Origin of the sequence: Staphylococcus sp. HMSC061G12 (assembly GCF_001838465.1) — a bacterium.
Classification (GTDB): Bacteria; Bacillota; Bacilli; order Staphylococcales; family Staphylococcaceae; genus Staphylococcus; species Staphylococcus simulans.
In genome coordinates, this window is sequence record NZ_KV837033.1 from 1 (window position 1) to 57,671 (window position 57,671).

Here is a 57,671-nt window from a genome sequence, read left to right on the forward strand (position 1 = left end):
ATTTTGGACTGTATTTATGTCCCAGCCCCTTTTACATTCATAAGGGAAGAAGCACGAAACTATGAGAACATATGTGCTACAATAAATGACAAAGAGGTGAGAAAGGTGACTGAATTTAACGCATATATCGGTCGTGCGGGAACTGGAAAATCCCATGCGATGTTAGACGAAATCAAACAAAAAATGAAACAAGATCCTTTAGGTGATCCGATTATTATCATTGCGCCGACGCAAAGTACATTCCAAATTGAACAAGACTTTGTGAAAGATCCAGAGTTAAACGGGAGTTTACGTGCAGAAGTCCTTCACTTTGAACGACTCAGTCATAGAATCTTTCAAGAAATCGGTGGTCTGACAGAAGATTACGTTTCAAAAGGTGCTATGGAAATGATGGTCTTTGATATCTTGCAAGACCAACGTAAATCATTAAATTTATACCAATCGCAAGTTAAGTATTATGGTTTCAGTTCTAAATTGACAGAACAAATCCAAGACTTTAAAAAGTATGCGGTCACACCTGACCAATTAGATTTATTTATCGCTGAAAATCAGCTTCAACCGAGAACACAAGATAAGCTGCATGATATTGCGTTAGTTTATCATCATTTAGAAGAACGATTAAAAGGCAACTTTGTTTCTTCAGAAGATACACTTTATAAGTTTGTAGAATGTATGGAAAACTCTGAGTGGTTAAAACGTGCTGAGATATACATAGATGGTTTCCATAACTTCTCAACACTTGAGTATTTAATGATTGAAACATTAGTTAAACATGCCAAATCTGTAAATGTTTTACTGACAACTGATGGCAATAAAGACCCATTTAGTTTATTTAGAAAGACATCATCTGTATTAACGCATTTAGAAGAGATTGCGAATCGATTAAATATTAACTTGAACCAACGTCCGTTTACGACACAATATCGTTTCGACAATTCAGATTTAAACCAATTAGAAACACAATTTGATGCACTTCAAGTTAATCCGCAACCAAACAACGGACACGTTAATATTTTAGAAGCTTCTAATGTACGTGAAGAAGTGAATGCGATTGCACGAGATATTATTCGTAAAGCACGTGAAGAAAATATTCGCTTCCAAGACGTCGCTATTCTCTACCGTGATGAAGCCTACGCGCATTTAATGGAAAGTGTCATGCCTGAATACGATATTCCATTTAATATTGATACAAAAAAATCTATGACACATCATCCAGTGATGGAGATGCTACGTTCACTCATTGAAGTTATCGAAACAAAATGGAGTTTTGAACCATTGATGCGCTTATTTAAAACACAAGTGCTGACACGTAAATACGAAGATAGCCGTTACCTTACAGATATCTTAGAAAACTTTGTCTTAGAAAGAGGTATTTATGGAAAGCGTTGGATAGATGACAGCTACTTCAAAATCGAACAATTTAATCAAATGGGCTTAAAGCGCCAACCGATGACAGAAGAAACAGAAGAAGTGTATCGTCGTGTCATTGATTTAAAAGATTTTGTGATGCATCATATTTTAAAATTTGAACAAGCTTTAAGTGAAGCGCATACCGCAGTAGAATTTGCGGCTGCTTTCTATAAAGTATGCGAATCCTTTAATTTACCGAGTCAATTAATGACTGAACGTGATGAGTTAGACTTAGCAGGCAAACATCAACAAGCTGAAGAACTTGATCAAGTTTGGAATGGTTTGATTCAAACATTAGATGATCTTGCGACAGTCTTTGGAGATACTGAAATGTCACAAAAACGCTTCTTAGAATTATTCGATGTTGGCTTAGAACAATTAGAATTCGTGATGATTCCACAAACTTTAGACCAAGTGTCTATCGGTACGATGGACTTAGCAAAAGTAGATAATAAAACGCATGTCTATATTGTGGGTATGAATGACGGCATTATGCCCCAAGCGATTTCTAATTCAAGCTTAATCAGTGATGAAGAGAAAAAATACTTCCAAGAAGAAACGCAATTAGAACTGAGTCCGACAGCAGATATCTTACAAATGGATGAAGCCTTTGTGTGCTATATTGCGATGACACGTGCAACTACTTATGTGACGTTCTCATATAGCTTAATGGGCTTAAATAATGATGAAAAAGAAGCAAGTCCATTTATCCAAAGTATCAAAGATTTATATACGAATTTAGAGGTGCAAAATATCGCCTTTATTGCACAACAAAACCCATTAACGTTAATGGAACACCCACATCAAACAAAAATCAATCTATTTGAAGCTCTTCAAAGTTGGTTGCATCATGAATTAACCGCAGAGTCTTGGTTAGATGCGTATCAAGCAATGATGCATCACGATAAACTGAAACAAGGTTTAAACTATCTGACATCTGCATTGACGTATGATAATAAAACTGTACAACTGAATGAAACACAAACAAAAGATTTGTATGGGTCAACTATTAATGCCAGTGTATCGCGTTTTGAAGGTTACCAAAATTGTCCATTCAAACACTATGCCTCTCATGGTTTACGCTTGAACGAACGTACAAAATATAAACTAGAAAACTTTGATTTAGGTGATATCTTCCATGCAGTTTTAAAATATATTGCGGACAAAGTTCAAGGGGATTTCAAAAACCTGACAAATCAACAGATACGTCAATTAACAACAGAAGCTTTAGAACAAATATTGCCGACAGTGCAATACAATCTATTGAATTCTACTGCGCATTATCGTTATATGTCTCAACGTATCGGTGCGATTGTTCAATCTACATTGACTGCGTTGAAATACCAAGGCAGTTTCTCTAAATTCAGACCTCAAGCGTTTGAAAAATCATTTAGAAGAAAACCGAAAAATCCAGATCAGCTTCAAGCAGAAGCGTTATATACAACACAAGGCATACCGATTAATATCCGTGGCCAAATCGACCGTATTGACACGTATACGAACCAAGACCGCAGTTTTGTGAACATTATCGACTACAAGTCATCAAAAGGCAGTTCAGAATTAGATTTAACTAAAGTGTATTATGGACTACAAATGCAGATGATGACGTATATGGATGTCGTGCTTCAAAATAAAGAAAGACTAAACTTAGCAGCACAAACTGAACCTGGCGGCTTACTTTATTTCCATGTCCATGAACCGCGTGTTACGTTCTCAAATTGGGCAGATATTGATGAAGAGAAACGTCAAAAAGAATTATTGAAATCCTTTAGATTAAGCGGTTTGGTCAACAATGATCCAGATGTGATTGAGGCAGAAGATTCACGCTTAGAACCTCAATTTACTTCTGATATTGTACCGTTGAATATGTTGAAAAGCGGCGCATTAGGTAAAAGCAATCCAGTCGCAGATACAGATACAATTTATAAATTTATTGAACATAATAAACAGAACTTCACACAAATTGCGTCTGATATAATGGATGGCCATACTGAGGTCGCTCCGATGAAATATGATCAAAAGTTACCGTGTCGTTTTTGTAATTATCGTTCCGTGTGTCATGTGGACGGCATGATTGACAGTAAACGTTATCGTACAGTAGATGAAACGATTAACCCGATAGAATTATTGAAAGTAGCATCAGAAGAAGAGGAGGATGACGCATGATACCAGAAAAACCGAATGATGTGATTTGGACAGACGGCCAATGGAAAAGTATTTACGCGAAAGGCCAAGATACTTTAGTAGCAGCTGCAGCGGGTTCTGGTAAAACGGCTGTATTGGTTGAAAGAATTATTCAACGTATTTTACGTGATGAGGTTGATGTTGATCGTTTATTAGTTGTGACGTTTACCAATTTAAGTGCACGTGAGATGAAGCACCGCGTCGAACAATGTATCCAACAAGCATCTTTAGAAAATCCAAGTAATACACACTTGAAAAATCAACGCGTTAAAATTCATCAAGCTCAAATTTCGACGTTGCATAGTTTTTGTTTAAAACTTATCCAGCAACATTATGATGTGCTAGAAATTGATCCGAATTTCAGAACCAGCAGCGAGGCTGAAAACATCTTACTCTTAGAACAAACTATAGATGAAGTATTAGAACAATATTATGATGCGTTAGATCCAGCCTTTATTGATTTAACAGAACATTTATCTTCTGATAGAAGTGATGATAAGTTCAGAAAAATCATTAAGAACCTGTATTATTTCTCAGTTGCGAATCCACAACCGATGGCTTGGCTGTCATCATTAGTAGAACCTTATAACAATACTGACACTCAAGATGAGTACTTAGACTTATTGATTAATATTGCGAAAGTCTATATGTATACGGCACTTGAAAATTTAAATAAGAGTTACGACTTATACCATGAATTCGCAGGCGTCGAAAAACATTTAGAAGTGGTTGAAGGTGAGCGTGCATTTTTAGCACGTGCTATGGAAGGAGATGTGTTAAACACTGAATTAATCAGTGAACATCAATTACCAAAGCGTTTTCCAAGTATTACCAAGAAGCTTAAAGAAGCAAATGAAGGCTTTGAAGACGGCTTAAAACTCGCAAAATCATATTATGATGACTATAAAGCAGCAGTTGAGAAAGTGAAAAAAGATTATTTCTCACGTTCAGCAGAAGATTTAAAAGCAGATATGCAGACGCTAGCACCTAGAGTAGCGGTATTAGCACAGATTACACAAGATGTGATTGAACAGTTCAGCATCAAAAAGCGTAGTCGTAATATCTTAGATTTCTCTGACTATGAACACTTTGCGTTGCAAATTTTAATGGATGAATCAGGGAATCCGACTGAAATTGCGCGCCATTACCGTGACCGCTTCGACGAAATCTTAGTGGACGAGTATCAAGATACCAACCGCGTACAAGAACAGATTTTAAGTTGTTTGAAACGCGGCGACGAAACAAATGGTAATCTCTTCATGGTTGGTGACGTGAAACAATCGATTTATAAGTTCAGACAAGCGGATCCTAGTTTGTTTATTGAAAAATACAATCGTTTCAATATAGATGGCAGTTCTGGCATGCGCATTGATTTATCGCAAAACTTCCGTTCTAGACCTGAAGTATTATCTACAACCAACTATTTGTTTAAGCATATGATGGATGAAGCAGTCGGTGAGATTGTTTATGATGAAGCGGCACAATTGTATTTCGGTGCACCGTTTGATGATAGACCGCATCCATTACATTTAAATGTTTTAGTAGAAGAAACAGAATCTGAACTTACAGGTGATGAACAAGAAGCGGAATATATTGCAGATCAAGTTGAAACCATTTTAAATCAACATGAAGTCTATGACATTAAGAACAAGACTTATCGTAAACCGACGTATAAAGATATTGTGATTTTAGAGCGTGGATATAGTCGTTCTCGTGCATTGCAGCAGGTGTTTAAAGACCGAGATATTCCGTTTCATGTAAATAGTAAAGAAGGGTACTTTGAACAAACTGAAGTCAGACTGGTCTTATCTTTCTTAAGAACGGTAGATAACCCGCTTCAAGACATCTATTTAGTCGGTCTGATGCGTTCTGTTATCTATCAATTTACAGAAGATGAACTCGCAAGTATTCGTATTGTCAGTCCGAATGATGATTATTTCTATCAATCGATTCAGCATTATATGCAGAGTGAAGAAGCGGATGTGCGCTTAGTTCAAAAACTTCAAGACTTCTTAGATGATTTAGCGTTTTATCAAGCGTTCAGTTTAAAACATCCAGTCTATCAATTGATTGACCGCTTCTACAATGATCGCTTTGTGATTCAATATTTCAGTGGTTTAATCGGCGGTAAAGGCAGACGTGCAAACCTTTATGGTTTATTCAATAAAGCTGTAGAATTCGAGAAATCCAGCTTCAGAGGACTTTTCCAGTTTATTCGATTTATTGATGAATTAATCGAAAGAGGTCAAGATTTCGGTGAAGAGAATGTCGTTGGTCCGAATGATGATGTGGTACGTATGATGACCATTCACTCTAGTAAAGGTTTAGAGTTCCCATTTGTGATTTATTCTGGATTAAGTAAACAGTTTAATAAACAGGATTTAAGTCAACCAGTGATTTTAAATCAAAAATACGGATTAGGTTTGACTTACTTTGATACTGAACTAGATATCACGTTCCCATCACTTGCCTCTGTGACACTTAAAACCATTAATGAAAATGAAATCATTTCTGAAGAAATGCGTTTAATGTATGTAGCCTTAACAAGAGCCAAAGAGCAATTATTCTTAATTGGACGTGTGAAGAGCGAACAAGCATTAGATAAAATGATCGGTACAGCGATTGCAGGAGATAAATTGCCTGTTAGTTACCGTTTGAGTGCGAAAACGCCATTTGAACTGATTTATCCGATTTATGCGAAATATCAATCTCACAGTATTACTAATGATTTGAAGTTTGAACAAGATATTAATGATTTAGCATTACCGCTTCAACCTAAAGTAGAAATTCAAATCGATGATTATAGTGATATCAAACCAGATGAAACAGAAGAAGACAGAGAAGATTATCGTACGGTGGCAGATATTATTGATTATCAGTCTGGTCAACCAGAAGTAGAACGTCAAATTGAACAACAATTAGCGTTTGAATATCCATATCAAAAAGATATGGTCAAACCGACGAAACAATCTGTATCTGAATTGAAACGTCAGTTAGAAACAGAAGAAAGCGGCACAAGTTATGAACGTGTCCGCCAATACCGTTTAGGTGCTTCGACTTATGAACGTCCGCAATTTTTACGTCAACATCAAAAACGTAAAGCTAATGAAATCGGAACATTGATGCATACAGTGATGCAGCATTTACCGTTTAAAACTGAACGTATGACTGAAGATGAATTAGATCAATATATTGATCATTTGATTGAGAAGAATATTATCGAAGATGATGCGAAACAAGACATTCGTATGAAAGAAGTTGTTAAATTCATCAATAGTGATCTTTATATGAAGATTGCGCAAAGTGACCAGATTATGCGCGAAGTACCTTTTGTGGTTAACCAAAGTAAAGTTGATCACGAAATGGATCAAAATGAAGATGTTTCTATTATCCAAGGGATGATTGACTTGATTTACCGACAAGATAATCAGTATTACTTTGTGGACTATAAAACTGACGCCTTTAACCAACGAAAAAGTGAAACAGATGAAGAAGTCGGCGAAAAATTAAAAGCGCGTTATAAAGTACAGATGTACTATTATCAAGCCGCACTTGAGACGATTTTAAATACGAAAGTCAAAGGTTCGCTGTATTTCTTCCAATATGGTGAATTAAGATTAGATGACACTTCGCATTAATTCCAAATGGACAGGGTAGAGATAATTAAGAGGATAAGACGTTTAGTTTGTATTTTCATATTATCACTCCCTATATTTGGAAGTGTTTATTAAATATTTGTTATTTTTCTGAAAATACAGTTATAATGTAAATTAAGATTGAGATGAGGAGCTGATATTGAATGAAATTTTTATCATTCAAATATAATGATGAAACATCGTATGGTGTGAAAGTAAAACGTGAAGAAGCAGCTTGGGATTTAAGAAAAGTTTTCGCAGATTTTGGTGAAGGCGACTTCCATCCTAAGACTTTATTAGAAGGTTTAGAACAAAACCATACATTAGATTTCCAAGAGCAAGTGCGTAAAGCAGTTGTCGCAGCAACAGATAGTCCAAATTCAGAAGACTATAAAGTACAATTTGCAGACTTAGAATTTTTACCACCTGTGACACCACCGAACAATGTGATTGCATTCGGACGTAACTATAAAGAGCATGCGGATGAATTGAATCATAGTGTAGAACGCTTATACGTGTTCACTAAAGCAGCGTCATCTTTAACAGGTGATGAATCAACAATTCCTAACCATAAAGATATTACAGATACACTGGATTATGAAGGTGAATTAGGGGTTGTTATCGGTAAATCAGGCGAGAAAATTCCTAAAGGTTTAGCATTAGACTATGTATACGGTTATACAATCATTAACGATATCACAGACCGTACAGCACAACGTCAACAAGACCAAGCCTTTTTATCTAAAAGCTTAACTGGCGGTTGCCCTATGGGTCCTTATATCGTTACTAAAGATGAATTACCGACACCTGAAGACGTAAATATTGTCACAAAAGTAAACAATGAAATTCGTCAAGATGGCAATACAAGTCAAATGATTCTTAAAATTGATGAATTGATTGCAGAAATCTCTAAATTTGTTGCTTTACACCCAGGTGATATCATTGCGACAGGTACACCATCAGGTGTTGGGGCAGGTATGAATCCACCTCAATATTTACAACCTGGTGATGAAGTTAAAGTTACAATCGATAATATCGGTACTTTAACTAACTTTATCTCTAAAGAAGAAGAGTAATTAATAATCATCATGCTTTTTAATTAAGCATATTATTATAATGAAGCCCGAGTTGAAATGAATTTGTTTCAACTCGGGTCTTTTAATATCCAAAATAGAAAAATTAATTTTCACTTAAAGTTTAAACATAATAAGAAAAGCTCATCACATGTAGTGACGAGCTTTAAATAGTTTATTAATTACCAATGCCGAATAGGCTTGAGATTGGTCCTTCTGGTAAGATAATGCCTAATGCCATTGTGATAATGATTAGAACGATCGTACCCCAGAATAAACCTGTGTGTGAAACTGAACGTTCTTTACGGATTAATGTCACTTCCATTAAAGCAACAACTGCGATACCGCAAATCATTTTTAATGTGAGTAACATATGTGCACTACCTGTTGCAGTAGCGAATTCTACAACAACTTGCCACACACCACTGAATAAGATCAGTACTAAGAACAAACGTAATGCCATGTGCAACGGTTTGTAAGCTTTCTTAGGTGCACCGGGTGATTTAAAACTGAAATAAGCTGCGATAAATAAAATGATACCGATGACCCAGCTGAAAATGTGTAAATGTAACATGTAATTTCCCCATTTCTTCAATATTCCGTATCTATGATAACATATAACCTTAGCTTAATTATAATGATTATAATTATTTTGAATTTATTTTTGAATACTTGAGGGTTTTATGGATTTTCTCTAAATAATATATATTATTTAGATTGCGCTTTATAACCCACCATATTAATAATATCTTTAGGTGAACTATAAGGCGGCGCATAGGCTGGTTCAAATTCAGTTAGTTCATCAATGGTCATATTGTTTTGCATGGCCATTGAAAGCACATCAATACGTTTATCTGCACCTGCTTTACCGACTGCGGCAGCGCGTAAAATACGACGTGTATCTTTGTCGAAATAGACACGTAAATGGACACGTTCTGCGCCAGGGAAGTAGCTGGCATGGTTGTATTGTTCATTTTCAGTCATACCATAATTAAAGTGTTTCAATTCGTTTGGTGAGATACCGACACTCGTTAAAGTATAATCAAAGAATTTCACCGCATTTGCGCCTAAGAAGCCTTTAAATGGCGGAGCACTGTCTAAAGCGATATGTTGTGCTACAATGCTGGCAGCACGATGTGCACCCCAAGCTAGCGGTACACGTGTTGGTAAGTCAACATGACGATAATAGTAAGAGGCAATGTCGCCAATCGCATAAATGTCTTCAAAGTTCGTTTGGAAGTATGCGTTGACTGGGACATAACCATCGTCATCTAATTTGATGTCAGTATCTTTAAATGATTCATTGTTCGGTACAATACCGAGCCCTTCAATAATCATGTCGAAGTCTTCTTGTTTACCTGATTTGAAGTGCACCGTTTTACCCTCTACAGTGTCAATTTCTTCATTGAGTCGATAATCAATTTTGCGTTCATCCATCGCATCGAAAATCACTTGGTTCATATCTTGATCCATGAATTTATTGACTTTATCTGAGCGGTGGATTAATACCGTTTCTAAACCGTGATGATATAAGTTTTCTAAGACTTCTAATGAAATGTAGCCGGCACCGACAATCAGCACCTTTTTAACATTATTTTGTTTAATGTAGTTTTCAATTGCATCTGTATCTTCTAGGTTACGTAGTGTAAAGGCCATATCAGTGTCCAGTGGGAGTGAGTTTGCGCGACAACCTGGACTTAAAATTAATTTATCGTAATTGTCTGTGAATGTTTCGCCAGTCTCTCTGTTTTTGACTGTCACTTCTTTTTTAGAAGGATCAACATGTATGACTTCGTGATAGACATGTGCATCGATATCTTTTTGTTCTTTTAAATCTTCAGGTGTGTAATTGAGTAACTGCGAACGATCTGGAATAATACCGCCTAAATAATAGGGAAGACCACAGTTCGCAAAAGTCACATCGCGATCTTTCTCATACACCGTTATCTTATAGTCTGAATTTAATCGGCGTAATTGGCTTGCGACTGTTGCGCCGCCAGCGACACCGCCGACAATAATAATATGTGTCATGTTTTTACCTCCAATATGATGTAATAAAAAAACAAGGTTGATACAAAGTGTCATAATAGATTGTCTTTAAAACACTTGCAAACCTTGAATTGATAAGATTTATATTAACAAGAATGCACGTTTGCGTTTTCTTGATAAGGAATATTTAAACTGAAAAAGTCATTTAAATAACGGCCGATACCGTCTTGGTTGTTAGAATATGTTGTTTCTTTTGCGATGTGTTTCAGTTCATCTAAGCCGTTATCCATCGCTACGCCATGTTTCGCATATTTAATCATTTCGGTATCGTTATCTTCGTCGCCGAAAGCGATAATGTGATTGCGGTCTACACCGAGTGCATCTTTCACACTATCAATTCCTCTCGCTTTACTTATACCCCGTTTAACAATCTCTATAACTGGGAATGGCGCACCCCAGCGGCGATGTTCAATACTTTCTGCGAAGAAACGTGACAACATTTGTTTTACTCTTGGAATCATATGCTCTTCGGCTTCGATTAAAATAGAAGTCGGTGATTCATTTAATTGGCTGACGATATCTCCAGTCTCAATTTTAGGATTGCCCATAGAGAAACCTTCGAATAGATGTTCATCGTACGTATCGATAAAGACATGGTCTTTTACTTCTGCGATAATATTTTTAACCTGCATATTACGTAATGCGTCAATAATACTTGAGGCCAAGTCTGGATCCAATGTCTCATGTGTGACAGGGAAGTCAGCATCTGTCGGATTATGCACATAGGCACCATTGAAGTTGACAATCGGCGTATTTAAGCCTAATTGGTCATAATAAGGGCGGCTGGCTCTGAAAGGTCTGCCTGTCGCAATCATGATATGGTGGCCTTGTTCTTTTAACGTTTGTAAAACTTTAAATGTATATGGTGAAATTTCTTTTTCATCGTTTAATAATGTTCCGTCTAAATCTAAACAAATTAAATAAGGTTCCATAGTATAATCTCCTTGTGCTTAAGTTGATAAATAAATCTAAATGCGGTTTGACGCATGAAATGGATGAATTGAGTATAAACACTGCTCAATCTCCTTATATGAAACATTGTCTATAAATAGGCTGATTCATTTTTTTGTGAATGTATTCCTATAATAGCATTTTATTGGAGTTTTGTCGGATATTTGATATATTGATAATAACCATAATTGCATAAAAGAGGTGAATATAATGGATGAAGCATTAAAAGATAATATCTTAGGTGCATTAGAAAACGTAATTGACCCTGAGCTCGGCATTGATATCGTCAACTTAGGTTTAGTATATAAAGTCAATCTCGAAGACGATGGTTTATGTAAAGTAGAGATGACACTAACATCAATGGGTTGTCCTTTAGGACCGCAAATTATTGAACAAATCAAAATGGCGCTTGCAGAAATTCCGGAAATTCAAGATACTGAAGTGAATGTTGTTTGGAATCCGCCATGGAATAAAGATATGATGTCACGCTATGCGAAAATCGCTTTAGGCGTGAGCTAAGAGATATCATGCCAATGATATAAGAAATGAAACGACTTATTTGTTTAAAGCTAATGAAAAATAGCTGAAGACGATAAGTCGTTTTTTTATCCCGAATTGTACTTGTTCACAAAATTGTTATAAATGAGTTGTGCGACTCATGCTAAATAAAAGATTTATTCAAATAACTATAAAATATCTTGATATTGCAAGAATATTACATTAATATTACAATTGGTAATTATGACACTCACGTGTTCTGTCACATACATAGAGCACAATGAACCACGCAAAATCTTAAATCAGAAAGAAAGGTAAATGCATGACTAATTTGAAACGCAGTTCAGCTCAGAACAGTGCATCACCTGAAAAACCTAAAAAAATGAACTATATGCCTGGTTTAGATGGGTTAAGGGCAATTGCTGTGCTCGGTATTCTTATCTACCATTTAAATAAACAATGGCTTTCAGGCGGATTTCTTGGTGTAGATACGTTCTTTGTTATTTCTGGATATTTAATCACAAGTCTTTTATTAATAGAACATCATCAAACAGGAACGATCAGTTTAAAGCGCTTCTGGTACAGACGTATTAAACGTTTGATTCCAGCAATGTTATTTGTGGTCAGTGTAACTACGATATTCACGTTGTTATTCCAAAGAGATGAAATACTTCGTGTTAAACAAGATGCGATTGCGGCTATTTTTTACGTCTCTAACTGGTGGTATATCGCTAAAGATGTCAATTATTTCGACCAATTTTCATTTGAACCTTTAAAACATTTATGGTCTCTTGCGATTGAAGAACAATTCTATTTATTCTTTCCTTTAGTTTTGATTTTATTACTGGCTAAAGTTAAGAAACATAAACAAATTGTATTGATATTTTGGATTATCTCGTTAGCTTCATTATTAGCAATGGTGTGGATTACACATCCTGGCATGAACTTCTCACGTGTGTACTTCGGTACAGATACACGCTTGCAAACGTTATTACTCGGTGTCATTCTTGCATTTTTATGGCCGCCGAACCGTTTGAGAAAAGATCCGCCGCTTGCGGTACGTATGTCAGTTGACTTGATGGGAGTTATCTCATTAGCAATTTTAATGGCTTTATTTGTCGTTGTAGAAGATCAAAGTTACTGGATTTATAACGGTGGTTTCTACTTGATTTCAGGGATTACACTCTTCTTAATTGCAAGTGTGGTACATCCGAGCGGCTTATTAGCACGCTTTATGGGCAATCCATTATTTGTATATATCGGACAACGCTCATATAGTTTATATTTATGGCATTTCCCAATTATCGTATTATTGCATCGCTACTTTGTAGCAGGACAAATTCCAGTATGGGTGTATGTCGTAGATGTTGTTTTAACATTCATTATGGCCGAAGTGTCTTATCGTTATGTTGAAACACCGTTTAGAAAACAAGGCTTCAAAATGTTGTCATTTAGAACGAAATCAAAACGTATTTGGGTTCATTGGCTGGCATTATTAGTCATTGCGATTCCGTTTGCGGTAATTTTAGCAGGTGTCTTTGATCATTACGGTAAAGATAAAACTGCGGATAAAGCGACTCAATTCAATACAAATTCAATTGATAAATATGTGGTACGCCCAGTGCCGTATGGCAAAATTGATTTCTTAGGCAATGGCGGCGGCAAGCAGCCAGAAGAACAAGTTGAAGTATACAATAAAGTGAAACCTTTATTAATCGGTGACTCTGTTATGGTTGATATTGGTGAACGCTTTAAAGAACAAGTACCGCATTCAGTCATTGATGGTAAAGTCGGACGTAATATGTACCAAGCTAAACCATTAATCGAACAAAATTACAGTCACTATAATAAAAAAGGCGACCAAGTCATTATTGAATTAGGTACGAATGGTGACTTCAATAAAGAACAATTAGATGATGTCATCGCATCATTCGGTAAAGCGGACATCTATTTAGTCAACACACGTGTGCCGCGTTCTTATGAAGGACACGTTAACCAATTGATGAAAGAAGCGGCTAAAGAACATAAAAACGTTAAACTCGTAGATTGGTATAAACGTTCGGCAGGACATCCTGAATACTTCGCATACGACGGTATTCATTTAGAGTATCCAGGTGTTAAAGCATTATCTGATGAAATCATTAAAACAATGGGTCTCAGTAAAAAAGACAAGTAAATAGAAACGAATACAAGAACTGAAATCAGAAAATGAATGCTGATTTCAGTTCTTTTCTTATATTTAGAGTGAGTTTGTTATAGGTAAAAGTTTTGTGGTAAAGCATATGAGGAATGATTTAAAAAGAAGAGAAAAATTTACTGATACGAAGCGTTATAAGTTGAAAAATAAAGGGTCGATGCTCTATACTATGTATAAGGTCAAAGAAAGTCAAAGTCAAAAGGACTTGCAAGCATACTGAGTAACAGAGGTGAAGAGAATGGATGCAAATAAGATGACCTATGCCGTGCAAGAAGCGTTACAACAAGCGATTCAACTTGCACAAGACTATGAACAACAAAATGTAGAAATAGAAGCGGTGTTATTAGCTGCCTTAAAAGAAACAGATAGTTTATTTAATAGTGTATTAGAACGTGCCAATATTGATACGAGTGAGTTAGCGAACACATATGATTCAAAATTAAAACGCCATGCGACAGTTAAAGGCGATAATATTCAATATGGTCAATATATCGGCAATGAAACCAATACGCTGTTTAATAAAGCAGAAGCTATTATGAAAGACTATGATGATGAGTTTGTATCAATGGAACATGTGTTGTTAGCAGCCATGGAAGTTGATGAGACAACTAAATCATACGTCGGTAATAAAAATGAAGTAATCAAAGAAATTATTAAGAAGATCAGAGGAGGAAATCACGTGACATCACAAAATCCAGAAGCAAACTATGAAGCACTTGAAAAATATGGTCGTGATTTAGTAGAAGAAGTCCGACAAGGAAATATGGATCCAGTTATCGGAAGAGATGAAGAAATTCGTAATACGATTCGTATCTTAAGTCGTAAAACGAAAAATAACCCTGTCTTAATCGGGGAACCAGGTGTCGGTAAAACTGCGATTGTTGAAGGATTAGCACAACGTATTGTGAAAAAAGACGTGCCGGAATCCTTATTAGATAAAACAATCTTCGAATTAGACTTAAGCGCATTAGTGGCTGGTGCAAAATACCGTGGTGAATTCGAAGAACGCTTAAAAGCAGTCTTAAAAGAAATTAAAGATGCTGACGGTCGTATTATTCTCTTTATCGATGAATTGCATATGCTAGTCGGTGCAGGTAAAACAGATGGTGCGATGGATGCAGGTAATATGTTGAAACCGATGTTAGCACGTGGTGAATTACACTGTATCGGTGCAACAACTTTAAATGAGTATCGTGAATATATTGAAAAAGACTCTGCATTAGAACGTCGTTTCCAAAAAGTAAACGTGTCTGAACCTGATGTAGAAGATACAATCTCCATTTTACGTGGATTAAAAGAACGCTATGAAGTGTATCATGGTGTACGTATTCAAGACCGTGCATTAGTTGCTGCGGCAGAATTATCAGATCGTTATATCACAGATCGTTTCTTACCAGATAAAGCAATTGACTTAGTAGACCAAGCATGTGCGACAATTCGTACAGAAATGGGTTCTAACCCAACAGAACTCGACCAAGTCAACCGTCGTGTAATGCAGTTAGAAATTGAAGAAAATGCGCTACAACATGAATCAGACAGTGTCAGCCAACAACGTTTGAAAGAACTTCAAGAAGAGCTTTCAAATGAAAAAGAAAAACAAGCAGCGTTACAATCTCGTGTAGAACAAGAAAAAGAAAAAATTGCGAAACTACAAGAAAAACGAGCAGAACTTGATGAAAGCCGTAAAGCATTAGAAGATGCTGAAAATAACTATAATCTTGAAAAAGCAGCGGAATTGCAACACGGTAAAATCCCTCAATTAGAAAAAGAATTACGTGAATTAGAAGATGCGTTCCAAGATGATCAAGTTGGTGATGAAGAACGTATTATCCGTGAAATTGTGACAGATGAAGAAATCGGAGATATCGTCAGTCAATGGACAGGTATTCCAGTTACAAAATTAGTGGAAAGTGAACGTGACAAATTACTACACTTAAACGATATCTTGCATGAACGTGTCGTAGGTCAAGATAAAGCCGTTGATTTAGTTGCAGATGCGGTTATTAGAGCACGTGCAGGTATTAAAGACCCTAACCGTCCAATCGGAAGTTTCTTATTCCTAGGACCAACAGGTGTCGGTAAAACAGAGCTTGCGAAAGCTTTAGCTTCTAGCTTATTCGATTCAGAAAAACACATGATTCGTATCGACATGAGTGAGTATATGGAAAAACACTCTGTCTCTCGTTTAATCGGAGCGCCTCCAGGCTATGTCGGTCATGATGAAGGCGGTCAATTAACAGAAGCAGTGCGTCGTAATCCTTACTCAGTCATCTTATTAGATGAAGTAGAAAAAGCACACTCTGATGTCTTCAACGTGTTATTACAATTGTTAGATGAAGGTCACTTAACAGATTCTAAAGGCCGTAACGTAGACTTCAAAAACACAATCATCATTATGACAAGTAACATTGGTTCGCAAATCTTACTTGAACAAGTGAAAGAAACAGGTGTAATTACAGAAGACACAGAAAAAGCAGTCATGAATAATTTAAATCAATTCTTCAAACCTGAAATCCTGAACCGTATGGATGATATTGTATTATTCCGTCCATTATCAGTAGATGACATGAGCTTGATTGTAGAAAAAATCTTAGCAGAATTGAATATCCGCTTATTAGATCAACGAATTTCAATTGAAGTGTCAGACGCAGCGAAAAAATGGTTGGGTGAAGAAGCATATGAACCGCAATTTGGTGCGCGTCCATTAAAACGTTTTGTACAACGTCAAATTGAAACGCCATTAGCACGTATGATGATTAAAGAATCATTACCAGAAGGTACAACAATTAAAGTTGACTTAGATGCTGATGGTTTACAATTTGATGTAGAAAAAGCACAAATATAATGATTAATATAAAGAAACAGCCGTATCGCATTTGATACGGCTGTTTTCATACATAAAAAAATCCAGCAAGAACTTTTGCTGGATGCGAAATGCGGGCTGTTATTGTTTACTGTCTTCTTCTGCAGCAGATGGCTTAATAGGTTTCATTAGTGCGTCTAGAGCAACGATAGCAAGTGTAAAGACAACTGCTAAAACTAATGGAAGAACCATATCTAATGTTCCGCCGCCGGCTAAACTGTTTAACACGAAGTTAACCATTTGAAGCAGCAAAACAGACCAGAATAGTACCATAATGTATTTCATCTGTTGTGCCTCCATATTTCATCTTTAGTTCAATTATAAAATAGAGTGATTGCTTTGTATAGTGAAATCAGGAAATTCGACACAAGAGCCAAGTTGTAGAAGATGAAACAACATCACATTTATTGTGATACGCGCGTTCAAATATTATAATAGTGTAAGCAATGTCATGATGGATACGAATAAAGCACTTGTATTCAAAAAGTAGAATATGATAAATTAATACCTGGTATTAAAATTATTTTTAAGAAGGTGTAGAACCATGAATGTGGGTATTAAAGGTTTTGGAACTTACGTTCCAGAAAAAGTAGTAGACAATGCCTATTTTGAATCGTTTTTAGAAACATCTGATGAATGGATTTCTAAAATGACTGGAATCAAAGAACGTAGATGGGCAGGCGAAGACGAAGAAACATCAGATCTTGCTTATGAAGCAAGTGTGAAAGCAATTGAAGATGCAGGAATTAAACCTGAAGATATAGATATGGTAATTGTCGCAACATCAACAGGAGACTTCCCGTTTCCAACTGTAGCTAATATGTTGCAAGACCGTTTAGGTTTAGGAAAAGTTGCGACGATGGATCAATTAGCAGCATGTTCAGGATTTATGTATTCCTTGATTACTGCCAAACAGTACATACAGTCAGGTGACTATCATAATATTTTAGTAGTCGGTGTGGATAAACTTTCTAAAATTACTGATTTAACAGATCGTTCGACTGCTATTTTATTCGGTGATGGTGCAGGTGCAGCAGTAATCGGTGAAGTATCTGAAGGACATGGTATCTTAAGCTATGAAATGGGTTCTGACGGCAGTGGCGGCAAGTATTTATACTTGAACCACGATAACGGCAAAATCTTTATGAACGGTCGTGAAGTGTTTAAATTTGCGGTTCGTATTATGGGAGAAGCTTCTCGTAATGTAGTGGATAAAGCCGGATTAACTGCTGATGATGTCGATATGTTCGTACCGCATCAAGCGAACATCAGAATCATGGAATCTGCTCGTGAACGCTTAGGTATTCCAAAAGAAAAAATGAGTGTATCAGTAGATAGATTCGGCAATACTTCAGCGGCTTCTATTCCGTTAAGTATTGGACAAGAACTCGAAAACGGCAGAATTAAAGACGGCGATGTCTTAGTGCTAGTCGGTTTCGGCGGCGGCCTGACTTGGGGCGCAATTACATTAAGATGGGGAAAATAGGAGGATAAGGTATGAGCAAAGAGCAACGCGTTGTAATTACAGGAATTGGCGCATTATCTCCATTAGGAAATGATGCAGAAACGTCATGGGAAAACGCTTTAAAAGGTGTTAACGGAATTGATGAGATTACTCGTATTGACACATCTGATTACAATGTTCATTTAGGCGGAGAATTAAAAGACTTCAATGTTGAAGATTATATCGATAGAAAAGAAGCACGTCGTATGGATCGTTTCACACAGTATGCGGTAGTAGCGGCACGTGAAGCGGTACAAGATGCGAAGTTGGATATTAATGATAAAACAGCTGACAGAATCGGTGTATGGATTGGTTCAGGTATCGGAGGCATGGAAACTTTCGAAGTGGCACATAGCCAATTGTTAAATCGTGGACCACGCCGTGTCAGTCCGTTCTTCGTACCAATGTTGATTCCTGATATGGCAACAGGCCAAGTATCAATTGATTTAGGTGCTAAAGGACCAAACGGTTCAACAGTGACAGCTTGTGCAACAGGTACTAACTCAATTGGTGAAGCATTTAAAATTATCCAACGCGGTGATGCAGATGCGATGGTAACTGGCGGTAGTGAAGCGCCGATTACACATATGGCAATTGCTGGATTCAGCGCAAGCCGTGCGTTATCTACAAACAATGACAAAGAAACAGCATGTCGTCCATTCCAAGAAGGCCGTGATGGCTTCGTAATGGGTGAAGGTGCAGGTATCGTAGTGCTTGAGTCGTTAGAATCAGCACAAGCACGTGGTGCGAAAATTTACGCTGAAATCGTTGGTTATGGCTCAACAGGTGATGCGTATCATATCACTGCACCAGCGCCTGAAGGTGAAGGCGGTTCTCGCGCAATGAAAGCTGCGATGGATGATGCAGGTATCGAACCGAAAGATGTACAATACTTAAACGCACATGGTACAAGTACACCAGTAGGTGACTTGACTGAAGTTCTTGCGATTAAAAATACATTCGGCGATGCTGCGAAAAACTTGAAGGTCAGCTCAACTAAATCAATGACAGGCCACTTATTAGGTGCTACAGGTGGTTTAGAAGCTATCTTCTCAGCGCTTTCTATTCGTGATAGTAAAGTTGCGCCAACAATCCATGCGGTAACACCAGATCCTGAATGTGATTTAGACTTCGTGCCAAATGAAGCACAAGACTTAGACATCACATATGCGATGAGTAACAGTTTAGGTTTCGGTGGTCACAACGCAGTATTAGTATTGAAAAAATTTGAAGATTAATTTTAAATAGACCTAAAAATAAGCCAGGTGATTGGACTCTAAATCAGAGTCCAATCATCTGGCTTTTGTCTTTCCTGAAAATACAATTGTATTTTATGCAGGAGCATTCATATTGAATATACAGATGCGATAGTGTAACAAAACGAATGGATTTTTCAGGTTTAATATACAAAAAGATATGCGATTATTACTATATTTCACTGAAAACCCTACAATGAACGTATTAAATTAATAAGAAATACAAAAAATAGATAAATAACTTATGTTAAATTTTCTTGTTTAGTACTAAAAATTTAGATTTTGTCAATGATGTATAATATGTGAAAAGTTTCCTTTGTATATCCTGAATAGACAATTGAAATTAAGTGGTAAATAAAACTAGCAATTAAATAGGTAGAAAAAACGGCAAAGTGAAATCACTCTGCCGTTTTTTTGTGGTTAAAAAGTGAAAGTCGCCAGCAAACATAAAATGACATAAACCACATTGACTAAAGTTAAATAGATCGTCCAACGTTCTACAATATAGACCTCTCTTTTAACTTGTTTAGGATTAATAAATTCATCATCAACATGTGCTTTACGATGTTTGGCACTAGACATTTGGTAGCGCAAACGCCTGAAACCATAGCTTGTCGCATCAAAGATACCATCTTGAACTAAGATGAAAACGAAGCCGACAATAAAAAGCAACATACTGACAATGAATAAAATGTCGATAAATTGGGTCCACGTATGTTCGCGAAACAGCCAAATAATCAAACTCAAAACAGGTGAGAATATTGCCCAGAAAATCCATCGGAAATGTTTATTCATATCACGATTACCTCTCGATTCATTAAAAATTTAAAAGTAATTCATCAGCATTTATTTAGTAATAACTATAAAGTTTTTTTAATAGAAATACAAGAAACAAAAAGCACGTAATCTATTGATATTGCTATATTTGTTACACATGTGTGACGGAACTTTTTGTTATAACATTTAAATTATTCAAAAAATTGTGTTGATTTTAAATGTAAAGTATCGATATACTAATATTAAAATATTTCTGATAATTAGAAGGGAATGTTTAATTTGAATCTATAAGGGGGATTGTCAATGCTTAGATATATACTCAAGCGTTTTGGGTACATGCTTATTTCTTTGTTTATCATTATGACTATCACTTTCTTTTTAATGAAATTGATGCCAGGTTCACCGTTTAATGATGCAAAGTTAAGCGCAGATCAAAAGGAGATTTTGAACGAGACCTACGGTTTGAATGATCCAGTCATTGTACAATATTTGCACTACTTAAAGAACGTAGTCACAGGAGATTTTGGGGTTTCATTCCAATATCATAACCAACCAGTGTGGGATTTAATTCAACCTCGTTTGATTCCGTCAATTGAAATGGGACTTGCGGCGATGGTCATCGGGATTGTTTTAGGATTGATTTTGGGTGTTGCAGCAGCAACAAAACAAAATACATGGGTGGATTACTCAGCGACAGTTATTTCAGTTATCGCTGTTTCAGTACCATCATTCGTATTAGCAGTATTATTACAATATGTGTTCTCAGTAAGATTAAGATGGTTCCCAGTAGCAGGTTGGGAAGGTATTTCAACAGCTATTCTGCCATCACTCGCACTTTCAGCAGGCGTACTTGCGACAGTCGCACGATACATACGAGCGGAAATGATCGAAGTGCTGAGTTCTGATTATATTTTACTTGCGAGAGCCAAAGGGAATTCAATGATGCGTGTGCTATTCGGCCATGCATTACGAAATGCATTGATTCCAGTTATCACAATCATCGTGCCGATGTTAGCTGGAATTTTAACAGGGACACTTACAATCGAGAATATCTTCGGGGTTCCAGGACTAGGGGATCAGTTCGTAAGATCGATTCAAACGAATGACTTCTCTGTCATTATGGCAACCACTCTTTTATTCAGTACGTTATTCATCGTATCGATTTTCATAGTGGATATTTTATATGGAATTATCGATCCGCGTATTAGGATACAAGGAGGTAAGAAATAATGGCAGAAGACAAAAAACAACACTTGCATGGAGATTACTCCAATGCAACGTTATCACATACGACAGATGGCGAGAATGCGCCTGACTTTATCTTAGTAGAACAAGATATTGATAAAGAACCAGAAATTCAACGTGAAAGTAAAAACTTCTGGCAAGATGCTTGGAGCCAATTAAGACGAAATAAACTTGCAGTAGTCGGGATGATCGGATTAATTTTAATCATCATCATGGCACTTGTCGGTCCTTTAATCAGCAGCCATGATTATGCTGAACAAGATGTAGACCGCAGAAACTTACCAGCAAAAATACCTGTCTTAGACAAAATACCTTTCTTACCGTTTGACGGTGTAGGTGCAGATGGCAAAGACGCATATAAAGAAGCTGGTGTGAAAGAGAACTTCTGGTTTGGGACAGACCAATTAGGTCGTGACTTATGGTCACGTACTTGGCAAGGTGCACAAGTATCATTATTCATCGGTGTTGTTGCCGCAGCACTAGATATCTTTATCGGTGTAGTTTACGGGGCAATATCCGGATTCTTTGGAGGACGAACAGATGACGTCATGCAGCGGATTATAGAAATCATCGCTTCTATTCCGAACTTGATTGTCGTAATTTTATTCGTATTGATTTTCGAACCTTCAATTTGGACAATTATTTTAGCAATGGCCATTACAGGATGGATTGGCATGAGCCGTGTTGTTCGTGGTGAGTTCTTAAAATTAAAAGGACAAGAATTCGTATTAGCATCACGTACATTAGGGGCTTCTAAAGGGAAATTGATTTTCCGTCATATTTTACCAAATACATTAGGAGCAATTGTTGTAACTTCAATGTTCACAGTACCAAGTGCAATTTTCTTCGAAGCATTCTTAAGCTTCATCGGTATCGGTGTACCAGCACCTAAAACATCACTTGGTTCATTAGTAAATGACGGACGTGCGATGTTATTGATTCATCCGCATGAATTATTTATTCCAGCATTGATTTTGAGTTTATTGATTTTATTCTTCTACTTATTCAGTGATGGATTACGTGATGCATTCGATCCGAAAATGCGTAAATAAGGGAGGCAAAAAGGATGTCAGATAAAATATTAGAAGTAAACGACTTGCATGTCTCCTTTGATATTGATGCTGGAGAAGTGCAAGCTGTACGTGGTGTAGACTTTTATTTGAGAAAGGGAGAAACCCTTGCGATTGTAGGTGAATCAGGTTCTGGTAAATCAGTGACAACGAAAGCACTGACAAAACTCTTCCAAGGAGATGCTGGCCGAATTAAAAAAGGCGAAATTTTATTCTTAGGTGAAGACTTAGCACAAAAACCTGAAAAAGAATTAATCAAATTAAGAGGTAAAGACATCTCTATGATTTTCCAAGATCCGATGACGTCGTTAAATCCAACGATGCAAATAGGTAAACAAGTGATGGAACCTCTGATTAAACATCGTAACTATAGTAAATCACAAGCGAAAAAACGTGCGCTAGAGATTTTAGAAATGGTAGGTTTACCAAACGCGAAACAACGCTTTAAAGCTTATCCTCACCAATTCTCAGGTGGGCAAAGACAACGTATTGTCATTGCGACAGCACTCGCATGTGAACCAAAAGTATTAATCGCAGATGAACCGACAACAGCATTAGACGTGACAATGCAAGCACAAATTTTAGACTTGATGAAACGTCTGCAACAAAAAATTGATACATCAATTATTTTCATTACGCATGACTTAGGTGTCGTCGCAAATATCGCAGACCGTGTTGCAGTTATGTACGGTGGACAAATGATTGAAAGAGGAGAAATTGATGAAATATTCTATGACCCTCAACATCCATATACTTGGGGACTGTTATCTTCAATGCCTGATTTAGAAACAGGTAATGATATTGAATTAACAGCAATCCCAGGAACACCGCCAGACTTATTGCACCCACCAAAAGGAGATGCATTCGCACCACGAAGTCAATATGCATTAGATATCGACTTTGAAGAAGAGCCGCCATGGTTCAAAGTATCACCGACACACTTTGTGAAATCATGGTTGTTAGATGAAAGAGCGCCGAAAGTTGAACCGCCAGAGCTTGTGAAACAACGTCAAAGAAAAATGGCGAATAAGTTTGATAAACCACAACGACAAGAGGGGGTGGCGTTCAATGAAGGATAATCGTGAACAAAAATTTAACGAATCAAATACAGCGCTAGAGCAACAAAAAAATATTGAACAAGAACAAAGGGAAACAGCTGAACAACGTCAACAAGAACCGTCACAAGAAGTGTTGCTTGAAGTTAATAACTTAAAACAATACTTTAATGTCGGAAAGCGTAATGAAGTTCGTGCTGTTGAAGGTATCTCATTCAAGATATTCAAAGGGGAAACATTCGGCTTAGTAGGAGAATCTGGTTGCGGGAAGTCAACCACTGGTAAAGCCTTAATTAAGTTGAATGATGCGACAGCTGGAGAAGTTTATTACGAAGGGGTTAACATACAAGATATTAAAAAGCGTAAAGATATGTTGAAATTCAATAAGAAAATCCAAATGATTTTCCAAGATCCATACGCTTCATTGAATCCGAGATTAAAAGTGATGGATATCGTTGCAGAAGGTATTGATATTCATAAATTAGCAAAGAATACGAAAGATCGTAAAAAACGCGTATATGACTTATTAGAAACAGTAGGTTTAAATAAAGAACACGCGAACCGTTATCCGCATGAGTTCTCTGGTGGACAAAGACAACGTATCGGTATTGCACGTGCTTTGGCAGTTGAACCAGAATTCATCATCGCAGATGAACCGATTTCAGCGCTAGACGTTTCAATTCAAGCACAAGTGGTCAACTTATTGTTGAAACTTCAACGTGAGAAAGGTATTACTTTCTTATTCATTGCCCATGACCTATCTATGGTGAAATATATTTCAGATAGAATTGCGGTTATGCATTTCGGTAAAATTGTAGAATTAGGGACTGCGGATGAAATCTATAATCATCCTTTACATCCTTACACACAATCTTTGCTATCAGCAGTACCTCAACCAGATCCTGAAAGTGAACGTACAAGAACACGTATTGTCTATAAAGAAGATGCTGAAAAGAATGATGAACGTTCATTACAAGAAATCAATCCAGGACATTATGTCTTTGTGACAGATGAGGAAGCGCAAGAATTAAAACAAAGATTACAACAAACAGTGTAAGGGGGATAAAGCGATGAAGAAAAAATTAATTTCATTAGCCATGATGCTTGCTGCAGCAGCCCTCATACTCAGTGGGTGCAGTCAAGGCGGCGGTATTTATGATGATAAAGGGCAAGTTTATCGTTCAGTATTATCACAAGATATGAGTACACTAGATACAGTGCTTGCGACAGATACAGTTTCATTTAATGTTTATAATCAAGTTTATGAAGGGCTATATTCATTAGATGAAAAAGACCAAGCGATTCCAGCAATTGCTAAAAAAATGCCGAAGAAAAGTAATGGCGGTAAAACTTTAACAATTGAAATGAGAAAAGATGCAAAATGGTCTAATGGTGATCCAGTAACTGCGAATGACTTTGTGTTTGCATGGAAAAAGGCACTTAAACCTGAAACGGCTTCTGAGTATGCATATATTATGTATGACTTGAAGAACGCACAAAAGATTAACGAAGGCAAAATGTCTCCGGATAAATTAGGCGTTAAAGCTTTAGATAAACATACACTTCAAATTGAATTAACTAAGCCATTACCTTATTTCGACCAAATGCTTGCGTTTGGTACATACATGCCGCAAAATGAAAAAGTTGCGAAAAAGTATGGTAAAAAATATGGAACAACTGCTGATAAAGCTGTCTATAACGGACCTTTTGAATTAACAGACTGGAAAGTTGAAGACAAAATTTTAATGAAAAAGAACGACAAGTATTGGGATAAAAAAGCAGTCAAGCTTGATAAAATCAGCTTTAAGGTTTTAAAAGACCAACAAGCAGGTGCATCATTATATGACACTGGTTCTGTAGATAATACTGGTATTACATCAGAACAAGTGGAAAAATATAAAGATAGTCCCGCACTCTTTAAACGCTTAAAAGCTTCAACGTTCTTCTTGAAACTCAATGAAAAAGAACAAAAAGAATTCAAAAACAAAGATATGCGTTATGCAGTAGCACAATCTATTAATAAAAAAGCATACGTAGATAATGTTTTAGGAGATGGTTCTAAACCATTTGATGGCTTTACAGCGAAAAAGACAGCTTTATTACCTGACGGCAAAGATTATGCGACGACTGTAAAATCACCGCTTAAGTTTAATCCAAAAGAAGCCAAAGCCCATCTTGAGAAAGCGAAAAAAGCTTTAGGCAAGGATGAATTCACATTCACATTAAATACTGAAGATACACCAAGTTCTAAAATTTCAGCGCAATTTATTAAGTCGCAAATTGAAAAGAACTTACCTGGTGTCACAGTTAATATTAAACAATTACCATTCAAACAGCGTGTTACAGCAGAGTTGACAATGAACTATTCTATGTCACTCTCAGGTTGGGGACCTGACTATCCAGACCCAATGACATTCTTAGATACGATGACAACTGGTAACGCGCAAAACAATACTGACTGGAGTAGTAAAGAATATGATAATATGCTGAAAGAAGCAAACAGTTCTTTATTAAAACAACCAGAAAAACGTATCGATAAATTAAGAGAAGCGGAAGAGTTAATGTTAGGAGAAGCACCAGTTGCGCCGATTTACCAACAAGGTGCTGCTAGTTTACGTAATCCACAACTGAAAGGGATTGTGTATCACCAAATCGGTGGTGAAACTACATTAAAACACGCTTATATCGATAAGAGTATCGATAGAGAAACAGGTAAGAAAAAGAAAGACAAAGAGTAATAAACAAAGAGATAATTTTTCACACAATAAGGGGATTTAAATATTGAAACACGGTCAGTTTTGGCCGTGTTTTTCTTTATGCATAATTTAAGAAAATCGTAGTCTTTGACTTTATGTACGCTTAACCCTAGCATGACAAGTAAGAGAGACAAGAACAGGAGAGGGTTATATGTTGCCGGTCAGTATATTAGACCAAACGCCCATTACTAAAAATCAAACGTCACAAGAAGCTTTAAAACAAACGATAGAACTTGCGCAACTTGCAGATCAATTAGGATATACACGTTATTTAGTCGCAGAACATCATAATTTGAAAGATGTGATTGGAACATCTCCAGAAATCTTAACGATGCATTTATTGAATCAAACTAAAAATCTACGCATAGGTTCTGGTGGTGTTATGTTGCAGCATTATCATCCGCTTAAAATAATCGAACAATTTCATTTAATGGATGAATTATCTAACCATCGTGTAGATTTGGCGGTAGGAAAAGCACCAGGAGGATATCCTAAGGTAACTGAGATCTTAAAAGAAGAGTTGAAAGAGAACTACTTTTCATTTGATGAGAAATTTGAGATATTGAATCGCTTGAACACTCAAAATTTTGATAATTCATCTAAATACGCAGGATTAAAAACGGCCAAACGTCAAAGTGAGACCTCAAGTGTACCTGTATATTTACTGGGCACGAGTTTAAATTCAGTAATACAAGCTGCAGAAGCTAAAGTTGGTGTCATCTATGCATTCTTTATTAACGCTGAACAAGAAGCGCTAGAGGAGGCTTTAGAGGCTTATAAATCACGCTTCCCAGAAGGACGCTTTATTGTAAGTATACCCGCAATGGTTACAGCAGTTGGTGATAATCAATTACCATTTCGATTTTCACAACGTCATTTTGAATTGATTTCTAAAGATGGCAGACGCACGGTTTTAAATACTAAAGCACAAGTTGATGATTATTTATCACAAACTGATGAAAAATTTGAAGTGACAGAAAAACGTATGCATATTATTAGTGGGAATAAGGAAGAAGTCCAAAGCAAGTTAGATGAAATTAATAGGAAGCATATGATTGATGAGTGGATGTTGCACATGCCGATTCCAAATCATAAATTGCGTATGAATACAGTAAGACAACTTGCACCAACAAACTAGAAAAAAGGAGCGCTACGCGTGAATGATACTATAAAAATAACTTCAGCATCACGTGATTTTGATCAAGCTGGACATTTAAGCTATGTCGCGATTGGTGATATGTGTCATGCGATGTTAGGGAGTCAGAATGACCGATTAATTGAACACTATATGCAGAAAATGTATCGCAAGAAAAAGAATCGCTTCAGCTATGAACATACACTTCAAGCAACGATTAATGATAAAGTAGCAGGGTTGATGACATGTATGCCATATCGTGACTTAGAACGAAGTTTAGTTTCGACAGTCATTCAAATTGCTTTGTTAAAACACATTTTTGTGTTTCCGCATATTTTGAATTATTATCAATCTATCTTGTCATTAATTCGTATGCAAGAGGGTGAAGATGATGAGTATCATGTCAGTATGTTATCTGTTTCATCCGAGTTTCAACGTAGAGGTGTCGGACAAGCTTTGTTAGAAGAAGCGGAACATAAAGCTAAAGCAGCAGGATTTAATAAGATTTCGCTAACTGTAAATCAAATCAATTACAAAGCAAATGCCTTATATCAAAAGTTAGGTTATGAAAAAGTGGGTGAAGCAAAGGCCTCAATGTTTACATTAAATAGAATGAGAAAACACTTAACTTAATAACATAACTATGACTTTTAAAATGTGATACCGCACATTGACTTGTATAATAGATTGTTGAATGTTAGTATAAAAATGTAAATTAAATATCTCATTGCTAGGGGTGCCGAAATGGCTGAAAGATATACCATCAACCCTTTGAACCTGATCTAGTTAGTACTAGCGTAGGGAAGCGTACATAGATGATTAAGAAACAGAAATTCAATATGACGATAGATGGACATAGAGATATGTTTATTTTTAGTTGTATATGTATAAAATCCTTACGCATTCATAAAATTATGAATGCGTTTTCTTATTTGTCTTGTCTTGATGTTTTATAGGCCTCCTAGCAATGATGCAGGGAGGAATTATTTTATGAAACAAGAAGAAATTGAATTGAAAAAAGGTTTTCCAGCAAGCAGACGTGTCTTTAAACAAGGGGCAGATGAAGATATTCGTGTGCCGTTTCGTGAAATTGAACTCAGTGATACGGTGACAGATTACAGCACACAAAAGAACGAACCTTTTACAGTGTATGATACAGCGGGTGTATATCACGAAGAAGGTTATGAAGTAGACGTCCAAAAAGGTATTCCGAAATTACGTTCTAACTGGATTGAAGCGCGTGAAGATGTAGAAGCATATGAAGGACGTAAGGTGCAATCGATTGATAATGGCTTTAAAAAAGAAGGTCATCATAAATTCGTTGAAACGCCATTTAAATATCAGCCTAAACGTGCACAAGAAGGTAAACGTGTGACACAAATGTATTATGCAAAACAAGGTATCATCACAAAAGAAATGAAATTTGTGGCTGCGCGTGAAGGTGTCGAACCAGAATTTGTCAGAGATGAAATTGCGAGAGGTCGCGCAATTATTCCTAATAACGTGAACCATCCTGAATCTGAACCGATGATTATTGGTAAAAACTTTCAAGTAAAAATTAATGCGAATATCGGTAATTCTGCAGTGTCTTCATCGATTGAAGCGGAAATTGAAAAATTAGTATGGGCCACACACTGGGGTGCAGATACAATTATGGATTTATCTACAGGTAAAAACATTCATGCGACACGTGAATATTTATTAAGAAATTCACCTGTTCCTGTAGGTACAGTTCCAATTTATCAAGCATTGGAAAAAGTAAATGGTATTGCGGAAGATTTAACATGGGAAATCTATCGTGACACATTAATTGAACAAGCAGAACAAGGTGTAGACTACTTTACTATCCATGCAGGTGTATTACTACGTTATGTTCCATTAACTGTTGATCGTTTAACAGGTATTGTTTCTCGTGGAGGTTCTATCATGGCGCAATGGTGTTTAGCGCATCACGAAGAAAGCTTCTTATATGAACACTTTGATGATATTTGTGAAATCTTAAATCGTTATGATATTGCGGTCTCTTTAGGAGATGGATTAAGACCAGGTTCAATTTATGATGCGAACGATGAAAGCCAAATTTCAGAATTAAAAACATTAGGTGAATTAACGGATATCGCTTGGAAACATGATGTTCAAGTTATGATTGAAGGTCCAGGTCATATTCCAATGCATAAAATTAAAGAAAACCAAGATTTAGCAGATTTTTACTGTAAAGAAGCACCGTTCTATACATTAGGGCCTCTTACAACAGATATCGCACCAGCTTATGACCATATCACATCTGCCATCGGAGCAGCACAAATCGCAAGTCATGGTACCGCAATGCTTTGTTATGTTACACCTAAAGAACATTTAGGTTTACCAAATAAAGACGATGTACGTGAAGGTGTAATTACTTATAAAATTGCGGCACATGCGGCAGATTTAGCGAAAGGCTTGAAAGGTGCATCAGAACGTGATGATGCAATTAGTAAAGCACGTTTTGAATTCCGTTGGATTGACCAATTCAATTTATCTTTAGATCCAGAGCGTGCGCGTGAATATCATGATGAAACCTTACCAAAAGAGTCAGCAAAAGTTGCACACTTCTGTAGTATGTGCGGACCTAAATTCTGTTCAATGCGTATTTCTCATGATTTACGTCAACATCATTTTGATGAGCAAGAAAGACAAGATGCGATGAAAGAAAAAGCGAAAGATTTCGTAGAACAAGGCAGTAAGATTTATCAATAATTAGAAGCAAACTAATAAAGATAGCACCAGTACAAGAAAATTAATGTACTGGTGCTGTTTTTTACTTATAGCGCATGGAAAACCGCAATAAAAACTGTACCGATATAAAAAGTCAAACTCGCGTAAATCCAAAAGTAATTCGTACCGATAGATTCAGCACGTTGTTGAGCATTATGAAAGAACGGAAGGTTACCGTTTTTAATCAATGAAACACCCACAAAGAATGCAAAAACGATAAAGGAACCAATAAATAAAATTGTGTTAATAACCATATCGTAATGTACAAAAAGACTATACCCCACATAAATCGTTGCTGCGATACAAGCTACTGTTCTTATTATTGTAGAAAGCATGTGCTACACCTCTCATTCATCTTATATCGTTATTATATAACATTTAAGTTAATAGAGGTATTACTATTTAGATTGTTCAAGGCAAGAAAGATAAAATAAGAAATGCTTTTCTAAATCAATGAGAATGAAATAAAGCAATAAAAATAGTAGCAATAAAGAAACTAAGGCTGATTAAAATCCAAAAGTAATTAGGTTTTCTAATTTGAGAGACTTTCTTGTAATGATCGAACAAGGTATCAGGTGTTTTAGATTGTTTCTTTTTACTGATTTTTGAATTAAACCGACTAAAAACGTAGTTAAAAAGATGTAAGGAACCGTTAAAAATCAATGGTTTTATAACAAGTAAAGCAAATAATAAAAATGAACATACGAATAAAAGAGAATTAAGTGATTCATTAAAATAGACAAACAAGCTAATCAAACTATATGCAATTAAAATAATTGAGATTGAAATTTTATAGATTTTTGGTTGCAAAGCCAAGCCACCTCTTCGATATGATATGCAATTATTATAGTGTATTTTTATTACTAATGAAATAAAAATCTTTATTGCACTAAACCAAGAAAGTGGGTATAATACGCTTATCAAAAGATTCAGAAAATACAAGCGAGAGAGTGAACAACATGATTAAGTATATACTACAAAGAATAGGCTTTATGGCCATCACGCTTTTTTTAATTATGTCTATCACATTTTTCTTAATGAAACTGATGCCAGGATCTCCATTTAACGATGAAAAGCTGAGTGCTGCGCAGAAAGCAATTATTAATGAAAAATATGGTTTGAACGATAGTTTGCCTGTTCAATATGTACATTATTTAGGAAAAGTAATCAAAGGAGATTTCGGAGTATCTTTTCAATACGATAATAAAGAGGTTTGGTCTCTTATACAACCCCGTTTAGGGCCTTCAATGGAAATTGGATTGTATGCCATGATTGTTGCTGTAATATTCGGTATCTTATTCGGATTAATTTCAGCATTTAAAAAGAATACATGGATTGATTATACATCTACTGTTATTACAGTATTTGCCATTTCGGTTCCTGCTTTTGTACTTGCTGTATTGCTGCAATATTTCTTGGCAGTGAAATTAGCAATTTTCCCAGTTAGTGGATGGACATCATTAGAGTCTGCTGTATTACCGACTGCTTCGTTAGGACTAGGATTGATAGCAGTTATTGCAAGGTATATCAGATCAGAAATGATTGAAGTGTTGAGTTCTGATTATATTTTATTAGCAAGAGCTAAAGGATTATCAGAACCAAGAATTTTATTTGTGCACGCGTTACGTAATACTTTAATTCCACTTGTAACGGTTGCAATTCCAATGTTAGCCAGCGTTTTAACAGGAACGCTTACAATTGAAACAATTTTTGCCATACCAGGTATTGGTGATCAATTTGTAAGATCAATTCAAACTAATGATTATCCAGTTATTATGGCATTGACATTATTATTCAGTTTCTTATTTGTAGTTTCAATTTTTGTTGTAGATATTCTTTATGGCATTATCGATCCACGAATCAGAACACAAGGAGGTAAAGAATCATGACGCAATTATCATCAGAGACTAAGTCATCAAATGAACTAAAGCGTGTTGATTTATCGAAGTTCAGATTCAGAACGATTGATGTGAACGATATTGAGAAAAATGAAAGAGAATATCATTCGACAGCTAAGCATGTCTGGTTGCAAATTCGTAAAAATAAAGCAGCTTTTTACGGCATGATCGGATTAATCATACTCGTATTATTTGCACTAATAGGGCCACTTGTTAGTTCATATACATATTATGAACAAGATACAAACAGTGCCAATTTACCACCTAAAATTCAAGGTTTAGATAAAGTGTCATTTTTACCATTCGATGGTAAGGATGCGAGCGGTCGTGATTTATATGCAGAACAACATGTTGAAAAATACCATTGGTTCGGTACAGATAATTTAGGTCGCGATATTTGGACGAGAACATGGAAGGGTACACAAATTTCAATCTTTATCGGTTTAGTAGCCGCTTTTATGGATGTCACAATCGGAGTGACCTATGGGGCGATATCAGGTTATCTTGGCGGTAAAACAGATTTATTCTTACAACGTTTAATTGAGATATTAAGCTCGATTCCTAACTTGATTGTATTGATTTTATTTGTACTTATTTTTGAACCATCGATATGGACTATCATTTTAGCCATGAGTGTGACAGGTTGGATTGGGATGAGTCGTATTACACGTGGTCAATTTATGAAATTAAAAAATGAAGAGTTTGTATTAGCTGCACGCTCTTTAGGCGTTTCAAATTTAAAAATTATTTTCAAACATATTTTACCGAATGCAACTGGAGCAATCATTGTAACCTCTATGTTCACAGTACCAAGTGCAATTTTCTTCGAAGCATTTTTAAGCTTTATCGGACTTGGTATCCCAGCACCACAAGCTTCTTTAGGTTCTCTTGTGAATACTGGTAGAAAGTTCTTATTAACATTCCCGTATCAATTGTTTATTCCGGCGATTGTTTTAAGTCTATTAATACTTTGTTTCTATTTGTTTAGTGACGGAATTCGAGATGCATTTGATCCTAAATCAGAATAAACATCAGGAGTGTAACATATGAATAAGATATTAGAAATCAAGAATTTATATATAGATTTTCATTTAGACAATGGCGTTGTTCAAGCCGTTCGTAATGTAAGCTTGGATTTAGAAGAAGGGGAAACATTAGCAATTGTAGGGGAATCAGGTTCTGGTAAATCTGTATTAACAAAAGCTATTACAAAATTATTGCCACCAAGAATAGCTAAAGTCAAAGAAGGCAGTGTTATTTTTGAAAATAAAAATCTTGTTGATTTAACGAATAAAGAACTGCAATCAATTAGAGGTAAAGAAATCTCAATGATTTTCCAAGATCCAATGACAGCATTGAACCCAACAATGAAAATTGGAAAGCAAATCACCGAATTATTAAAAGTTCATAAAGGGATAGGGCATAACGAAGCCAAACAAGAAGCTATCAAAGTACTTGAAAGCGTGGGTGTACCTAATGCGGAGAAACGATTTAATTATTATCCGCATCAATTTTCAGGTGGGCAACGTCAACGTATTGTTATTGCAATGGCATTAATATTAGATCCTAAAATCATTATTGCGGATGAACCGACAACCGCTCTAGATGTATCAGTTCAAGCAAAAATATTAGAACTATTTAAAGCATTACAACAAGAATATAAAACTTCCATCATCTTTATTACTCATGATTTAGGTGTTGTTGCGAATGTTGCGGATAAAGTAGCGGTAATGTATGCAGGTGAAATTGTAGAATATGGCACAGTGAATGAAATATTCTATGATCCAAAACATCCGTATACATGGGGGTTATTAGGTTCAATGCCGCATTTAGAAACTGATAAGTCTGTTAAATTAGCCTCAATTCCAGGTTCACCGCCTGACTTAATGTTTCCACCTGTGGGTGATGCATTCGCAAGACGAAGCGACTATGCGATGGACATTGATTTTGAACAAGCACCGCCAACATATCAATTCAGTAAAACACATTATGCTAAATCATGGTTATATCATGAAGCAACACCAGCATTTGAAGTACCTGATGCAGTTAAAGTGTTGAATGAAGAGTTTGAAGAAGAGACTTTTGAAAAACCTTTACTTCTTCAAGTAGAGGAGGAAAGTAAAGCATGACAGAGCCAATTTTAGAAGTGAAACATGTCAAAAAGTATTTTAATATCGGTAAACCGAATGAAGTGAGAGCGGTTGATGATGTCAGCTTAACGGTTTTTAAAGGAGAAACATTCGGACTTGTTGGTGAATCAGGTTGTGGGAAATCAACATTAGGCAGAACGATTATGCATTTGTATCAAGCTACAGATGGTGAAATTATCTTTGAAGGTAAGGATTCTCAAAAAATAAAATCACGAAAAGAAAAACTGGAATTCACACAGAATGTCCAAATGATTTTCCAAGATCCATATGCTTCTTTGAATCCTAGATTTAAAATTATCGATATTATCTCGGAAGGGTTAGATGTACAAAAGTTACATCAATCAAAAGAAGAAAGAAAACAACGTGTGTTTGAACTGCTTGAATTAGTAGGTCTTAATAAAGAAAGTGCTTATCGTTATCCGCATGAATTTTCAGGTGGGCAACGTCAACGTATCGGTATTGCACGTGCCTTAGCAGTGAATCCTAAGCTTATTATTGCTGATGAACCTATTTCAGCATTAGACGTTTCTATTCAAGCTCAGGTGGTTAACTTGCTTCAAGAGCTTCAAGAAAGCATGGGATTAACAATACTATTTATTGCTCATGATCTATCTATGGTCAAATACATTTCGGATCGTATTGGTGTGATGTATAAAGGTAAAATTGTTGAACTTGGAGATGTGGAAGAAATTTACAAAAATCCGCTTCACCCATACACAAAATCTTTATTATCAGCTATTCCGATTTCAAATCCGAATATTGAACGCCAAAGACAAATAATTGAGTATCATCCTGAAGATGACAGCAACATTGGTTTTAAACGTTCTGAAGCGTTGAAATTATATGAAGTGAAAGATAAACATTTTGTTTATTGTACTGAAGAAAAAGCGAAAGCATTAGCACAACAACTCTAGTATATTAATTCATTAATATAAATTACATCAGAAAGAAGGAAACAACATGAATAAGAAAGCTAAGATAGCTACTGGTATTCTGTCGTCGCTTTTAGTATTGACAGCATGTTCTAGTGGCGGAGGCAACGCAGGTAAAGACGAAAAGACATTGAAAATTGCGGAATCAGCAGATATCCCGACATTAGATCCATCAAAAGCGACTGACGCTGTTGCATTCACACAATTCGAACAAATTTATGAAGGCCTTTATAAAGTAGGTAAAGGAGATGAAATTATCCCTGCACTTGCGAAAGGTGAACCTAAAAAATCAGATGATGGCAAAACATGGACAATTAAACTTCGTGACGATGCAAAATGGTCTAATGGTGATCCTGTTACAGCTGATGACTTCGTATATTCATGGCGTAGAACTGTAAACAAAGACACAGCTGCTGAATATGCCTACATGTTCGAAAACATTAAAAATGCCAAAGAAATTACTGAAGGTAAGAAAAAAGTAGAAGAACTTGGTGTTCAAGCAGTAGACAAACACACATTGAAAATTGAATTGGTTAAAGACTTACCATATATGAAAGCTTTATTAGCATTCGGTAGTTTTTTACCTCAAAATGAAAAATTCGTCAAAGACCATGAGAAAAATTATGGTACAACTGACAAAGATGTTATCTTCAACGGTCCATTCAAATTGGAAAATTGGAAAAATGAAGACTCTTGGGACTTAGTTAAAAATGATAAATACTACAACAAAGACAAAATTAAATTAGAAAAAGTTCACTATAAAGTTGTTAAAGAGGCACAAACAGCAGTGAATATGTTTGAATCTAAAGATTTAGATTATGTAAGAAGTTTAACACCTGAAAACATCAAAAAATATAACGGCAACAAAAACTACAAAACAACACCTGAATCAGCTGTCTTCTTCTTAAGAGTCAATGAAACTAAGAATAAAGACTTAGCAAATGAAAACTTAAGAAAAGCTATTGCGAAATCAATCGACAGAGAAACATTCGTTAAAAAATTATTAGACAATGGTTCTGCAGCGACTGATAAATTAACAGCAAAAGGTATCGTTAAAGAAGATGGTCGTGATTATACTGATGGCGTTAAATCATCTTTAAGCTATGATGCTAAAGAAGCAAAAGCATACTATGAAAAAGCTAAAAAAGAATTAGGTAAAGATAAATTCGAAATTGAATTCTTAACATACGACAAAGATAATGCGATTACTGAAACAGAATTTATGAAAGCACAAATCGAGAAAAACTTACCTGGTGTGACTTTAAAAATCAAACAATTACCATTCAAACAAAAATTAAAAGTAGAATCTGAGAAAAACTATGACATTTCATATGCTGGTTGGGCTCCTGACTATCCAGATCCAACTACATTCTTAGATTTATTCAAAAAAGACAGTCCGCACAACCAAACTGGTTATGCTAGTGATGAATATGATGGTTTATTAGAAAAAGCTAACTCTGATGCAGCGCTTAAAAATCCTGCTGAACGTTTAAAAACTTTACAACAAGCAGAAGATAAAGTATTAGAAAGTGGTAACGTTGTACCATTGTATCAACGTGGTCTAGCTCAACTTTTAAGAACTAATGTAAAAGGATTAGAAAATCATCAAGTAGGTCCTGATTACAGCTTAGATAAAGTAGAATTGAAATAATTGAATAAATAAGATTAAGCACTGTTACTTTTTTAGTAATGGTGCTTTTCTTATGAATAAAAAAACAAGCACTCACAAGAGCACTTGTTCAATAGGTCACTATTTATCTTTTGCGTTTACGGCCTAAGCCCATCGCATTTTCCATTTTTTGTAATGTACGTGAAGAAGCTTTAATAGCTTTGTCTCGACCAAGATCTAAGATTTCATCTAGTTTATCTGAATGGTAGTAATCGTTATAGCGTTCTTGGAATTCTGTTAAGAAGTTTTTAACGACTTCTGCTAAATCACCTTTAAATTCACCATAACCTTTGCCTTCATAACGTTTTTCAAGGTCTGAGAATGATTCGTCAGTTAGGCTTGAATAAATAGAAAGAAGGTTGCTAATACCTGGTTTATTATCTTTGTCATATTTAATGATACCATCTGAGTCAGTTACAGCACTTTTGATTTTTTTAGCTGCTGTATTTGGATTGTCTAATAAAGAGATGTAGTTTTTCGTATTATCGTCACTTTTACTCATTTTTTTAGTAGGGTCTTGCAGACTCATGACACGACCACCGATTTTCGGCATACGTACTTCTGGTTTTACTAAGACATCGTTGTAGCGGCTGTTGAAGCGGTCTACAAGGTTTCTTGTTAATTCAAGATGTTGTTTTTGGTCTTCGCCGACAGGTACGATATTCGTATTGTAAAGTACGATATCAGCTGCCATAAGTGGCGGATAAGTTAAAAGACCAGCAGGGATACCTTCTGTTTGTTTAGATGATTTATCTTTGAATTGTGTCATACGTTCTAATTCGCCTACAGAAGAAATAGTTGTCAGCATCCATCCTGCTTGAACGTGTGCAGGAACCTCTGATTGAATAAATAATGTTGATTTTTCTGGGTCGATTCCTGATGCTAAGTAAATTGCGGCTAATTGACGGATGCGCTCACGCAATTTCAGTCTGTCCTGCGGTACTGTAATCGCATGTTGATCTACGATGCAGAAGAAACAATTATAATCATCTTGGACTTCACTGAATTGTTTAAGTGCACCGATGTAGTTGCCTAATGTTGGAATTCCACTTGGTTGAATTCCTGAAAATAGAGTTTCCATTTAAGATGCCCACTTTCTTACGTAATATAGTAATGGTTTCATTATAGCAGTATTTTAAATATTTGTAATGTGTGTTAAAATATAGATGTAGCTAAATTTTTAACCTCATACCCGTGTGGAATTTTATATTCAAAATATTGAAAAGCTATCGTCATTTTAGCTATTCGATCTCAAGAATTCGGTATGTTTTAAATTTTCTATAAATAATCCCTTTTTTCTCATTTAATTTTAATGTTGAAAGGGTATACTTTAATCATAGAGTTAAGAGAAGGAAATTTTAACGTGTAGACAAAGTTTAAGTTGAAAGTAACACGAGTTATTTGGACATAGATGAGTACTGCGTTTTGATTTTAGATAAATTCCTTAACTAAATCAACAAAATCAATGAATTTAATTCATGATAAATAGGAGAGTGAGATGTATGGTAACACTATTCACATCACCAAGCTGCACATCTTGCCGTAAAGCGAAAGCATGGTTACAAGAACATGACATTCCGTATACGGAGCGTAACATTTTTTCAGAACACTTAACAATTGATGAAATTAAACAAATCTTAAAAATGACAGAAGACGGAACAGACGAAATTATTTCAACTCGTTCTAAAACATATCAAAAACTAAACGTGGACATTGATTCATTACCACTACAAGAATTATATACAATTATTCAAGATAACCCAGGCTTATTACGCCGTCCGATTATCTTAGATGAAAAACGTTTACAAGTTGGTTATAACGAAGATGAAATTCGTCGTTTCTTACCAAGAAAAGTGCGTACGTTCCAACTACAAGAAGCGCAACGTATGGTAGACTTATAGGATTTAAAATCCAATTAAATGAATGTGAGGGGCTGCAGTGCAAAAGTACTGTGGCTTTTTGCATGTAATAAAAAAGATCAACTACTGATATAAGTAGTTTTTATAGAGTGTTTTCAGGGAATATGTTATTATAATAGGCCAACGGTAGAGCAGTTATGCCTTTATAAACAAATAAATTGTAATTTGCACACCGTTTTTATACAATATGGGTACTATTCTAGGTTGTCGACAAAGTAGACGCTGCCTAGACTCTAGAAAAGTTTGTCTAAAGTCTAGATATTGCTATTCATCGACTGTAAGGAGTGAGATGATATGAGAATAGAGCGCGTAGATGATACAACTGTTAAACTTTTCATAACGTATGGTGACATTGAAGCAAGAGGTTTCAAAAGAGAAGACTTATGGACAAACCGTCAACGTGGTGAAGAATTCTTCTGGTCAATGATGGAAGAAATCAATGAAGAAGAAGACTTTGTAGTTGAAGGTCCATTATGGATTCAAGTACATGCTTTTGAAAAAGGTGTGGAAGTCACTATTTCTAAATCTAAAAACGAAGAAATGATGAACTTAAATGATGATAGTATGAACAGTGAATTCGATCGTCAATTAAACGAATTGCTTGAACAGACTTTCGAAGAAGAACATGAAGAAGCTGAACAAAAACAACAATCACGTTCAAATCGCTCTCAAGCAAGAGATCGTTTCCAACAACCACGTCGTACTAATGGTCGTTTAGTTATTGTTAAATTTGAAGATTTAGAATCTGTCATTGATTATGCACATCACCATAATCAACCAACTGATGACTTTGAAGATTTATTATATATGTTGAATAACGAATATTATTATGCAATTCATTTTGATGACAGCGTAGTAGAAGAAACAATCAATGACTTCTACAGTCAATTGTTAGAATTTGCAACGCCAAGTGATCATTCTGAAGTCTATTTAAATGACTACGGTAAAATCATTATGAGCCATAATGTAACTGCACAAGTCCGTCGTTTCTTTAACGATACGACAGAAGCATAATATAAAATAAGTTGAAACCTGTCCTGACAAGGGCAGGTTTTTTTATTTCCTCGGAAAGGTTCTTTGCCAAATTCGGTGGCTAGATAAAAGAATAAATCTAAGAACCACAACTTTTATTAGACATTTATGTAAGTATCTTTTAAATGACTGTGCTATTTCTTAAGAATTTCGCAATTAAAATAGGGTATTAAGTGAAAGTTACGCCTATTATGGGCATTAAACTTCATGCTAAATTGATGTACATATGCCGTGTTAGTCTTTAACTGTATTACTTAAATGCAAGTTCTGCTATTATTAATTTTTTTATATAGATTAGTGTAATAAATTAGTGAAAATTGATCGCCCAATTTCTTGAAAATTACAATTGCATCTTTCATTTTATTATTTCCATTAGAATTATTTCTTCTAGATTCAAAGTAACCTAATGCAAATAAAAAGACAGTTTTTTCATAATAATAAAGTTCGCTATCCAATAGTTTGTTGATTACTTCAATTAATGAAAGACAATTTCTATATTCACCTAATTCTACGCTTCTAATCAAACAATTAATAGCTACGTTTATAACTAGTTTTTTATTTTTATAATAAAGTTCATTATCTTCAAATTCATGTATTACTTCGTTTGTGAAATAATAACAACTCGTATAATTTAATGAATGTTCGCAATTTTCTAATAATGATAATTCATAACATCCCCAATAATCAATCGAAAAAAAATAATCTGCTAATTCCTCTACTTCATCAGTTGATAGAAAAATCGAACTATTAACCCTACTTAGTAAAGATTTTATTACGATTATTTCAATATGGGTGAAACTTGATAAACAAAATCTATTAAAAATCGTGTTAAAATCTTTCTCTTTTTCAACATTAATACACGTTTTAATGTTTTTAATCAATACTGAAAATTGCTCGGATTTACTTTGATATTTGCAATGAATATTTAAAAATTCATCAAATGATATATTTAGCAAATTTAAAATACTATATAAGCTAGTAAAAGTTATTTCAGATTCACCTCTTTCAAATCTGGATACTTGTGATTTAGATATGAAATGTCCAGAAACGTAATCAATACTTTTGTGTTTTGCCTTTCTTATCCTACGTAACGTTATACCAAAATTTGAATCCATACAATTCCCTCTTTCACAACAAGTCTCTATATCATTCGGTTTTATTATATAATAAAATATAGATTGCTTAAATATATAATAGTGACAATCATATTTCAGATTGACAGATATCTTAAAATTGCTTGTTTTAGTATTACTTCTAGCCACACGATATATCAACTAGAAAAGAGACTATACTTTATGAATGCATTAGAGTTTATACGACCAAAAGTGATTCGACATTTTTGCCTATGAATTCAGTTAGAATAAAAATAACTGATAAATGTCCATGGAATTGTTGGTGGTGTCATAATGAAGGAACTGGAAATCGACAAAACAATATAATAAAGGATGTTGATTTTTTTAATGATGAATTTTTCAAAGAGTTTTTAAACATTACAAATGATTTACACATTAATGAAATACATTTAACTGGAGGAGAACCAAGCTTACATCCCGATATTGACTTAATTATAAAAAATTAAAGCAATATGGCTTTAAAGTAAAAATGACTTCAATGGGTACCTCTATGAATATCTTTAAAAAGATTGTCAAAACCGGCATTGATTCTATAAATTTTAGTTTGCATGCTATTAATGATGTGGATATGATTAAAACTCAGATTGATAGATCAAACAGTTGAATAGCTAAAAATCATCAGAAACTATTAGATGTAATTAAATTTACAAAAGAAAGTGGAGTTTTGGTGAAAATAAACACAGTAATTGCAGATGAAGACGACTATTGTCGTGTTTTAAAAGTTGTAAAATGGGCGGCAGTTCAAAATATCAACGTTAGAATTTTAAATGAAGTTAATAGGAATACTTATTCAATTAATGCAATAAGAAAATTTTTTAATACATTAAATGCAGTTGAAATAGGAAGAAAATATGTTAAGGGAAGTTCAACTGGAACAATAAGTTATTTTATTCCTAAAATAGGTGAAATAGATTTTAAAGTATTAGTACCTAATTACTTACCAACTATGTGCAATAATTGTATAATGAAAAAGCAAAATTTATGTGGAGAATACTTTTATGGAATACGAATTGAAAATTTATCTGGGAATTATTATGCAAGACTATGTATCCATAAAACTGAAAGTAACACATACTTTCCACTGACAAAATTTAAATCGACTAATGCGTATGCTAGTCTACGAGGTGATTATTAATGAAAGAACTTGAAGTTAGATTTAAGATAGATACTGACAAAAATTTATCAAAATTACTATCTTATTTATCTGAAAATTATGATTATATTGATTCTTCCAATCAAAAAGATTCCTATTATAAAGAACACGGTAAAGAAAAAGAAGGTGATATCCCTGGTAGTTATATTCTTAGAATTCGGGAAGAAAGTAAACAATTTTTAGCAACTAAAAAAGAAACTGTTAGTGAGGGGTTATGGATTGAAAGTGAAGTCAAATTAGATGAGAGTCAATCATCATTTTTAAAGGATGTACTTAATTTAGGATTTAAAAGAATAATGGTTATAGATAAAAAAAGAGAAGCATATAAACAAGGGAATGTAACTATAAATATTGATAACATAAAAGGTCTCGGTCAATTCTTAGAAGCTGAAATATTAGGTAATTTTTCTGAAAATGATAAACTGTTATTCACACAAAAGGTTAAAAATGAATTTTCATTTTTGAAACCAAAAGTTGTAACAGAGGGATATGTTCAAATGATGAGGGAAAAAAATGAAATTAATTGACATACAAGATGAATTTTTAAATTATGGAAAAAAGTTAAATTTTAATTTGCTTAAAGAGGGCAATGTAGTAAGGCCAGATGGTTCCGAAACTTTTTTTAATATGTCTGCAATATCACAACATATTGATTTGTTTGATTCCATAAATATAAATGGAAAACAAGAAAACTATTTTACAAAGCAATTATCATATTTTTCAAATAAATTAGATGATGTTGGAAAAAATCGATTAACAAATCCTATGGAGATTGGTTTATCACTTTTAATTAAAAACAGTGATGAACCTCAAAAAATAATTAATGTTGCGTTATCATTTTTAACAGATATAGGGTTGTCAATAAACAAGATTTTCATTCGGTGTGATCGCGAAGTTGATTTTTTAAAATGGTACAACCACTTAGGTATACCTTTAAATCATATTTATGAATGGAAAAATTTAGAAAAATTTCATATTGGAAATAATAGACCTACCGGACATTATTCATATATATATTATAAATATTCAAACGGTGTTGTACCTATAGGAACTATTGCAACTATTAAAACAGAAGAAAAATATCATTTTGATATAGTGTACTATGCTGAGAGACTTTCTATTATTTTAGAAAATAAACAAGCAATTTGGGAGATAGATGAGATTAGTCCTCTTTTTAAGGTAACAAATAATCTGAAAATCAACAATAATAATGAAACTAGATTTTTATTATTGTTCAGGGTGTTTATTTTATTGATTCATGGTGATTTGCTAAGGATTTCAAATAAAGGAAAAGGATATTTTTTAAAAAAGATTTTGAGAGAGTTAGGTTTTTTATTAGATGGAAATCTTATCAATGAAGAGCATATTCCATTTATTTTAGAAATATCAAATGAAATTATAACTAAATTAGGATATACAAGTTTTAGTCCAAAACAAAAAAATGCATTTTATGAAAATATACTGAAGATTAATGAATATTCAGTCGATATTGTCAATAGACTAATAAAGGTTCGTACAAGGTTATTGGAAAATGAGAAAATTGATTTTAATGTAATAAAGGGTGAATTCGGAATATTTCCGGAATGGATTATACAGAAATTTCCTGAATTATTAAGAGAATATGATATATCATGCCATATACAATGTAGAGATTCTATTAGAAGTTTATCTTTAGGGAACAACTATGAAAAAGTTAATATAAAAAAACTACTAGGTGATGATTATGAATAAAATTTTAGTTTTAGGTGGGTTTTCTGAGATTCATAAATTGCTATATAAAAATGGTTATAAGTTAACAATAATTACTGAGTCTTCAAAGATAAAACCATATTTTAATGAAATATACGAAGAAGTTTTTGCATTTAAGAATTTAAAAGATCATAAAAAAATCGTGAATAAAGTATCAAATATCATTGATGATCCCAAAAGTTATAAAACTATTATTTGTATGTTTGAAAACTTACAAATATTAGCATCTGAAATTTCTATGACAACTAGCATACCATTTAACCTTTCAAATAATCAAGTAAGCTTGTTTGGAAACAAATATTTGATGAGAAAATTCTTGGAAAATAAACATTTTAATACTATTCCTTTTCGAAAAGTTATTGATGCTAAGGATCTATTCGAATTCATTAATGATTACGGCGAATCTATAGTTAAACCTATAAACGGAACAGGAAGTAAGAGTGTTTATAAAATAAATTTGACTAATGTAAAAACTATATCAGATGAAATATCAGAGTTTAAATGTTCACCTTTTATAATAGAAAAATTTATTGAAGGAGAAGAATTTAGTGTCGAATCAATAAGCATCGATGGCAAACATTACGTTTATGGAATTACAAAAAAATTGAAAAATGATGATTTTGTTGAGGTTGGTCATGTCGTACCAGCTAATATTAGTGATAAAGCAAGTAAGAATATTACAGACTATGTTCTTGAACTTTTAAATATATTGCAATTTAAAAATGGTCCATCACATACTGAAATAATTGTAGGTTATAATAATGAAATAAATTTAGTTGAAACCCATGCTAGAATTGGTGGTGATATGATATCTGAACTATATAGATTAATGTCAAAAAATTACAATCCTTTAGAAATAGCTGCATTATCTCTAGTAAAAGGCACTAAAAGTTTTAATGGTTTTAAATTTCATGACAAATATATTGCCATTTATTTCAATGAATTTGAAGGTGAAGTTATTGATAATGCTAGTATTAATGTTGAGTATATAAAAAAGAACAATAACATTATAGATGCAGATATTTTTGTTGTATCTGGTGATAAAAAAAGAGAAACAGGTAGCGAAAACAGAATAGGATATGTAATCCAAGATGGAAACGATTATAAATTATTATGTGAATCACGCAAATATACATTAAATAAAGTTTTTAATATTAGTTATAAGTAACATATTTTAAATATGAGAGAGTGATTTTATGGCAGTCATTATATTAGATAGGCAAGGTAAATCAAAAAGAGATTATTTAAAATGGGCAAATGGTTTTAATGAATCTATTTATATATTAGGACCAACGGATACAATTAGTAGTTTTCGATACAAAAATGCCTATGGATTTCCAGATTTTGATAACAATGGTAATGTAGAAAGATTTGTTGATGAATTAAGTAAGTACGAAAAAATATCGAGAATCATTTCTTTCGAAGAAGGTAATGTCATAAGAGCGGCATCTATAAGGGAAAACCTTGGCATAAAAGGGCAAAAAATCAGGAGCGCCTTACTTTTTCGTGATAAATATAAAATGCGAAAAAAATTGAAAGAATCAGAATTAAAATGTCCGCATTTTCGTAGAATTAATCATTTTATGGATATAATATCTTTCATAAAAAAGGTTGGATATCCAGTGATTTTGAAACCTAGAAAAAAATGGGCTTCGAAAGGTGTTTTTAAAATAGTCGATGAAAATTCTTTAAATAAAGCTATATCTAATTTTGATTTTAATGATTATATAATTGAGGAATATGTAGAAGGTCAACTTTACCATGTTGATGGATTATTTTATAAATCGGAAATCAAGGTTAGTTGTGTGAGTAAGTATTTAGAGAATTGTCTTGAATCATTTGAGGATGGTAATGGTTTAGGTTCAGTAATGATTAATCCAGATTCTAAACAAGCAAATATATTGAATGACTTCACTAAAAGAATTTTGAAAGTGTTTGATGTGAATTTTACAACTCTTTTTCATGCAGAAATTTTTATAGACAGATCAGGTAATCCTATTCTATGCGAAATAGGTAGTAGGATAGTCGGTGGTGAATATTCTAAAAATATTGAGTTTTCACTAAATATTAATTTAGAAGAAATTTATTTGAAGTGTGAACTTGGACTTTCACATAAGATTGATAATAATCAAATTGTTATGCCATCAGGCAAAGTATGGATTCCTCCTAAAAAAGGATTTATCGAATTTATACCAAAAATAAATATGAATTACATCTTTAATTGTGAGGAAATAGATTATAGAAACATAGAGTTTAATGGATTGCAAAAACAAATGGGATATTTGCTAACAATCAGTTTTTACAATGAAAATTATGAGCATTTAGAAAAATTAGCGAGAGAAATAAAAAGTTTTTACTCTGAAAATATAAAATGGAGTGAAAATATTGTTGAAACTTGGAACTTCGATAAATAGCTTATATTTTTAGTCATCATAGAAAGAAGGTATTCCGATTAAGAAACAATTTAAAAATGGTATTTATATTTTAGCGAGTAGGTGTATTTCCAAAATAGGAGATGTACTTTTTGATTTTACCAACAACTCTTTTTTGTCGGATATCAGTCCAAATTCACTCAAACTTGTAGGACTATATCAGATAACCGAAAACTTAATTGCTGTTATTTTTAATCTTTTTGGTGGTGTCATAGCAGATCAATTTAGACGAAAAAAAATTATCATTATCACAGATATACTAAGTGGATTATTCTGTATTATTATTTCTTTTGTGAGCAATGAAAGGTGGCTTGTGTATGCAATAGTGATTGTAAATATCTTGATATCTCTATTAGATTCATTTTCAGGTCCTACATATAAAGCTTTTACTAAGGAGATTGTTACGAAAAATAATATCTCAAAGTTAAATTCTTACATGGAAACAGGTAATACTCTTGTAAAAATAACAATACCTATTATAGCTGTATTTTTATATAAGTATATAGGAGTAAATGGTTCGCTTATTTTAGATGGATTGTCATTTCTTATTTCTGCTTTCATAATACTTTTTATTTCTCCGATTTCAGAGATAAGTAAGGCGAACAATAGTTTTTCGTTTTCAATAGTGATTAAAGATTTAACTTCAGGATTTAAATATTTATTGTATCATAAAGAGATTTTCTTAATTGTTATCCTTTCTGCACTCGTGAACTTCTTTCTTGCAGCTTATAATTTATTATTACCATATAGCGACCAAATGTTTCCTGAATTTGCTATCGATATATATGGTTCATTCTTAACAGCTGAAGCCATAGGAGGAATTATTGGCGCTTTAATAATCAGTATAACCAAAATAGATATATCATTACAGAAAATGATGATTTTATTAGATGTTGCAGGAGTTTCATTAAGTATTGGTCCAATAATATACGAAATTCTATCAAATTATTTAGTTGTTATACTGATTCCATTATCATTTAATTTATTTTTAACAATGTTTAATATACAAATTTTTTCTTATACTCAAAGAAATGTTGATGAAAAATTTTTAGGGAGAGTTTTTGGTATTATATTTTCAGTTGCACTACTATTTATGCCGTTGGGTACTTTTGTTTTTTCTTGTATTTTGAAACCTGCGAACCTGTTCAATTTCTCTGTTATTGGAATTTCTGTTGTCATATTATCTATTATATTTAGTGTTATTTTAAAATATCATCATAATTAACCGCTCGTATTTGAGTTAATATAATGGATGTAAATAAATTTCGCTATATTTACAGCATTGTTAAGTAATAACTTTAATCGTATTTTTATGGTTTGTCTGTCAAAAAATCAAGTGGGATAAAATTTAGAGGTTAAGCAGCAAAGGTTGCTCAACTTCTTTTTTAGATTTAACGTAAAATATTAGCACACAAAAAATGCGACTGCTTCTACTATCATAGTTTATAAAAACATAGGATTCCTACTGTATTCTTGATTTTGTATGGTTTACTTAATGTTATAGGAATAATTGCGTTATTTTTTGTGTTAAAACCATGACTATTGACTACCTAGTATAAAACAGTTTTCTATTTCCTCGGAAATAAACTGATTATATTGTGAAAAGGAATCAAATTTAAATTTGTGGGTCTATTCTATTATCAGTTAATAGAGGTAATGACGTGCAAAATAAACGAAATAATGAGAAAATCTAAGTATTGACATTAGCATAAGAGGAGGCTTTTTTTATGAGTCAACAATTAACAAGAGAGCAACAAGAACAAAAATATCCTGAGTATACTTGGGATCTAACAACAATCTTTGAAAGCGATGAAGCATTTGAAGCAGCGTTTAAAGAAGTAGAAGGCTATTTAGGTGCTGAAGAGAAATTCAAAGGGCACTTAGGTGACAGCGCTGAAACGCTATATGAAGCATTAGCTTTAGAAGATAAAATTGAAACTGAACTTGAAAAGGTCTATGTCTATGCACACTTAAAACAAGACCAAGATACAGGCAACGATAAATATACTGGCTATGAAGCTCGTGCGCATCAACTTGCGATTAAATTAAGCTCAAGCTGGAGTTTCTTAGTACCTGAAATCTTACAAATTGATGAAGAGACAATTCAAAAATTCATCGATGAAAATAAAGACTTAGAACGTTATGCCTTTGATTTAAAATTAATCAATGAAGAACGTCCGCATGTCTTAAGTGCAGATAAAGAAAAATTATTAACAGAAGCGCAAGATGCTTTATCAACACCATCTAACGTATATGGTATGTTCAGTAACGCAGATTTAGAATTTGAAGATGCGGTAGATAAAGATGGTAATAAACACCCATTAACTCAAGGTACGTTTATTAAATATTTAGAATCTGATGATCGTGAACTTCGTCGTTCAGCATTCAGAAACTTATACAAAGCTTATGGTGCTTACAACAATACTTTAGCAGCGACATTAACAGGTGAAGTGAAAAAACATGTGTTCAATGCGCGTACACACAATTATAAAACTGCTCGTGAAAAAGCTTTAAGCAACAACCATATTCCTGAAGCAGTTTATGATAACTTAGTTAAAACTGTACACAAATATCTGCCATTATTACATCGTTACACTCAATTACGTAAAGATGTTTTAGGTTTAGAAGATATGAAAATGTATGACCTCTACACACCATTAGTGAAAGATATCAAATTTGAAATGCCTTATGATGAAGCTGTGGAATGGATGTTAAAAGCTTTAGAACCAATGGGTGATGAATATTTAGATGTCGTTAAAGAAGGTTTAAATAATCGTTGGGTCGATGTATATGAAAACAAAGGTAAACGCTCAGGTGGTTATTCTTCAGGTGCACATTTAACAAACCCATTCATCTTATTAAACTGGTCAGATACAGTCTCAGACTTATTTACATTGATTCATGAGTTTGGTCACTCAACGCATAGCTACTTCAGCAGAAAATTCCAACCATCTAATCATAGTGATTACTCAATCTTCGTCGCAGAAGTTGCTTCTACAACAAACGAAGCATTGTTGAGTGATTATATGGAGAAAAATTTAGATGATGAGCGCAGATTGCTCTTATTAAACCAAGAATTAGAACGTTTCCGTGCGACATTATTCCGTCAAACAATGTTCGCAGAGTTCGAGCATAAAATTCACCAAATTGAAGAAGCAGGGGAACCACTAACTGCAAATCGCATGAATGAAGAATATGCGAAATTAAATCGTGAATACTTCGGTGATATTGTAGAAACTGATGAAGATATCAGTAAAGAATGGTCACGTATTCCGCACTTCTATATGAATTATTATGTTTATCAATATGCAACAGGTTACAGTGCAGCACAAAGTTTAAGTTATCAAATCTTAAATGAAGGTAAACCTGCAGTAGATCGTTATATCAATGAATTCTTGAAAAAAGGAAGCTCTAATTATCCGATTGAAATCTTAAAAAATGCAGGTGTAGATATGACAACACCAGAACCAATCGAACAAGCATGTAAAATGTTTGAACAAAAATTAGATGAATTTGAAAAACTAATTAAAGCGTAAAGTTTGTGAAATCGTTTACAATATGACAAGTTTGTGACAAAAACGTTTTCATGGGTTAAGCGCCTTGAAATAGGGTTTGGCACGTGGTATATTATGACCATGAAATTAATCACATAACAAACATACCCCTTTGTTTGAAGTGAAAAATTTCTCCCATCCCCTTTGTTTAGCGCCGTGTATTCAGACACGGCGTTTTTTTATGCTTAAATTTAATAAAGTGAATTTTAAAGTTTTATAAATACATATAGAAAAGCGCCGGCAGTCATGGTAGGGGTTACCATGAAACTGCCGGCGCCTTGTTTATTGCGCGATAGGTGTAGAGAGATGTATTTTAGATAAGGATTAACCTTTTTCTAAAATGTAAGGCTGAGAACTGCCCATACGATCAGCATTGATCACTTGATAGCTGACGTGTTGTAAATCTTTTTTCTTTAAACAAATGACAAAATCTGAGTCAGATGTCGGCGTTAAGGCGATTTCGTCATCTGTTGTACTGATAGATTTAATTTCATAAACATCTTCTAAAGTGCTTGGGATTGAATAAAGTATACGTATATCTAAAGAGAGGGTATCGTCTTGACTTAGCCACTCTCCTTGGAAATGATTTAACAGCGTTTCTTCTGAATCAGATAACGAGTTGAGATATTTCACATTAATACTAGTTGTTTCCATATTAGCTATCCGTCCTTTTAGAAACCAACAACAGAACCGTACCAGTGGTAATGGTCACCATTAGACACAGGAATCACGTTACTGTCTGCTGGTTGTAATGAATAATCACGATCCCAAGGATTCCAGAATACAATGACTTGTTGGTTATCTGCAGTAACTGCGTTACCTACAACTGCCATTGCATGTCCAGCATGCATACCTTGAGTCGCTTCAATTTGTTTTCCTAGTATTGCTATACCCTTATTGTCCTTAGTATATTGGTCTACCATATTAAAACTTGGCATTCCATTATAATAAGATGTATTTTTACCTTGAGCACGGCCGTATTGAATCATTTCATCTGCAGTCAAACCAGTGAATTGGAATGCTTGACCAGATAGTCCAGGGTGGATTTGATGCATAACGTCTTGTGCTCTATATTGGCTTGTGTTTTTTGTAGCGTTTAATAATGCAGCCATTGTATAACCTGCACACCAACCATTGTTGCCTTGTTGTTCACGAATTTGGAAGTTAGGTAGTAAGTTGACATATTTAGTCGCAACACTGCTGTGTGTAGCTTCTGTTTGTGTCGCATTAACGGTTTGTTTTAATTCTAAATTCGGAACTGCAGGTGTTGACGGTTTTGTTTTATCATCTGGTAATTTTGTTTGCATGACTAGATCTAAACGTTTGTCATGTTCAATGTAGTAACCGTCTTTATTTGTGAATATTGTAATAGGGGTATTGTTTTGGCGATATTGATTTAATTCGTCAGAGATGAATTTTGAAATACGCACACTATAGTTGGCATTATTTTTATTTGCGTGTACGTCATTTTCACTCTTAGGCGTTACAGTGAGGATATACTTAATTGTGTCGCCTTGCATAACAGGGTAGTAGAAGTTGCCATCCTCTTGGCCATTGAATTTGTAGATTTTAAAGGAGTGACCGAGTTTGAATTCTCCGTTATTACCGGAACGATCAATTTGAGAAAGGGCTTGTGCATAACTTGAGAAGTGTTGTTTCGCTTCTTGTTTTGCTTGACCCGGAACATCGGTGTTATCAACTTTAATTTTAAGTGAATCGGATGAAGCATTTGCGGTAGTTGCTTGTTGTGTGACGTATGACAATGCACCGCTGATGACCATGATGGCTGCAAGCAGCAACATGGAAGCAGTTTTGAAAAATGTTTTTGCTATATTCAATTGCTATTCCTCCATTCAATAAAATTGATTTGTGAAATATCTCATTTTTAATATAACATAAAAGAATTTAAAAAATAGGGTAGTTTTTAAGTATTTGATATTACTATCGGTTTCTAGTTTGTGATAAGAATAATTGATAATTTTATTAAATGAAAACAATTGAATATGATTGGGTTGTGCGGGTTTAAATAAAATAAAAAAAACACTTGTCGCAATGACAAGTGTTCCACTCGAGCTATTATTTAGCTTTCCAGAATTCTCCTTCTGGACTGCTTAATTTTTCAATTTTTTGTTGTAAAGCTAGTTTTTTCAATTCTTTTTGCAGCAATTTTTTCGGCCATTCATAGATTGTTAGTAACTCTTCTAGTGTAACGAATTGCTGTTCTTGAATATACGTTTCAAGTTTAGGCGGTAATTCCTTTTCTATAGGTGTGCCCATTAATTCATTAATGATATAAGTATAAATGTGGTAAGGATATAAGCCTTCGACTTTTAAACCTTCTTCGGTTACATCTTCATTGAAAAAGACAAGAGAAGGTGCTTGATCGACTTCCATTTCTCTCGCAATATGCAAGTCGACTTTCAGACTTTCAGTGAGCTTTCCACTCTTTAAATCTTCTTTGAATACGTCATAATCCAAACCTGCATTCTTCGCAGACGCTTCAATCATATTTTCAGTGATAATATCACGTTTCGGTATAATTTCATTCTGCATTAAATGAATAAAACGTTCTGCACGTGCACGCCCTTGAAGTTCAGCAGCTTTATATGCCAATGCGATATTATCGTTTTCAGAACTACTTTGAGCTTGGCATTTCGTCAGTATGCGTAAGGATGGGTTTAATATATGACGAATACGGATATATTGTTTATATTCAACTCTTAATTTAGATAGTATTGCGGATAGTTTAAAACAATCTTCATCAAACGGATCGAAGAAAGAATAAATTTCTATCTTGCTCACAGGTGAAAGGTTCATTTCATCTTGTCTATGATTACATATTAACTTTAACTCTTCAGACATCTCATTCACCTACAATTAATTTTCAGAATTAACCATATGATTTGCGGTCAATCGCAATCTTTCATATAGGTATTCATCAACACCCGCAGGCAGCTCTGCATGTTGAATCGCTTTATTCATATTTTCTAACCAAGCATCTCGTTCAAAGGTTGTTATGCGAAAATCCATATGTCTCATTTTTAACATCGGATGGCCATGTTCTTCAGTATAAAGTGCTGGGCCTCCTAGAAACTGCGTTAAAAATTGTTTTTGTTTTCGACTGGTTTCCGCAAAATCACCAGGGAAGAGGTGGTTGATTCTTTCATCTTGTTCAACAAGAGAATAAAAGTAATCTATCATGTGATATAGACGTTCTTGGCCTATTACTTCGTAAGGTGTCAAAGCCACTTTCTCACCCTGTTTCTTTAATATATATCTAATATAACATGAATTTTTACAATTAAAAGTAATACGACTTTTGACTGAGTGCTACCGAATTGTGCTTAATGATTATTTGTTTTTTACTTCAAAAAAGCGAGCGACTTTATTTTTAGGAATATACGATTGAATATTGAAATCTTGTAAGATTTCTTGAAACTTCTTCAAACCTTCTTCGGGTTGTTCCACTTCAAATTCAAGCTCGAAATCCTCAGTACCAAGGTATTCGCTATGATCTAGTACAAGGAGACCTTCATCAATCTCTGTCTCCATGCGGTGGGTCGTTAATGCTCCTAATACATAAAGTTGTGTAACATCTATACCTGTTTCTTGTAAGACAGAATGAATCGGATCTGGCAGTTTGTCAGGTGTAAGATGCATGTCTTGTTTTGGCACGACTTCAGTCATGTGATTATATTCAGTTAAACCTACTTTAGCAGGTACTTTTAATGTCATTTCATACGTGTCATCAATTTCACGAATTCTGAGTGCCATCAAGTGCTCAGCTAAAGCGAAATCCGGTGTATCAATATAATGATTTTTTTGCGTAAAAGGTTTTAATGTATTAAAATATCTATTTCTTAATGCTTCGTATTGATTATGTGTCAGTAGTTGCTTATATTCGATTTCTTGATTAATAGTCATCAGTTCACCTCTGTGACTATATATTATGGACGATTTGAAAACTATTTGAAAGTATTTCAATTTATAGGCTTCGTGATACAAAGCATTTAGGTTGTGTAATGAGTGATGTACATATGTTAAAATAAGTAGGAATAACACAAGGAGGATTTAGGTTATGCGTATTTATGTGAACGAAATAAAAGTGAAAGATGATGGCATTTATTGCTATACAGATAAATCGACAGAAGGGTTGACTGAAGCAGGGCAAATGCTCGTTGATAGTGACAATTACGGGTTTGCTCATATCCTTGATGATGGACAATCCTATTCCTATCTTATCTTTGTGCAAGAGACTTGGTCTATGCTTCATGAAAATAAGGGGAAAGCAATTTATGTAAATGACGATTTAAAATTAGAACAATTTGACCAAGAGTTAGATTATATCTTAAGTAATATCAAAGGGAACTCAAACTATGGTAAGGATTTTGTGGCGGAAGTCGAAAAAACGTTTGAGTTAGAGTGAAGCGGAGTGAATCGCAATGAATCAATGGGATCGATTTTTAGCACCTTATAGACAAGCAGTTGAAGAACTTAAAGTAAAATTAAGAGGTTTGCGTAAAATTTATGATTTAGAAGCCGATGCGTCGCCAATCGAATTTGTAACCGGACGTGTGAAGCCGTTAACAAGTATTATTGAAAAAGCGACTGAGCGCGATATATCATTTGATCATCTGCATGAAGAAATGTATGACATCGCTGGTTTACGTATTATGTGCCAGTTTGTGGATGATATACCCGTTGTCGTTAATCTGCTTAGACAACGCAGAGACTTTAAAGTTGTTGAAGAAAGAGATTATATCAACAATACAAAAGAAAGCGGCTACCGTTCATATCATGTGATTATTCAGTATCCGATTGAAACGTTGGATGGGCAACGCTCGATATTAGCTGAAATTCAAATCAGAACGCTAGCGATGAATTTTTGGGCGACTATTGAGCATACTTTACGTTATAAATACGATGGAGACTATCCTCCTGAAATTCAAAAACGCTTAGAAAATGCGGCAGAAGCTGCCTTTTCACTAGATGAAGAGATGTCTGAGATCAAAGACGAAATACAAGAAGCACAACGTTACTATTCTAAAAAACGTGCGAAAAAACATAATCAAGAGTGAGGTGCTTTATGCGTTATTATATTGTGTCTAAAGGGGACCACAAATCAAACAGCATCAAAGAAAATATGGAAGCACAAATGGAAGCGAACAATATGATTAAAGATGCCGACGAACCTGAAATTGTTATTTCTGTCGGCGGGGATGGAACTTTATTAGAAGCCTTCCATCAATATTGTCATCGTGTGAATGAAACTGCATTTGTCGGTGTACATACAGGGCATTTAGGATTTTATGCAGATTGGCTGCCGCATGAAGTAGATAAATTAATAGAAGAAATTGCAGATGGAGATTACGAAGTCATTCAGTATCCTTTAATCGATATTATTGTGAACTACAACGATGACAAAGAACCTTCACATCATATCGCACTGAATGAAGCAACGATGAAAACTGAAGATAATACAACACTTGTAGCAGATGTTAATTTACGTGGACAACACTTTGAAAGATTTAGAGGAGACGGTTTATGTATTTCCACTCCTTCAGGATCAACTGCCTACAACAAAGCACTTGGCGGTGCTTTGATTCATCCTTCATTGCGCGCAATTCAATTGACTGAAATTGCATCCATCAATAACCGTGTGTTCCGTACAGTCGGTTCACCGATTGTTATGCCAGAACATCATTATTGTCTGATTACACCAGTCGATCAACGCGTGATTATGACATCTATCGACCACGTTACAACGAAACATCACAATGTAGAAAGTATTGAATATCGTGTAGCTAAACAGCGTGTACGATTTGCACGTTTCAGACCATTTCCATTCTGGAAACGCGTCCACGATTCATTTATTTCTGACGGCAGAGACGAATGAAATTTCACTATGACATTGAAACACCGGTTTTATTAAAGACTTTTTTACAAGAACAATTTTATTCAAAGAAAATGATAAGTGCCATTAAACAAAATGGCGCTTTACTTGTAAATAAGCAACCTGTAACTGTGCGAAAACAAATGACAGAAGGCGATACGTTAGAAGTTGTGCTGCCTGAGGAGAGACCAAGTCAGAATTTAATCTATTATCATGCACCGTTAGATGTTTTATATGAAGATGATTATTATTTAGCCGTTTCAAAACCTGCACATCAAAATTGTGCGCCGTCTAGAGAACATCCGCATGAAAGTTTGATTGAACAAGTTTTGGCATATTTAAACCCAGATAGTAGTCAAACGGTTATCGTGCCGCATATTGTGACACGACTAGACCGTAATACACAGGGTATCGTATTGTTTTCTAAGCATGGACATTTTCATCACAGAATGTCTGACGTAAAAATGGAGAAAATATATCAATGCATTTGTTTAGGATTATTATCTGGAGAAGGCGATATTATTGCGCCAATCGCACGAAAATCTGACAGTATTATTGAACGTCAGGTCAATGAAACAGGCAAGTATGCGAAAACCAGTTACCAAACCCTTTCAGCGAGTGACCGTTTTACATTAAACCGTGTACAACTGCATACTGGACGAACCCATCAAATTCGTGTGCATTTTCAATATATAGACCATCCACTTGTCGGAGACAGTTTATACGGCGGCACACACCCATCCATACAAGGACAAGCGCTTGTATGTACGGATTTAAAGTTTATCCACCCTGTGACACATAAATCGGTAGTTTTAAAGGATAGCGTAAGACAAAAAGCACTTGAGGACCTTTTTCAACAGCTTTGTAGAGAGAGTTAAGAAGTAAGGAGGAGGCCAAATTGGCAAAAGAAGATGATAAATTTGTAGATGAGCCAGAATTCTATAACAAAGATTTATTAGATCAGCTCTTAATAGATAATGATATTGATGCATTTAGAGAAGAATTCTTATCCATGCATACGTATGAACAAAGTGAGTTCTTCGAAGATAGTGATGATGAAATCAGACAAAAAATGTATCATCTCTTATCACCGAAAGAAGTCGCGAGTTTCTTCGACCAACTCGAGTTAGATGATGACGAGTACGATGAACTCTTTGAACAAATGAAAGCAAGTTATGCGGCGCATATTTTAGAAGACATGTCTTATGACAACGCCGTAGATATTATGAGTCATTTGACTAAAAGTAAAGTCGCTACTTTATTAGCGTTAATGGATCAGCAAGATGCGAAAGAAATCAAAGCCTTGCTGCATTATGAAGAAGATACTGCCGGCGGTATCATGACGACGGAGTATATTTCTTTAAAGACAACTACACCTGTTAAAGAAGCATTGATGCTGGTTAAAGAACAAGCACCTGATGCTGAGACGATTTACGTTATCTTTGCAGTAGATGATGATAAACATCTCGTAGGTGTCTTATCTCTGCGTGATTTGATTGTCGCAGAAAACGATGCTTATATTGAAGATATTATGAGTAATCGCGTGGTCAGTGTCAACGTGGCAGATGACCAAGAAGATGTTGCGCAAAGAATGCGTGACTATGACTTTATCGCAATGCCGGTTGTAGATTATCAAGACCATTTACTGGGTATAATCACTATCGATGATATCGTCGATGTTATCGATGAAGAGGCATTAGAAGACTACTCTGGTTTAGCCGGTGTCTCTGATATTGATTCAACAG

At 34.5% G+C, this 57,671-nt stretch carries 49 protein-coding genes and 1 riboswitch (1 of these 50 running past the window's edge); of the genes, 36 read left to right on the forward strand and 13 right to left on the reverse strand.

What is annotated here, in order from left to right; genetic code table 11:
• Positions 1-105: 105 nt before the first annotated feature.
• From addB to HMPREF2937_RS02930, 3 genes are all read left to right on the forward strand, one after another.
• Positions 106-3,576, forward strand: a complete 3,471-nt coding sequence (addB, locus tag HMPREF2937_RS02920) for a helicase-exonuclease AddAB subunit AddB (RefSeq protein WP_083326907.1) — start codon at positions 106-108, stop codon at positions 3,574-3,576.
• A complete protein-coding gene (gene addA, locus HMPREF2937_RS02925; RefSeq protein ID WP_070864000.1) occupies positions 3,573-7,232 on the forward strand; it encodes a helicase-exonuclease AddAB subunit AddA in 3,660 nt (1,219 codons plus the stop codon). The genes addB and addA overlap by 4 nt, the downstream gene beginning before the upstream one ends.
• Before the next feature lie 161 nt (positions 7,233-7,393).
• Positions 7,394-8,305 (forward strand): fumarylacetoacetate hydrolase family protein, encoded by a 912-nt coding sequence (locus HMPREF2937_RS02930; protein WP_002481875.1) that lies wholly within the window; start codon positions 7,394-7,396, stop codon positions 8,303-8,305.
• A 175-nt stretch (positions 8,306-8,480) separates the two neighbouring features.
• Here the strand turns inward: HMPREF2937_RS02930 and HMPREF2937_RS02935 are convergent, their stop codons facing one another.
• The 3 genes from HMPREF2937_RS02935 to HMPREF2937_RS02945 form a co-directional block, all read right to left on the reverse strand.
• Positions 8,481-8,876 (reverse strand): YisL family protein, encoded by a 396-nt coding sequence (locus tag HMPREF2937_RS02935; RefSeq protein ID WP_002481876.1) that lies wholly within the window; start codon positions 8,874-8,876, stop codon positions 8,481-8,483.
• Positions 8,877-9,010: 134 nt separating this feature from the next.
• A complete protein-coding gene (locus HMPREF2937_RS02940; protein ID WP_070864001.1) occupies positions 9,011-10,333 on the reverse strand; it encodes a CoA-disulfide reductase in 1,323 nt (440 codons plus the stop codon).
• A 104-nt stretch (positions 10,334-10,437) separates the two neighbouring features.
• Positions 10,438-11,283, reverse strand: coding sequence for a Cof-type HAD-IIB family hydrolase (locus HMPREF2937_RS02945; RefSeq protein ID WP_002481878.1), 846 nt, complete (start codon positions 11,281-11,283; stop codon positions 10,438-10,440).
• A 229-nt stretch (positions 11,284-11,512) separates the two neighbouring features.
• On the opposite strand from HMPREF2937_RS02945, the gene HMPREF2937_RS02950 reads away from it, so the two are divergent.
• From HMPREF2937_RS02950 to clpB, 3 genes are all read left to right on the forward strand, one after another.
• Positions 11,513-11,821, forward strand: coding sequence for a metal-sulfur cluster assembly factor (locus HMPREF2937_RS02950; RefSeq protein ID WP_002481879.1), 309 nt, complete (start codon positions 11,513-11,515; stop codon positions 11,819-11,821).
• Between the two features lie 301 nt (positions 11,822-12,122).
• On the forward strand, positions 12,123-13,976 hold the full coding sequence (locus HMPREF2937_RS02955; RefSeq protein ID WP_083309968.1) for an acyltransferase family protein: 1,854 nt from the start codon (positions 12,123-12,125) through the stop codon (positions 13,974-13,976).
• A 259-nt stretch (positions 13,977-14,235) separates the two neighbouring features.
• Positions 14,236-16,842 (forward strand): ATP-dependent chaperone ClpB, encoded by a 2,607-nt coding sequence (clpB, locus tag HMPREF2937_RS02960; RefSeq protein WP_070864002.1) that lies wholly within the window; start codon positions 14,236-14,238, stop codon positions 16,840-16,842.
• A 99-nt stretch (positions 16,843-16,941) separates the two neighbouring features.
• Here the strand turns inward: clpB and HMPREF2937_RS02965 are convergent, their stop codons facing one another.
• Positions 16,942-17,145 (reverse strand): YjzD family protein, encoded by a 204-nt coding sequence (locus HMPREF2937_RS02965; RefSeq protein WP_002481935.1) that lies wholly within the window; start codon positions 17,143-17,145, stop codon positions 16,942-16,944.
• A 259-nt stretch (positions 17,146-17,404) separates the two neighbouring features.
• Here HMPREF2937_RS02965 and HMPREF2937_RS02970 point away from each other — a divergent pair, with 259 nt between their 5' ends.
• Positions 17,405-18,346: a beta-ketoacyl-ACP synthase III gene (locus tag HMPREF2937_RS02970; protein ID WP_023015800.1), complete on the forward strand. Its 942-nt coding sequence runs from the start codon at positions 17,405-17,407 to the stop codon at positions 18,344-18,346.
• A gap of 11 nt (positions 18,347-18,357) precedes the next feature.
• Positions 18,358-19,602, forward strand: a complete 1,245-nt coding sequence (gene fabF / locus HMPREF2937_RS02975; protein ID WP_002481937.1) for a beta-ketoacyl-ACP synthase II — start codon at positions 18,358-18,360, stop codon at positions 19,600-19,602.
• 438 nt (positions 19,603-20,040) lie between these two features.
• Here the strand turns inward: fabF and HMPREF2937_RS02980 are convergent, their stop codons facing one another.
• On the reverse strand, positions 20,041-20,415 hold the full coding sequence (locus HMPREF2937_RS02980; protein WP_002481938.1) for a DUF3899 domain-containing protein: 375 nt from the start codon (positions 20,413-20,415) through the stop codon (positions 20,041-20,043).
• Positions 20,416-20,700: 285 nt separating this feature from the next.
• Here HMPREF2937_RS02980 and opp3b (HMPREF2937_RS02985) point away from each other — a divergent pair, with 285 nt between their 5' ends.
• From opp3b (HMPREF2937_RS02985) to thiC, 8 genes are all read left to right on the forward strand, one after another.
• Positions 20,701-21,627 carry an oligopeptide ABC transporter permease gene (gene opp3b, locus HMPREF2937_RS02985; protein WP_023015802.1) on the forward strand — a complete coding sequence of 309 codons (927 nt, stop codon included), beginning with the start codon at positions 20,701-20,703 and terminating at the stop codon, positions 21,625-21,627.
• Positions 21,627-22,694, forward strand: a complete 1,068-nt coding sequence (gene opp3C, locus HMPREF2937_RS02990) for an oligopeptide ABC transporter permease (RefSeq protein ID WP_002481941.1) — start codon at positions 21,627-21,629, stop codon at positions 22,692-22,694. Before opp3b (HMPREF2937_RS02985) ends, opp3C (HMPREF2937_RS02990) begins: the two co-directional genes overlap by 1 nt.
• 14 nt (positions 22,695-22,708) lie before the next feature.
• Complete coding sequence (locus HMPREF2937_RS02995) at positions 22,709-23,791, forward strand: ABC transporter ATP-binding protein (RefSeq protein ID WP_002481942.1); 1,083 nt, start codon at positions 22,709-22,711, stop codon at positions 23,789-23,791.
• Positions 23,781-24,824 (forward strand): ABC transporter ATP-binding protein, encoded by a 1,044-nt coding sequence (locus HMPREF2937_RS03000; RefSeq protein WP_002481943.1) that lies wholly within the window; start codon positions 23,781-23,783, stop codon positions 24,822-24,824. Before HMPREF2937_RS02995 ends, HMPREF2937_RS03000 begins: the two co-directional genes overlap by 11 nt.
• A 13-nt stretch (positions 24,825-24,837) precedes the next feature.
• A complete protein-coding gene (locus HMPREF2937_RS03005) occupies positions 24,838-26,505 on the forward strand; it encodes a peptide ABC transporter substrate-binding protein (protein WP_002481944.1) in 1,668 nt (555 codons plus the stop codon).
• A gap of 169 nt (positions 26,506-26,674) precedes the next feature.
• Entirely contained in the window at positions 26,675-27,661 is a 987-nt protein-coding gene (locus HMPREF2937_RS03010; RefSeq protein WP_070864003.1) for an MsnO8 family LLM class oxidoreductase, read from the forward strand.
• 18 nt (positions 27,662-27,679) lie between these two features.
• Complete coding sequence (locus HMPREF2937_RS03015; protein ID WP_070864004.1) at positions 27,680-28,291, forward strand: GNAT family N-acetyltransferase; 612 nt, start codon at positions 27,680-27,682, stop codon at positions 28,289-28,291.
• An 89-nt stretch (positions 28,292-28,380) separates the two neighbouring features.
• A riboswitch (TPP riboswitch) is annotated at positions 28,381-28,479 on the forward strand.
• A gap of 169 nt (positions 28,480-28,648) precedes the next feature.
• The gene (thiC, locus tag HMPREF2937_RS03020) at positions 28,649-30,394 is read left to right on the forward strand and encodes a phosphomethylpyrimidine synthase ThiC (protein WP_061054806.1); all 1,746 of its coding nucleotides are present in this window, start codon (positions 28,649-28,651) and stop codon (positions 30,392-30,394) included.
• Positions 30,395-30,459: 65 nt separating this feature from the next.
• Here the strand turns inward: thiC and HMPREF2937_RS03025 are convergent, their stop codons facing one another.
• Positions 30,460-30,747 carry a hypothetical protein gene (locus HMPREF2937_RS03025; protein WP_002481949.1) on the reverse strand — a complete coding sequence of 96 codons (288 nt, stop codon included), beginning with the start codon at positions 30,745-30,747 and terminating at the stop codon, positions 30,460-30,462.
• Positions 30,748-31,371: 624 nt separating this feature from the next.
• Here HMPREF2937_RS03025 and opp3b (HMPREF2937_RS03035) point away from each other — a divergent pair.
• From opp3b (HMPREF2937_RS03035) to HMPREF2937_RS03055, 5 genes are read left to right on the forward strand one after another with little or no spacing between them, the layout of a single operon-like run.
• On the forward strand, positions 31,372-32,301 hold the full coding sequence (gene opp3b, locus HMPREF2937_RS03035; protein ID WP_060803844.1) for an oligopeptide ABC transporter permease: 930 nt from the start codon (positions 31,372-31,374) through the stop codon (positions 32,299-32,301).
• Positions 32,298-33,338 carry an oligopeptide ABC transporter permease gene (gene opp3C / locus HMPREF2937_RS03040; protein WP_057510797.1) on the forward strand — a complete coding sequence of 347 codons (1,041 nt, stop codon included), beginning with the start codon at positions 32,298-32,300 and terminating at the stop codon, positions 33,336-33,338. Before opp3b (HMPREF2937_RS03035) ends, opp3C (HMPREF2937_RS03040) begins: the two co-directional genes overlap by 4 nt.
• 18 nt (positions 33,339-33,356) lie before the next feature.
• Entirely contained in the window at positions 33,357-34,439 is a 1,083-nt protein-coding gene (locus tag HMPREF2937_RS03045; RefSeq protein ID WP_070864005.1) for an ABC transporter ATP-binding protein, read from the forward strand.
• The gene (locus tag HMPREF2937_RS03050; RefSeq protein WP_057510799.1) at positions 34,436-35,374 is read left to right on the forward strand and encodes an ABC transporter ATP-binding protein; all 939 of its coding nucleotides are present in this window, start codon (positions 34,436-34,438) and stop codon (positions 35,372-35,374) included. The genes HMPREF2937_RS03045 and HMPREF2937_RS03050 overlap by 4 nt, the downstream gene beginning before the upstream one ends.
• Before the next feature lie 46 nt (positions 35,375-35,420).
• Entirely contained in the window at positions 35,421-37,043 is a 1,623-nt protein-coding gene (locus tag HMPREF2937_RS03055) for a peptide ABC transporter substrate-binding protein (protein WP_057510800.1), read from the forward strand.
• Between the two features lie 103 nt (positions 37,044-37,146).
• Here the strand turns inward: HMPREF2937_RS03055 and trpS are convergent, their stop codons facing one another.
• Positions 37,147-38,142: a tryptophan--tRNA ligase gene (trpS, locus tag HMPREF2937_RS03060; RefSeq protein ID WP_070864006.1), complete on the reverse strand. Its 996-nt coding sequence runs from the start codon at positions 38,140-38,142 to the stop codon at positions 37,147-37,149.
• Between the two features lie 421 nt (positions 38,143-38,563).
• On the opposite strand from trpS, the gene spxA reads away from it, so the two are divergent.
• Positions 38,564-38,962, forward strand: a complete 399-nt coding sequence (gene spxA / locus HMPREF2937_RS03065; protein ID WP_002481951.1) for a transcriptional regulator SpxA — start codon at positions 38,564-38,566, stop codon at positions 38,960-38,962.
• Between the two features lie 312 nt (positions 38,963-39,274).
• On the forward strand, positions 39,275-39,994 hold the full coding sequence (gene mecA, locus HMPREF2937_RS03070) for an adaptor protein MecA (protein ID WP_002481952.1): 720 nt from the start codon (positions 39,275-39,277) through the stop codon (positions 39,992-39,994).
• Positions 39,995-40,266: 272 nt separating this feature from the next.
• Here the strand turns inward: mecA and HMPREF2937_RS03075 are convergent, their stop codons facing one another.
• Positions 40,267-41,127 carry a helix-turn-helix domain-containing protein gene (locus HMPREF2937_RS03075; RefSeq protein WP_070864007.1) on the reverse strand — a complete coding sequence of 287 codons (861 nt, stop codon included), beginning with the start codon at positions 41,125-41,127 and terminating at the stop codon, positions 40,267-40,269.
• Between the two features lie 230 nt (positions 41,128-41,357).
• Here HMPREF2937_RS03075 and HMPREF2937_RS03080 point away from each other — a divergent pair, with 230 nt between their 5' ends.
• From HMPREF2937_RS03080 to pepF, 8 genes are all read left to right on the forward strand, one after another.
• A complete protein-coding gene (locus HMPREF2937_RS03080) occupies positions 41,358-41,591 on the forward strand; it encodes a radical SAM protein (RefSeq protein WP_257245352.1) in 234 nt (77 codons plus the stop codon).
• 221 nt (positions 41,592-41,812) lie between these two features.
• A complete protein-coding gene (locus tag HMPREF2937_RS03085; protein WP_070864009.1) occupies positions 41,813-42,280 on the forward strand; it encodes a hypothetical protein in 468 nt (155 codons plus the stop codon).
• Positions 42,280-42,825, forward strand: coding sequence for a class IV adenylate cyclase (cyaB, locus tag HMPREF2937_RS03090; RefSeq protein ID WP_070848245.1), 546 nt, complete (start codon positions 42,280-42,282; stop codon positions 42,823-42,825). Before HMPREF2937_RS03085 ends, cyaB begins: the two co-directional genes overlap by 1 nt.
• Positions 42,812-44,029 carry a hypothetical protein gene (locus HMPREF2937_RS13960; RefSeq protein WP_070864010.1) on the forward strand — a complete coding sequence of 406 codons (1,218 nt, stop codon included), beginning with the start codon at positions 42,812-42,814 and terminating at the stop codon, positions 44,027-44,029. Before cyaB ends, HMPREF2937_RS13960 begins: the two co-directional genes overlap by 14 nt.
• Positions 44,022-45,215, forward strand: a complete 1,194-nt coding sequence (locus HMPREF2937_RS03100) for an ATP-grasp domain-containing protein (RefSeq protein ID WP_070864011.1) — start codon at positions 44,022-44,024, stop codon at positions 45,213-45,215. The genes HMPREF2937_RS13960 and HMPREF2937_RS03100 overlap by 8 nt, the downstream gene beginning before the upstream one ends.
• Before the next feature lie 28 nt (positions 45,216-45,243).
• Complete coding sequence (locus HMPREF2937_RS03105; protein WP_070864012.1) at positions 45,244-46,461, forward strand: ATP-grasp domain-containing protein; 1,218 nt, start codon at positions 45,244-45,246, stop codon at positions 46,459-46,461.
• A 67-nt stretch (positions 46,462-46,528) separates the two neighbouring features.
• Positions 46,529-47,704: an MFS transporter gene (locus HMPREF2937_RS03110; protein WP_257245353.1), complete on the forward strand. Its 1,176-nt coding sequence runs from the start codon at positions 46,529-46,531 to the stop codon at positions 47,702-47,704.
• Positions 47,705-48,206: 502 nt separating this feature from the next.
• Positions 48,207-50,015: an oligoendopeptidase F gene (gene pepF / locus HMPREF2937_RS03115; RefSeq protein WP_023015808.1), complete on the forward strand. Its 1,809-nt coding sequence runs from the start codon at positions 48,207-48,209 to the stop codon at positions 50,013-50,015.
• 342 nt (positions 50,016-50,357) lie between these two features.
• On the opposite strand, the gene HMPREF2937_RS03120 is transcribed toward pepF, so the two are convergent.
• From HMPREF2937_RS03120 to HMPREF2937_RS03140, 5 genes are all read right to left on the reverse strand, one after another.
• Complete coding sequence (locus tag HMPREF2937_RS03120; RefSeq protein WP_002481954.1) at positions 50,358-50,687, reverse strand: hypothetical protein; 330 nt, start codon at positions 50,685-50,687, stop codon at positions 50,358-50,360.
• A gap of 17 nt (positions 50,688-50,704) precedes the next feature.
• The gene (locus tag HMPREF2937_RS03125) at positions 50,705-51,871 is read right to left on the reverse strand and encodes a C47 family peptidase (protein ID WP_083326908.1); all 1,167 of its coding nucleotides are present in this window, start codon (positions 51,869-51,871) and stop codon (positions 50,705-50,707) included.
• A gap of 238 nt (positions 51,872-52,109) precedes the next feature.
• Positions 52,110-52,895 (reverse strand): protease adaptor protein YjbH, encoded by a 786-nt coding sequence (gene yjbH, locus HMPREF2937_RS03130; RefSeq protein ID WP_060803849.1) that lies wholly within the window; start codon positions 52,893-52,895, stop codon positions 52,110-52,112.
• A gap of 15 nt (positions 52,896-52,910) precedes the next feature.
• The gene (locus HMPREF2937_RS03135) at positions 52,911-53,282 is read right to left on the reverse strand and encodes a truncated hemoglobin YjbI (RefSeq protein WP_002480401.1); all 372 of its coding nucleotides are present in this window, start codon (positions 53,280-53,282) and stop codon (positions 52,911-52,913) included.
• A 102-nt stretch (positions 53,283-53,384) separates the two neighbouring features.
• Positions 53,385-53,957: a CYTH domain-containing protein gene (locus HMPREF2937_RS03140; protein ID WP_060803850.1), complete on the reverse strand. Its 573-nt coding sequence runs from the start codon at positions 53,955-53,957 to the stop codon at positions 53,385-53,387.
• 154 nt (positions 53,958-54,111) lie between these two features.
• Between HMPREF2937_RS03140 and HMPREF2937_RS03145 the strand changes: the two genes are divergently transcribed.
• The 5 genes in view from HMPREF2937_RS03145 to mgtE are tightly spaced (at most 20 nt apart) and all read left to right on the forward strand, a layout consistent with a single transcriptional unit that may run on beyond the window.
• Positions 54,112-54,459, forward strand: a complete 348-nt coding sequence (locus tag HMPREF2937_RS03145; protein WP_002480403.1) for a UPF0738 family protein — start codon at positions 54,112-54,114, stop codon at positions 54,457-54,459.
• Between the two features lie 16 nt (positions 54,460-54,475).
• Entirely contained in the window at positions 54,476-55,111 is a 636-nt protein-coding gene (locus HMPREF2937_RS03150; protein WP_002480404.1) for a GTP diphosphokinase, read from the forward strand.
• 8 nt (positions 55,112-55,119) lie between these two features.
• Positions 55,120-55,929, forward strand: a complete 810-nt coding sequence (locus tag HMPREF2937_RS03155) for an NAD kinase (RefSeq protein ID WP_002480405.1) — start codon at positions 55,120-55,122, stop codon at positions 55,927-55,929.
• A complete protein-coding gene (locus HMPREF2937_RS03160; RefSeq protein ID WP_070864014.1) occupies positions 55,926-56,804 on the forward strand; it encodes an RluA family pseudouridine synthase in 879 nt (292 codons plus the stop codon). The genes HMPREF2937_RS03155 and HMPREF2937_RS03160 overlap by 4 nt, the downstream gene beginning before the upstream one ends.
• Before the next feature lie 20 nt (positions 56,805-56,824).
• Positions 56,825-57,671, forward strand: the 5' portion of a protein-coding gene (gene mgtE, locus HMPREF2937_RS03165; protein WP_070864015.1) for a magnesium transporter. It continues 536 nt past the right edge of the window; 847 of the gene's 1,383 nt are visible here — the first part of the coding sequence; the start codon lies at positions 56,825-56,827; the stop codon falls past the right edge of the window.

Bases quoted from the DNA above. Each gene is read 5' to 3' on its own strand.
- addA (WP_070864000.1), top strand. From the start codon at position 3,573: ATGATACCAGAAAAACCGAATGATGTGATTTGGACAGACGGCCAATGG.
- HMPREF2937_RS02930 (WP_002481875.1), top strand. From the start codon at position 7,394: ATGAAATTTTTATCATTCAAATATAATGATGAAACATCGTATGGTGTG.
- HMPREF2937_RS02935 (WP_002481876.1), bottom strand. From the start codon at position 8,876: ATGTTACATTTACACATTTTCAGCTGGGTCATCGGTATCATTTTATTT.
- HMPREF2937_RS02940 (WP_070864001.1), bottom strand. From the start codon at position 10,333: ATGACACATATTATTATTGTCGGCGGTGTCGCTGGCGGCGCAACAGTC.
- HMPREF2937_RS02945 (WP_002481878.1), bottom strand. From the start codon at position 11,283: ATGGAACCTTATTTAATTTGTTTAGATTTAGACGGAACATTATTAAAC.
- HMPREF2937_RS02950 (WP_002481879.1), top strand. From the start codon at position 11,513: ATGGATGAAGCATTAAAAGATAATATCTTAGGTGCATTAGAAAACGTA.
- HMPREF2937_RS02955 (WP_083309968.1), top strand. From the start codon at position 12,123: ATGACTAATTTGAAACGCAGTTCAGCTCAGAACAGTGCATCACCTGAA.
- clpB (WP_070864002.1), top strand. From the start codon at position 14,236: ATGGATGCAAATAAGATGACCTATGCCGTGCAAGAAGCGTTACAACAA.
- HMPREF2937_RS02965 (WP_002481935.1), bottom strand. From the start codon at position 17,145: ATGAAATACATTATGGTACTATTCTGGTCTGTTTTGCTGCTTCAAATG.
- HMPREF2937_RS02970 (WP_023015800.1), top strand. From the start codon at position 17,405: ATGAATGTGGGTATTAAAGGTTTTGGAACTTACGTTCCAGAAAAAGTA.
- fabF (WP_002481937.1), top strand. From the start codon at position 18,358: ATGAGCAAAGAGCAACGCGTTGTAATTACAGGAATTGGCGCATTATCT.
- HMPREF2937_RS02980 (WP_002481938.1), bottom strand. From the start codon at position 20,415: ATGAATAAACATTTCCGATGGATTTTCTGGGCAATATTCTCACCTGTT.
- opp3b (WP_023015802.1), top strand. From the start codon at position 20,701: ATGCTTAGATATATACTCAAGCGTTTTGGGTACATGCTTATTTCTTTG.
- opp3C (WP_002481941.1), top strand. From the start codon at position 21,627: ATGGCAGAAGACAAAAAACAACACTTGCATGGAGATTACTCCAATGCA.
- HMPREF2937_RS02995 (WP_002481942.1), top strand. From the start codon at position 22,709: ATGTCAGATAAAATATTAGAAGTAAACGACTTGCATGTCTCCTTTGAT.
- HMPREF2937_RS03000 (WP_002481943.1), top strand. From the start codon at position 23,781: ATGAAGGATAATCGTGAACAAAAATTTAACGAATCAAATACAGCGCTA.
- HMPREF2937_RS03005 (WP_002481944.1), top strand. From the start codon at position 24,838: ATGAAGAAAAAATTAATTTCATTAGCCATGATGCTTGCTGCAGCAGCC.
- HMPREF2937_RS03010 (WP_070864003.1), top strand. From the start codon at position 26,675: ATGTTGCCGGTCAGTATATTAGACCAAACGCCCATTACTAAAAATCAA.
- thiC (WP_061054806.1), top strand. From the start codon at position 28,649: ATGAAACAAGAAGAAATTGAATTGAAAAAAGGTTTTCCAGCAAGCAGA.
- HMPREF2937_RS03025 (WP_002481949.1), bottom strand. From the start codon at position 30,747: ATGCTTTCTACAATAATAAGAACAGTAGCTTGTATCGCAGCAACGATT.
- opp3b (WP_060803844.1), top strand. From the start codon at position 31,372: ATGATTAAGTATATACTACAAAGAATAGGCTTTATGGCCATCACGCTT.
- opp3C (WP_057510797.1), top strand. From the start codon at position 32,298: ATGACGCAATTATCATCAGAGACTAAGTCATCAAATGAACTAAAGCGT.
- HMPREF2937_RS03045 (WP_070864005.1), top strand. From the start codon at position 33,357: ATGAATAAGATATTAGAAATCAAGAATTTATATATAGATTTTCATTTA.
- HMPREF2937_RS03050 (WP_057510799.1), top strand. From the start codon at position 34,436: ATGACAGAGCCAATTTTAGAAGTGAAACATGTCAAAAAGTATTTTAAT.
- HMPREF2937_RS03055 (WP_057510800.1), top strand. From the start codon at position 35,421: ATGAATAAGAAAGCTAAGATAGCTACTGGTATTCTGTCGTCGCTTTTA.
- trpS (WP_070864006.1), bottom strand. From the start codon at position 38,142: ATGGAAACTCTATTTTCAGGAATTCAACCAAGTGGAATTCCAACATTA.
- spxA (WP_002481951.1), top strand. From the start codon at position 38,564: ATGGTAACACTATTCACATCACCAAGCTGCACATCTTGCCGTAAAGCG.
- mecA (WP_002481952.1), top strand. From the start codon at position 39,275: ATGAGAATAGAGCGCGTAGATGATACAACTGTTAAACTTTTCATAACG.
- HMPREF2937_RS03075 (WP_070864007.1), bottom strand. From the start codon at position 41,127: ATGGATTCAAATTTTGGTATAACGTTACGTAGGATAAGAAAGGCAAAA.
- HMPREF2937_RS03080 (WP_257245352.1), top strand. From the start codon at position 41,358: ATGAATTCAGTTAGAATAAAAATAACTGATAAATGTCCATGGAATTGT.
- cyaB (WP_070848245.1), top strand. From the start codon at position 42,280: ATGAAAGAACTTGAAGTTAGATTTAAGATAGATACTGACAAAAATTTA.
- HMPREF2937_RS13960 (WP_070864010.1), top strand. From the start codon at position 42,812: ATGAAATTAATTGACATACAAGATGAATTTTTAAATTATGGAAAAAAG.
- HMPREF2937_RS03100 (WP_070864011.1), top strand. From the start codon at position 44,022: ATGAATAAAATTTTAGTTTTAGGTGGGTTTTCTGAGATTCATAAATTG.
- HMPREF2937_RS03105 (WP_070864012.1), top strand. From the start codon at position 45,244: ATGGCAGTCATTATATTAGATAGGCAAGGTAAATCAAAAAGAGATTAT.
- pepF (WP_023015808.1), top strand. From the start codon at position 48,207: ATGAGTCAACAATTAACAAGAGAGCAACAAGAACAAAAATATCCTGAG.
- HMPREF2937_RS03120 (WP_002481954.1), bottom strand. From the start codon at position 50,687: ATGGAAACAACTAGTATTAATGTGAAATATCTCAACTCGTTATCTGAT.
- yjbH (WP_060803849.1), bottom strand. From the start codon at position 52,895: ATGTCTGAAGAGTTAAAGTTAATATGTAATCATAGACAAGATGAAATG.
- HMPREF2937_RS03140 (WP_060803850.1), bottom strand. From the start codon at position 53,957: ATGACTATTAATCAAGAAATCGAATATAAGCAACTACTGACACATAAT.
- HMPREF2937_RS03145 (WP_002480403.1), top strand. From the start codon at position 54,112: ATGCGTATTTATGTGAACGAAATAAAAGTGAAAGATGATGGCATTTAT.
- HMPREF2937_RS03150 (WP_002480404.1), top strand. From the start codon at position 54,476: ATGAATCAATGGGATCGATTTTTAGCACCTTATAGACAAGCAGTTGAA.
- HMPREF2937_RS03155 (WP_002480405.1), top strand. From the start codon at position 55,120: ATGCGTTATTATATTGTGTCTAAAGGGGACCACAAATCAAACAGCATC.
- HMPREF2937_RS03160 (WP_070864014.1), top strand. From the start codon at position 55,926: ATGAAATTTCACTATGACATTGAAACACCGGTTTTATTAAAGACTTTT.